This is a genomic window from Bradyrhizobium sp. 179 (assembly GCF_023073535.1).
GTDB lineage: Bacteria > Pseudomonadota > Alphaproteobacteria > Rhizobiales > Xanthobacteraceae > Bradyrhizobium.
The window spans coordinates 1-53321 of record NZ_JADPJR010000030.1 but is presented as its reverse complement, the minus strand read 5'-3'; the positions used below and the strand labels follow the sequence as shown (position 1 = coordinate 53321).

The following is a 53321-nucleotide window of genomic DNA, read 5'->3' as shown; positions in this document are numbered from 1 at the left end:
GATTAGATAGCGCGCGAGCCGGACCCGAAGGGCCGCGTGAGCGCACAGTGCGACGCGGTTTTCGGCAAGATCATCCGACAAAATATATCGCTCAAACAATAAAAAAGGGAGTGAACATGGCAGGGCAGGTTGAGGGCAAGGTGGCGCTGGTGACGGGCGGCGCCTCCGGCATTGGCGAGGCCATCGTCGAGCTGTTCGCGCGCGAGGGCGCCACCGTCATTGCGACAGACATCGACGAGCTGCGCGGCCCAGAGCTTGCCGACCGGATTACAAGAGCCGGCGGCAAGGCGATCTTCCTGGAGCAGGATGTCACCAGCGAGGAACGCTGGATCGAGGTCGTCGCCGAGGTCGCAAAGCGCTACGGCCGGCTGGACATCATGGTCGCCAATGCCGGCATCGGCATCTCCGTGCCCTCGATCGTCGACATGACGCTGGCCGACTGGCGCAAGCAGAACGCCGTCAACCTCGACGGCGTGTTCCTCTCGGTTAAGCATTGCCTGCCCTTGATGCGCAAGACCGGCGGCGGCTCGATCGTGATGATGTCGTCACTGGCGGGCCTGCGCGGTGCCCCCGGGCTGTCGGCCTATTCGGCCACCAAGGGCGGAGTGCGGCTGTTTGCGAAATCGATCGCGATGGAATGCGCGGCCGCTGGCGACGGCATCCGCGTCAACTCGGTGCATCCCGGCATCATCGACACGCCGATCTGGGGCAAAGATTCCGACCGGCGCGACCGGTGCCGGCCAGAACGCGCCGATCGATCCAGAGGAGCGCGCCAAGCTCGTCACGCCGCTCGGCCGTGCCGGCCAGGCTGCGGAGATCGCTTCTGGCGTGCTGTATCTGGCCTCCGATGCCTCGCGCTACGTCACCGGCAGCGAACTCGTCATCGACGGCGGCATGAATGCCGGCGGCGTGCCGCGGCGCGGATAAGCCGCGCAGGGCAGGGTGGCGCCCTCAGGGGCTGACGCGCAGGCGCAGCCCCTGTACAACGCGGCCAGCTCCGACCGACATAGGTGTCCTTCGCCATGGCGCATAGTCTTCACGCTTCCTCTCCCGCGCCCCATCGTTCGAACCGGCCGGACCTCGCCACCGAGGCGATCCGCACCGCGCGCGAGGATCTTGCCGCCTGCTTCCGCATGGCCGCGCGCAACGGTTTTGAGGAAGGCATCTGCAATCATTTCTCGGCCCTGGTGCCCGGGCATGACGATCTCTTCCTGGTCAACCCGTACGGCTACGCCTTCCGCGAGCTGACCGCGTCAAAGCTGCTGATCTGCGACTTCCACGGCAACGTGCTCGACGGCGAGGGCGTGCCCGAGGCGACGGCCTTCTACATCCATGCCGAGATGCACAAGCGTCTGCCGCGCGCCAAGGTCGCTTTCCACACCCACATGCCCTACGCGACGGCGCTCTCAATGACCGAGGGCGAGCCCCTGATCTGGGCCGGCCAGACCGCGCTGAAATTCTACGGCCGCACCGCAGTGGACCGCGACTATAACGGCCTTGCCCTCGACAACCGCGAAGGCGCGCGCATCGCGTCCGCCGTTGGCGATGCCGATATCGTCTTCATGAAGCACCACGGCGTGATGGTACTGGCCCCGACCATCGCCGAGGCCTGGGACGATCTCTATTACCTCGAACGCGCAGCCGAGGTGCAGGTGCTGGCGATGTCGACCGGACGAAAGGTGCTGCCGGTCGATCCCGCTGTTGCGGCCGAAACTTACAAGCAGATGCGCGAAGGCGATTCCGAATCCGCGCGGCTGCATCTCGCCGCGATCCGCCGCCAGCTCGACGCGGAGGAGCCGCAGTATAGGCACTGAGCCGCTTACAATCCCTGCCGCAGTCTCGCCAGCACCTTCAGCCCGCCATAGCCGTCCGCCGGCGTGATCCCTGCGCGCTGCTGAAAATCCTTGACCGCCTTCATCGTGTCGTTGCCGACGCGGCCGTCGGTGCCGCCGGTGTCGAAGCCGGCCTTGGTCAGGCGCGTCTGCATCTCCTGCACCTCGGCAAGCGTCAGCGCGCGCTCGGAGCCAGGGAAGGGCTGGATGAAGGGGGGCGCGCCCAGGCAGCGGTCGCCGAGATGGCAGATCGCCAGCGCGTAGTTCATGGAAGGGTTGTAGCTCTTCACCGAGTAGAAATTCGGTCCGAGCAGGAAGCTCGGCCCGCCCGTAACAGGCGTCCACAGCTGCGCCGACGCATTCGGTTGCGGGAATGGCTGGCCGTCGGCGCGGGTGACGCCGGCGGCTTGCCACGCCGCATAGGTGCGGCTGCCGCTGATGTTGCCGGGCGCGCGCACTTCGTATCCCCAATGCTCGCCGCGATGCCACTTGCCGCGATTGACGAGATATTTTGCGGTCGAGCCCAGCGCGTCATCGGGCTTGCCGAAGGGCGAGACCTTGCCGTCGCCGTCATAGTCGATGCCGACATTGAGCCAGACTTCCGGCATCCATTGCGAATGGCCCATCGCACCGGCCCAGGATCCCTGCATCTGCTCCGGCGTGCTCCAGCCCTTGTCGACGATGCGCAGCGCGTTGATCAGCTCGGTCTCCCAATAGGCCTTGCGCCGCGGTTCGTTCCAGGCGAGCGCGGCGAGCGAGGGAAACACCGGGGTCATATGGTTCTGCTGCACCAGGGGATCGCCATAGGCGGACTCGACGCCCCACAGCGCCAGCAGCGTGCCGCGCTCGACGCCGAAATCGCGCTCGATGCGCGCGAACAGCGCTTCGTTGTTCTTCAGCGCGATCTTGCCGTTGATGATGCGCCAGTCCGAGACGCGGCGGTTGATGTATTGCCAGACCTGCTCGTGGAATTCCGGCTGGTTGCGCATCTGCTTGAACACGCTCATGTCCGGCTCGACCCGCGCCATCGCGCGCTGCCAGGTCGCCGCCGAAATGCCCTTGGCCAATGCCCGCGCGCGAAAGGCTTCGCGCCATTCATCGAAGCCTGGAGGCGCGGCGAGGGCGCGTTTCGGGAGTGCAAGTAACGCCGCTGCACCGAACGTCGATTGCAGCAGGGCGCGGCGAGTTGGATAGGATGAGGAATCAGCGTGCGTCATGGGCACATTCTAGCCCGAAACATGGCGCGTGTGAGTCGGTTCCTGGAACGGATGCCGCGCCTGTTCTTGCGCGGCCGGATCAATCGTTCCGTCGGAACAAATCGTCGCAGTCTCGCATTCCCCTTGCGACAACGAGGAGGAGAAGATGAGGAAATATCTGTTTGCCGCCGCCATGGTCACCGCCATCGCGGCGCCCGCATTCGCCGACGAGGTCGGCGTTCACGTCGCGCCGGCCGGGGCCGGCGTGACGGTTGGTCAGTCGCATGAATATCGCGAGCGCGATCGAGATCGCGACCGCACCACGGTCATCAAAGAGCGTGAGCCCGCCGACCGCACCACCGTGATCAAGAAGGAAGATGAATTCGGCAATCGCGAGAAGACTGTGATTCATCGCGACAACGATTGACGGAGCATGGGCCTCGGCCTACGGCCGGGGCCCGCACTCGGCGAATAGAATCGGGGTGGAATGAAGATACACGCACACGCGGAAAGCCATGTCGTCGAGCTCGACGACGGATCGCAATGGCAGATCTTTCCCGGCGATCTTGCGACTACGCTGAGCTGGAAGCCCGAAACCGATCTGCACCTGGAGCCGAGCCGCGACCGGGTGAGTTCGCATGTGCTGGTCAATGCCGCGGACCGAACCCGGGTGCGGGTGATTGCCGCGGGCGAGACTTGGCCCGACGGCGAGGTCAAGAACGCGTTGAAGGGCGGCTAATCCTCCTGCAACTCGGTCGCGACCCCGGCGAGCCAGCGCCGGATCGTCGTTTCCGTCTTGCTGTCCAAACCCAGAGCGAGGCGCTTCTCCAATTCGAGCACACGTTGCCGGCACGCCTTTAGCAGCGTCGCGCCCCGCGGCGTCAGCGTCCATTGCTGAATGCGGCCATGGACCGGATGTGGCGTCATTGCGATGGCGCCGTCGCGTGCGAGGTTGCGGATGATGACGCCGACCGTCTGGGGGGTCAGGAAGGTGAGGCGGGCGACGTCGGCGCCGGACAGGCCGGGATAGGCGTTGAGCATGGTCAGCACCGCGAATTGCGGCGAGGTCACGCCGAGATCGGCGAGGGTGCGCTCCATTTTCAGACGGACCGCGGCGTGGGCCTGGCGCAGCAGATAGCCGAGATAGCCTTGCTCGCCGCGCTTGCCTTCGCCGGGAGCGGGTACACGCACGGCGACGTCGCCGGCGGGCGCCGTGCGCGCGGTTTTCGATCTTGTGACGACAGCGGTCTTGTGTGACATATAAGAGCTCTTATAAGATATAAGCACGCTTACAATAATACGAGGTGAACGGCAATGTCACACGCCCGCAGCGAATACGAGGATTTCAAGCGCCTCGCGCCCGATGTCTATGATCTGGTGCTGGCGCTGGGTCAGCTTGCAACCAAGGCCGGTCTCGACAAGCAGCTCATCGAACTCGTCAAGCTGCGCGCCTCGCAGATCAACGGCTGTGCCTTCTGCGTGCAGCATCACGTCCTTCTGTCGGAACGGATCGGGGTTCCCACCGACAAGCTCCATCTGGTCGCGGTCTGGCGCGAGGCGCCGATCTTTTCCGCGCGCGAGCGCGCGGCGCTGGCCTGGACGGAGGCCTTGACGATGCTTCCCGGTGGCGTCAGCGAGGAGGTCTATTCGGAGGCAAAGCGCGAGTTCTCCGAAACCGAGCTGACCTACCTGACTTCGGCGGTTGCTTCGATCAACGTCTGGAATCGGTTTGGTGCGGCGTATCACTGGACGCCGGCCAAACGGCCTGTGGCCACGATTGCCGCGGCATCCTGATCGCAGCGCGAGGAGGTCAGCATGACAGCAATGAGTTTGGCCGCTGCGCAGCGCCCGATAGCGTCTCGTTCAATGGCGATCGCCGCCCTCGGCGGGCTCGCCTGCGCACTCGCAATCGGCAAGGCGCTGCCGGTGACGATCGACACTGTGTCAGGCGCGCTGGCGCCGCTCTGCGCCACGGCTGCGGAGGGTTCGCCGCTCGACAAGGTCGAGCCGATCGGGTCCTACGCGCTGCCGAACGTCCCGGGCAAGCGCGTCACCATCGTGCGTGTGTCCTACGGTCCGGGCGGGTTTTCGCGGCCGCATCGTCATGCGGGCTCTGTGACGGCCTACATCACCAAGGGCGAGATCCGCTCGCAACTCGGCGGCGGCCCGATCGAGACGTTCGGCGTCGGCCAGTCCTTCTTCGAGCCGCCGGGCTCGACGCATCTCGTCTCCGCCAATGCCAGTGGAACCGAGCCGGCAGAATTGATCGCGGTGTTCGTGGCGGATGAGGGCGCGCAGTTGACGACGTTCCTGGAGTAGCTGGCACTCCTAGCCCGCGACCGCATTTGTTCAGGTTGGCTGCGATCGCCTCAACCGTTTCCACAGGGGTGAGAGACCGTATTCGACTGCCGGGATCGCAAGTGCGCCGACAAACAGTCCGAGTACGCCTGAGATGGCTGCTTCGACCGACCATTCGATGATGCCGGCAACGGATGGAAGGACATGTGCGGCAGCCTCGGTTGCGGCATGGACCGTGCGGCCGACCTCGGGTGGGCCGTATTTTTCAATGCCGTGCAGGATGATGCCGCCGCCGACCCAGATCATGGCGGCGGTGCCGATGGTGCTTAGCACCGCCAGGAAGGTGGGCATACCGCGGACGAGCGCGCGTCCAAGCAAGCGGATCGCGCCGCCAGTGACGGAGGCGCTGTCATAGCGGGCAAGGGCCATGCCGACATCGTCCGCCTTCACGATCAGGGCTACCACACCGTAGACCCCGGCAGTGATACAGACGCCAACCAGCGCAAGCACCAGCGCCTGCGTCCAGATGCTCCCCGCCGGGAGTGCTGCCAGCGTGATCGCCATGATCTCCGCCGACAGGATGAAATCTGTCTTGATGGCGCTCGCGATCTTCTCGTCCTCGACCGACCGGGCATTCAGCGCAATCGGCTGGAGCTGAGCTTCGTGGTGGCGTGCATGATGCGGCATCATGGCCTCGAGCACCTTCTCGGCACCCTCGTAGCAGAGAAAGGCTCCGCCCAGCATGAGCAGCGGCGTGACCGCGGCGGGAAGGAAATAGCCAAGCAGCAGGGCAACGGGAAGCAGAAGCAGCAACTTATTGCGTAGCGATCCGACGGCAATCTTGGCGACGATCGGCAGTTCGCGTTTCGAGGCAAAACCGATGACGTAGTTAGGCGTGACCGCCGCGTCATCGATGACCACGCCAGCCGCCTTTGTGCCCGCTTTGGCAGCCTGACTCGCCACATCGTCGAGCGAGGCTGCTGCCGCCTTTGCAATCGCTGCGATATCGTCGAGAAGACCGATCAGTCCGACACTCATAAACCCTTTCCCTTCTTCGTTCGAGCCGGCGGTGTGCGCGACGACACGCTCTTGCTCCGCCTGGGCTTGGAACGAGCAAGTCCTCAATTCTCCTCGCCGCTCGAGCCCTCGCGCAGGTCCTGCTTGATCACATCTTCCGGCAGCGCGTGTGCCACGGGCTGCGGAGTGCCTGCGACCTCCGGGCCGATCTCGCGGCCGCGGGCGCGGATCAGGCGCTCATAGGCCGAGACCAGCGTGACGTAGGGACTGACCCAGATCCAGCCGTCGCGGGTGAACACCTGCACGTCGAAATGCAAATGCATCGAGGTGCCGGCGGGATGGTCGAGATAGTTCGAGATCACCCCGATCTTCTCGCCTTCGGTGACGATGCGGCCATTGAGCACGCCATCGGCGTTCAGCGCCTGCGGGTTCATGTGCATGTAGCGGAAGCGGATGTGCTCGGTGCGGCTGTTGACTTGCAACGTCACGGCCTGGTCCTTGGCAGAGCGGATCACGATCGCGTCGCGGACGGCGACGACACCGCGCCGCTTGGGATCGCAGGGCTCGCGGCCTTCGCCGGGCGGCGGGCAATCGGCGGCGCGAATATCCTCGCCCTGGTGACCATATCCGCCGGCGCACTGCCAGACCTCGAAACTGCGGGACTCGCAGAAATTGTCGCGCCAGGGATAGGCCGTCGGGCTGTCGCTCCTGTCACGCCTGCCATGGGATTGCGAGCGCACGAAGGCCGGCGCCTTTTCAAGCGGAAAGCGGATCTGTGCATAGGCCATCACGTCGGGATGGCCGCCTTGCCTGCGATAGCCCGTATTCGGGATGATATCGCCGCTCGGTCGATAGCTGAAATCAGCCGAGCGTCCGGCCGGACGATCGAGGACGTTGGAGGCAACATCCATCAGAGGCCGCATCCGTTGCCCGCCCGCGATCCGTAGCGCCTTCAGGAAGCGTTCTGCGACCGGATAGGCTTCCTTGCAGGCGAGCCGCCGCGGCTTGGCGATGCTGTCAAGGCACTGGATCGACACCACATAGGCAACGCCGAAACGGGTGAAGGCATAGCGCACATAGCCTTCCCGGATGAACCTGCGCAGGTCTGGATAGGTCGCTGCGAGGGGTTTGACCGGCTCGCCCTTGCCGCCGGAGGGATCGGCGATGTCATAGACGAGCGCCGAGCCCGTGATCTGCACCTCGACCGGCCTTGCGTACACCCGGCTCGGCATGCCGTCGCCGGCGCCAGGCTCGAACGAGAACGTCGCGCTGTAGCCGGCGGGGCCGGCGTCGAACATGTCGACGGGATTGAATTCAGCCTGGTAGCGCGACAGCGCGAGCATAGCCGGCGCGCCGTTGCGCTGCGCCTCGAGATACGCGGCGGCGTCGAACGGCAGCAGCACCGGCACGGGGCTGCGGGCGATGCCGGTGAAGAATTGCGAGGAGACCGCGTTGAGCTGCACCAACGCGGGTATTGCGCGCGGATCATGGCGCGGCACCGAACGGCGGGGTGCGAAAATGAAATCGTCCGCGACCCGGGGACGACTATTGATCTCGGCGCGGAGCTGGTCGAGCGCTGCGCGCCAATCGACGCGCAGGGCCGTGAGCGAGGGGCTGCGAAATTCTTCCGCAGCAAGCGGGGTGGTAATGAAGAGCGAAAGCGACGCCAGGAGTTGCGAGACGAAGCGGAAACCCTTCCCAACCACTGTCTCGCCCCCCGGCGGCACCTGTTGCGATCGCTCTGTTCCCCGTTAGTCCTTGGCGCGTTCGGCGTAGGAGCCGTCTTCGGTCATCACCACGATGCGGGTGCCGACGGTGATGTGCGGCGGCACGGTGGTGCGCACGCCGTTGGAGAGCACCGCGGGCTTGTAGGAGGAGGAGGCAGTCTGGCCCTTGGTCACCGGCTCGGTGTCGACCACTTCCAGCGTCACACGCTGCGGCAGCGCGATCGAGACCGGGTTGGTGTCGTGCATGGACAGCTTGACCGTCATGCTCTCCTGAAGATAGGCAGCAGCGTCGCCGACGACATCCTTGGAGACCTGGACCTGGTCGTAAGTCTCCGGGTTCATGAAATGGTAGCCGTCACCGTCCTCATAGAGGTAGGTGTAGTTGCGCTCTTCGATCGTGGCCTTTTCGACCTGGTCGGTCGTTTTGTAGCGCTCGGAGATCTTTACCCCGTCCGAGATTCGGCGCATTTCGATCTGGCTGACCGGGGTACCCTTGCCGGGATGGATGTTCTCGGCGCTGACGACGACATATAGCTTGCCGTCTTGCTCGATCACGTTGCCCTTGCGAATAGAACTGGCGATGACTCTCAAAGCTGTATTTCCTGCTTGCTTGGCCCGGCACCGGCCAGGACGTGGTCGAATGGATGGGGGACTTGGGGCCTCAAATCGGACCTCGGCGCCCGTTTCGGGCCGCAACATACTGATTTTGCCGTTGGATGCCAGCATTTTGCTGTTCCGAGGGGCAATCGGCTAATGGCTGGGGACAAGCCGATTTCGCCGTTCTGGTCGCCCGGGCGGCACCGCGACCGGCAGCCTTTCCTCCAGGCGAGGGGGGCTATTACCGCGGCTCTCCGGGGATTTTTCGCCGAGCAGGGCTTCGTCGAGGTCGAAACCTCCATCCTCCAGATCTCGCCCGGCAATGAGACCCATCTGCACGCGCCCCGGACCGAGATCGTGCGGCCGGACGGCAGCCGCGCCAGCCGCTACCTGCGAACCTCGCCGGAATTCGCCTGCAAGAAGCTGCTGGCGGCGGGCGAGACGCGGATTTTCGAGTTTGCCCGTGTGTTCCGAGACCGCGAGCGCGGCGACCTGCACCTCCCCGAATTCACCATGCTGGAATGGTACCGCGCAGGCGCCACCTATGACGCTATCATGGCGGACACGGTCGTCGTCATTGCCCGTGCGGCGCGGGCGACCGGCATCGGAACCTTCTCGTTCCGAGGCCGGACCGCCGATCCCTTCGCCGAGCCGGAGCTTGTGACGGTCGCGGGGGCGTTCGAGCGGTTCGCCGGCATCGACCTGCTGTCGACAATGTCGGGCGGCGAGGGTAACCGTGCCGCGCTCGCCGAGGCGGCCGGTGCCAAGGTCCGTGTGGCCGAGGACGACACCTGGTCCGACATCTTCAGCAAGGTTCTGGTTGAGCATGTCGAGCCGCATCTGGGGCAGGGTCGTTTGACCATTCTGTTCGAATACCCATCTCCAGAGGCGGCGCTGGCGCGGGTGAAGCTTGATGATCCGCGGCTTGCGGAACGGTTCGAGGTCTATGCCTGCGGCGTCGAGCTTGCCAACGGCTTTGGCGAACTCACCGACGCCGAGGAGCAGCGCAAGCGCTTCGCGGAATCGATGACGGAGAAGCAGCGCCGCTACGGCGAGGCCTATCCACTGGACGAGGACTTTTTGGCCGCGGTCGCTGCGATGCCGGAGGCGAGCGGCGTCGCGCTCGGCTTCGACCGGCTGGTCATGCTGGCGAGCGGCGCATCGCGAATTGATCAGGTGGTGTGGACACCGCCTGCGGGTGAGGCATGACGAAGACCAATCTTGCACGCACTTTGCGCGAGCCGGCTGAGCTCGTCGCCGAAGGCCTGGCGCCCGCAGCGACGCTGCCGGCGCTGGAGCGCGTTGCCGCGCGCTATGCGGTGGCGATTACGCCCGCGCTGGTCGAGCTGATTGACACCGCCGATCGCGACGATCCCATCGCACGGCAGTTCGTTCCGACCGCGGCCGAGCTGGACGCACAGCCGGGCGAGAACGCCGATCCGATCGGCGATCATTCGCACTCGCCGGTTCCCGGAATCGTGCACCGCTATCCGGATCGCGTGCTGTTCAAGTTGGTTCACGTCTGTGCGGTCTATTGCCGCTTCTGCTTCCGCCGCGAGATGGTCGGGCCAGGTAAGGAAAACGTACTCTCGGACAGCGCCTATCGCGCAGCGATCGACTACATCCGCGCGCATGGCGAGATCTGGGAAGTCATCCTTACCGGCGGCGATCCGCTGATGCTGTCGCCGCGTCGCATGAGCGAGATCATGGCCGATCTGGCGGGAATCGATCACGTCAGGATCATCCGTCTTCACACTCGCGTGCCCGTGGCCGATCCCGCACGCATCAGCGAGGAGATGGTCGCCGCGCTCAAGATCGAGGGAGCGACCACCTGGGTCGCGTTGCACGCCAATCATGCGCGGGAACTGACCGGAACGGCGCGCGCCGCCTGCGCGCGGCTCGTCGATGCCGGCATTCCCATGGTGAGCCAGTCCGTGCTTTTGCGCGGCGTCAACGACGATGTCGCTGCTCTGTCGGATTTGATGCGAGCTTTCGTCGAATGCCGGATCAAACCCTATTACCTGCATCATGGCGATCTCGCGCCGGGCACCGCGCATCTGCGAACCACGCTGGCGCAGGGACAGGAATTGATGCGGCAGTTGCGTGGGCGGGTGTCAGGGCTGTGTCAGCCTGATTATGTCGTCGATATTCCCGGCGGCGCCGGCAAGTCGCCGGTCGGGCCGAATTATGTGGTGGTGGCACAAAATACCGCAGGCGATGCGGGTGAAGCGGGAGCCGAAACGCGCTATCGTATCATGGACTATTGCGGCGACGTTCATCTCTATCCGCCGGAAACCTGAGCGGTGCCGGAGCGTGCGTCGGTTTAAGAATGGAGAAGCGGACATGAAAAAGATCATGGTGGCAGCATCGCTCGTGGTCTTGCTCGGTGGCGCGGCGGTTGCACAGACCGGCGGCTCCAAGGGATCGACATCGGGCGGCGCCACCTCTGGAACGGTGTTGCCGGCACCCGTCGGTCACCGCCAGCCGCGCGCGGCCGACGTGCCGAGCGAAAAGAATCTGAGCGACGCCAACGATCCCTTGAGCAAGGAAAACCAGGCGCTCGACAAGAAGATCAAGAGCATCTGCCGGGGCTGCTAGGGACCGCACCTCTCCCCGCCGGGGAGAGGTGAAGAATTGAGCCCGCGACTGAGACTTCGCCTCGTCATGTCCTAAGCTGATCGCTCGTGCAGACCAGCGCGCTGGGTGTTGCGGCGGATCTCGACTGCATCGGCGAGCTGCTCAAGCACGGCGGCCGTGGTCGTCCAGTCAATGCAGCCGTCGGTGATGCTCTGTCCATAGGTAAGCGGCCTGCCGGGCACCACATCCTGACGGCCGGCGACCAGATTGCTCTCGATCATCACGCCCATGATGCGGTTCTCGCCGCTCGAGATCTGGCCGGCAATATCGGTCGTCACCAGCGGCTGGTTCTCCGGCTTCTTGCTCGAATTGGCGTGGCTTGCATCGATCATCACGAGCGGCGCAACGCCGGACTTGGTCAGCTCGTTGCAGGTGGCCGCGACGCTTGCCGCGTCATAGTTCGGCTTGCTGCCGCCGCGCAGGATGATGTGGCAGTCCTCGTTGCCCGCGGTCGAGGCGATCGCTGAGCGGCCGAGCTTGGTCACCGCCATGAAATGATGCGGATGCGAGGCCGACTTCACCGCGTCCGCGGCGATCCGCACGTTGCCATCGGTGCCGTTCTTGAAGCCGACTGGGCAGGACAGCCCCGACGCCAGTTCGCGATGGATCTGGCTCTCGGTCGTACGCGCGCCGATCGCAGCCCAGGACACGAGGTCGGCGATGTATTGCGGCGTCGTCATGTCGAGGAATTCGGTGCCGGCGGGCAGGCCGAGATTGTTCACCGCCGACAGCACGTTGCGCGCCAGACGCAGGCCCTTGTTGATGTCGAAGCTGCCGTCGAGATCGGGATCGTTGATCAGGCCCTTCCAGCCGACCGTGGTGCGCGGCTTCTCGAAATAGACCCGCATCACAATCTCGAGCTGGTCGGCGAGGTCTTCGCGTAAGCGTACGAGGCGCTCGGCGTAGTCGAGCGCGGCCCTGGGATCATGCACCGAGCACGGGCCAACCACGACCAGCAGGCGGTCGTCCTGACCGCCCAGGATCGCATGGATGGCGTTGCGCGCCGCCATCACCACGCGCGTCGCGGTGAGCGTGCGCGGGACCTCCCGCATCACCTCTTCCGGCGTGTTCAGCTCTTTCAGTTCGCGGATACGAAGATCGTCGGTCGTGCTCAGCACGGCGGGCTCCTGTCTGTTAAGAACCTGCCGGCCAATAAAAAAGCCGCCAGGTTTGGCGGCTTGTTCGGACGTTTGCTGCAATGTGTCAGATTGAGCGCGATCCTCCCGCCGCCAGCGAGCTGTCGTAGCTAAAGTACCAAAAATAGCTGGTGGCGACGGTGATCATGGCAGGCCATATAGCGCGGCGCTGGCGGGTTGTCACCCCCCAAACAGAACACGGCGCAACGAGCGTCTCAGGTGTTGCTCTTGCGTGCCGCCAGGGCCATGCCGATCAGGGTGGCGCCGCCGAACAGCAGGTTGATACCGACCAGGACGCCGATCGCCCATTCCGCCGAACTTGGCAGTCCGGCGATTACCATGAAGGAGATCGCGATGTCGACGAGGCCCGAGATCAGAAGCCATGACCAGCGGCTGCTCAGCTCGCGACGGTGCTCCAGTGCGTACATGATGGTGGTGACGCCTTCGGCGAGAAAATAGGCACCGAGCACGATGGTCAGCGTCAGCACCGCTTGGATCGGCCGTGCCAGCAGAATTCCGCCGGCGAGCACCGCCAGCGCGGCCGAGATCAGCGACCACCAGAACCCCGGCGTGCTGCGCGCCCAGTAGGTCGCGATCAATCCGCCGATGCCGCTGATCAGGAACATCCAGCCGAGGAAGATCGCGGTCGCAAGGCTCGCGAGCGGCGGCAGGATCAGCGCGGCAATGCCGAGAACGCCGAGCAGGATGCCTTCGAACAGAAAGGCCTTCCAATGCGCCTTGACCGCCTGGCTCATCGCCGATTGCATCCGTGAAAACTCCTCGGGCGATGTCATCGGCAGGCTCCGGGACGAGAGGGCTGGACTCAATCTACTAGGTGCGTGGCGCGCTGGCCATCCCGCGAGGGTCACCCCCCGCCGGGCGCCGAGGAAAAACCTTCGGCGCTGGTGCGGATGCGGTTGCGGCCGAGAATGTAGATCGCGGTCGTGACAATCAGAAGTGCAAGACCGAGCAGGATCGAGGTGAGGCCGATCGGGATCAGCGCCAGCGCCAGATTGCGCTCGGGATTGATCAGCCAGTGATGGAGCGAGGTCAGCACGAAGGCGAGGCCGAGGAAGCCGACGCCGCCGCCGGCAAGCAGCAGCGCCCACATCCGGCGCAGCTGGCTGAGCCGCTCGCGGGCGACCTCGGTCCGGGGCGCGTGATGGCGCGCGACCCGTCGGACCAGGCGGATGGCGAACGCGATCGAGCTGAAGCCGATCAACAGGCTCGCCGCGCCCAGCCACATCCGCAGCGTCGGGTCTAGGTCCGGCATGCGCTGGAGAGTGAGCAGCGGGAAATCGAACGCCGAATGCAGCGCGAGTGGGCCGGCGAAGATCAGTAGGCGGCTGGACAGGCGGGCCCAGTCGCGATGATGGCGGTTGGCTCCGAGCGCCGTGCCGGCACGGGCAATGGTGAGGTAGGCGCCTGCGATGATGCCAAGCGCGCCGTGGAACGGCACCGTCAGCACGCTGCGCAGGGCGGCCAGCGAGCGCCACATCTCGGCATGCTGCACCAGATAGGCAAGGTTCTCGTAAGCGGCAAAGCCGAGGCCGACCGCTGCACCGTAGACCACGGTGTCCATCGGATTGGCGAAGGTCCGCCGCTTGGTCGAGGAGACCAGCACGATGGCGATCACCTTGACGGCTTCCTCCGGCAGCGCGACGCCGATGACCGAATGCATCGCGAGCGCCGCCCAGGGATCGTCGGGCGCTGCGACCATCCTGGCGAAGGGGGCGCGGGCGAGGCCCAGCAGCGAGATGCTAGCCGCCCCGAGCAGGAAGGCGGTCCAGACCTGGGCGGGCGGGCCCGGGCGCTCCTCGGCGGCGATGACAAGCCACAGCATCAGCAGCGCAGGCGCGACGGCGGCAGTTCCGATGACAGTGGGTAGCGCTTCAATCAGGTACATCGGCGCCGAAAATAGGTTCCCTTGATGAGCTTATCTACATTCACCGGTGCGACCATGTGTCATGCGCTCGCTGTCGGCTCGCTTAACGAGCGCGACAGCCAGCGTTCATCAGGGCGCCAAACGCCAAATGTGAGCATCATCAATTGCATGGCAAAGCCACCTCGTCACCTGTGGCAGCGCGCCCCGTCACGGGATCTGATTGGTAAGTCAGATCAAGCGAATGGGTGGGTTTCTTCGCTCAATGGGTGGTGAACGGCGGTGGCCCGCTGGGAGCGATATCGAAGGCTCCGAGATGGAATTCCGCGCCAACGGAATCGTCCGGCTCGGCTGGTTGCGCCAGCAGCGTGAAGGCGGCCTGCGGATATCGCTTCCAGATTTCGAGATCGCCGGCGGTGATGGTGAGCCAGCCGAAGGTATAGATGTAGCGTCCGGGCTCGGTGACCCGGCCAACCCTGTCCCAGGTGATCTTATCAACTGTGATCTTATCAACCGTGATCTTGTCGACTGCCATTCGGTTCCCCCGATCGCAAGTCTGCAAATATGACATCCGGATCGGCAAAAACTGATCCTGCATTGGGGCCGCGATAGGGCAGCGATCTGCCCGGCTTCTCAGGCCGACTGGAGCATGGGCGTGCGGACAATCAGCCGGACGAGGTCGTCCCGGGACTGCTTCTCGGCGAACTTGACCGCAAAGCCGTGGTGGAATTTGCGGATCACGCGCCCGACGCAGGCGCCGACCGCAAGCGGGGTTCCAATCGGCGGGTCGTATTCGCAGGAGATCGCGACGCCTGCGGTGGAGACGTCGATGATGAAGCACGAATGGGTGCTGCCGTTGGCAAGCGTCAGGAACGTGTGCGGGACTTGCGGAACGAAGCGCGCGTCTTGCCGCAGTTCCTGGACGCTGGCGTCCTTCTGTTTTTTCTCGAGCCAGGTGAGCTTTTCGGACATCCAGGCGCGCCGCGCCCGCGTCATGTCGAGCTCCATCAGAAAGCCCGACTTCAGCGTCGCGCTGATCGTGCACTGGAATTCGCCGAAATCCTGGAAGTAGGAGGTCAAGCGCTCGCCGACCTTGCCGACCACAGGTACGTCGACGATCATGCGGAAGGGTGAGACGCGCTTAGTGCGGCAGGCGAAGCTGCGCAGCTTGCCCTCGCAATCATACCAGCGCGGCAGCGAGTAACTGCCGTTCAAGGTGACTTCCACTGCACGCTGCCTCAGGAACTCTGCAACAGACATGAACGCCAACCGGGGGTTTCGGGGTGATATCCGTAGTTCGACGGTAGTGGCCAAATTCTAAGCAAACGATACCATCGCGCAGGAGCAGGGGTAAATTTCCGGTAAATGCGCGGATCGGTCGGATATTGAGCTGATGACGTGTAGGCGGCCTGCATCAGGCGCGCCTTGCCCCGAAATGGCAGGCTGAAGAGGCGGGAGCTCGATAGAGCGTGGCGCTCCCTAGCGGAATCGAACCGCTCTCTCCACCGTGAAAGGGTGGCGTCCTAACCGATAGACGAAGGGAGCAAACGCAGGGCCCCGCCGCTTTCCGCGGCACGGCCGCTGGCCGGCCGAACAGTGCCCGGCAGCTTGCAGCGCGCGAACGTATAGTGGCCTTTGCGCTCCCGGGCAAGCCGTTCGGGAACGCTCTTTTGCTCCCGGTGGATAGCGCCGAGCCGGGATGATCAGGGGGCGAATTCAACGGTTTCTTAGGGTTCCCTGAGTAGCGCTGGAGTGGGAGATTTTTCCGATGCCACCGCCCAAGAAGCGCTCAGAGCGCAAGCTGCTGTCGCGGCACGCCTGGATCACGCTCGACGGCGGATTCGCGGCGCGGCATTGCCTGGTCCAGGACATCTCGGCTACGGGCGCGAAGATCACGATGGACGAGGATGCGAGCCAGCTTCCCGGGGTGATCCGGATGGCCTTCGCGCGCGATGCGCGGACCGGGCGAAGCTGCCAGGTGGTCTGGCGCCGCGGCAAGTCGGCCGGCATCAAATTCCTCTGACATCGCTGTGCGCCGATCCGATGGCGCGTACGGCCCGTCCGGGCTACAAGGCGGCCATGCGCGTGCCGCTCCTCATCCTGATCACGTTTGCTGCCGTGTCCGCGAGCGCGGCTGAGAGCCTGCGCCTGCCGCCTGCGGAGCGGCCGCAGACGGGCAAGGAGACCGGCAAGACCCTGCCGCTGAAGGGCACGGCCGGTGCGGGAAAGGCCGGCTCCTGCGCCTCCTATGGTCCGCGCTTCGTCATGGTCGAGGGCACCGGGACCTGCGTGAAGGTCGGCGGCTCGGTCAGCGTCGACACCAGCATCCGCCGCTAAAGGCCCATGTCGGCGGACCTGTTGCGGCTCGATATCCTCGTCCCCGTGCTGATGTATTGCGCGCTGCTGTGGTGGGTCGGCCATGGCCTCAGCTGGACCGCACGGCTCGCCACCGCGGCGGTGACGCTGGTGCTGATCATCTGCGTGCTGCTGGTCGAGCGCGGCTGGCTCTAGGGCCACAACAAAATATGCGAAAACAACCCCATGCACAGTAGCCATCAAGTGCTGCCGTGACGCCGGGCGCTTGCGCCACCACGACGATTCCTCGCGCGATCATCGCAACTTACGCCGCGTCAGCGGTCACGACATCGGCGGTGCGACGAATTGCGCAAATCCGGGCCGCTTGCCGAGTTCGGCGAGCCAGCGCGTGAGGTGCGGCTGCGCAGGACGACTGATGCCTTCGACGCCAAGCCAGCGCCGCGCATAGGACCCGATCGCGATGTCGGCGAGCGTGAACGCATCACCCTCGATGAAGCGGCGCGAGGCGAGCAGGCCATCGGCGATAGCCCAGACCTCGGCAGCGGCATCGGCATCGCGCTGCACCTGGAGCATGTCGCGCTCGGCGGGCGCGGTGCGAACGATGCCCCAGAACACCGGGCGATCGACCGGCTGCACCGTCGACAGCGTCCAGTCGAGCCAGCGGTCGACCGAGGCGCGCAGCTTCGGCGCCTCCGGGTAGATCGGCGTGCTGCGCCCATGCGCAAGGCAGAGATAGCGCATGATCGAATTGGACTCCCACAGCGCGAAATCGCCCTCGACCAGCGTCGGAATCCGCGCATTGGGATTCATCGCCAGATACTCGGCCTCGCGGGTCTTGCCGTATTGCATGCCGGCATCGATGCGCTCGTAGGGCAGGCCGAGCTCGGTGAGGCACCACAGCACCTTCTGCACGTTGACCGAGTTGGCGCGGCCCCAAATCGTCAGTTTGGTGTCAGGCATGAGGCGTCTCCCGCGGCGTTGTCGTTTGCGCGCCTGATAGCGGAATTCGCCTCAGCGAGCGATGCGCGATTGCGCGGAGCCCATCATGCAAAAGCTCCGCCCGGGGCGGAGCCTTCATTGCAAATTCAACGCGACGCTCAGCGGCCGAAGAACAGCCACAACAGAATGATCACCGGAATCGGCACGCCAAGCATCCACAGCAACAGCCCTCTCGCCATCGCATCCTCCTCCAATCGGCTTCGTTGGGAAGAGAACGACGGGCGAGAGGGCTTGTTCCTGCTAGGTCTTACCAATGGCCGGTATTCGGCATCGATGCCCAAGGCTCCTGCGGCGGCTTCGGCTCGCCCTTCTGCAACAGCTCGATCGAATGCAGGTCGGGCGAGCGGACAAAGGCCATGTTGCCGTCGCGCGGCGGCCGGTTGATGGTGACGCCGGCCTTCATCAGCTTCTCGCAGGTGGCGTAGATATCGTCGACCTCATAAGCGAGATGGCCGAAGAAGCGATCCTCGCCGTACTTCTCCTCGTCCCAATTCCAGGTGAGCTCGACCAGCGGCGCGCCGCGCGTTTGCGGCTGCTTCTTCAGCCCTTCAAGATCGTCCGCCGAGCACAGGAACACCAGTGTGAAGCGCCCCTTGTCGTTCTCGATCCGCCGCACCTCCTTCAAACCAAGCGCATCCTGGTAAAACTTGAGCGCGACATCGAGATTGCGCACGCGCAGCATGGTGTGGAGGTATCGCATGGTTGTTGCTCCCTGGAACGGATGGAGGGTCTTGCTTTTCGGCCGGGACGGCGAGGCTAGGAGATAGCAGGAAAAGGGAATGAGGGGCAGGGGGCGGGCGCAGGTGCGCGTGAGCGGAATACAGCGTCCTGTGGCCCGCTGGCCAAGACCTTCTGACAAGCCCGTCAGAGTCGAACCGAAGTTCTACGCTGACGTGGAGTATCGCGAAATCACATCCGAAGGGTTGTTGCGCGCCAGCTTATTCAAGGGGCTGAGTAAAGGAACGCGCCGTTCCTATCTGCGTTTTAGCTTCCACAGTGTAAGTAGAGTACCGGCCGTGAAACCGGATCGCGTGAGGGTAGCCGTCAAACAGGCCCAGGTTATTCTAGCAAGTTATGTCGAGCCGGGGTCGCGCGACGGCAATAAGACAATCAATGATCTGCTGGATGTTCTCGATGACGAAGAGCTGATCGAGGCCATGGAGAGGGAAGATGCGCAAGGCACTGGCAGAATTAAGTGAGGACGAACGTGACGTGTTGCTTTATCTCGCCGACCTCGGCACTGCAGCATGTCTCTCTGGCCTGATCGTCAGCATCATCAAGTTCATAGGCGATCTGTTTTGACGAAGCCCGACTGCCCCGCCTGCTTCGGCGTGGAGCCACGGGAAAGTCCATTAGCGAACTACGCCTGCCGCATCGTCCTCGTTCGGCAAGAGCCAGTCAATCGCAAGTAGGCCGGCCTCAACTACAACGAAGGCGGCAATGCCGCCGAGCAGTCCGAAGAACACAATCGAGAAGGTCGCGAGCAAAATCGCGCAGAACACGTCGGCCAGCACCTTGCACATGCGTTGCGCCTGGTCCTGCCTGGATGTGAAGTACGGCATCTTGGCTCCTCCAGATTTTGGATCAGCCTAGCCAAAACGAGCAGCGATCGTCCATTCCCCATGACGGCAGGGCCGCTGCGCATTCGCACGCTTGCATCCGTTCTGGCAGGGCCTCCCAAGTGCGGCGCAGACGGAGGAGCACCTCCGCGAGGGTGCGCAATGCGACACCAGTTGCTCAGGCGGCCTTCTCGGCCGCTTTCGCGATGATCTCGACTTCGAAGTAGCCGACGTCACGGAGCTCGGCGGCCTTCTTCTCGGCCGCTTCCCTGGTGTCCCTCTTCAAAATGATCTGCCCGGCACCGTCGCGGGCGCAAACGAAATAAGGCATTTTCGATTCCCAATTTCGTTTGCATACACATGGTCCCGGGTTCCCGCAATCATGGGGGTCACTCCTCCAGCCCGGCCTTTTGCCGCATCTTGTCGATCAGCTCGGAGGCCTCGGCCTTGGTCAGCTCTTTCTCAGGCAGGTTCTGATGGGCCTGCTCGGCGAGGGTCTTGAGGTAGGATTCCTGCGCTCCTGTCATCGGGTCATCCCCGGAAACCCAGTCTTTCGGGTCCTTCTGGGTGTTGTCGGCCATCACACGTCTCCTTTTTCTTTTTCGTCCAACGTCTGACTCGACTCTTCGTTCCGTTTTTGTTCTCATAAGCCATATTCAAATCGCGGGGTTGAACATGCCGGACCTGGACGCTGTCAGGCGGGAGATCGAATGGATGCGCATCCAGACGGGGAGGCAGAGGAAGGAAATCCTCCAGCTACAGCGGGCGGGTTTTGGGACGGCATCGGCCGAAGCCCTGCTGTCGCGGATGGAGGCGAAGGTTGAAAGTCTCTGTGCCCAGCGGGACGCGCTGAAGAGTGCGCAGCCGCGCCAGACCGAGGGCAGGGTGCTTGGCGGGAGAACGTGGTGAGCAGGCGTTGGTTCGACGACGAGCAAGGGCTCTCGCCCTTCCTGAGCGCGCTCGAGGATGTTCGCCGAAAGGCGACGCGGGAGGGATGGTGCTATCCCCACGTCCAGGCCATCATCGTGGCCATCGACCAATATGCGGAAGCAGCGACAGGTAACCGCGAGTATTTCCTGAACAAGCCGGTTTCAATTGGCGAGAGCCGGAAAGCCAAGGACAGTCCGTGAGCAAGTCAGGAAATGGGCGACGACTTACGAGGACAGTGCACTCAATTGGCGGCGCCGGGCCCTTGCGCCGATGGCCGCGCGCGAGCTCTCAAACGTCGATTTCCAGAACGGAATTGAAGAGAGACGATCTCACCGGAAAGGACATGGACGTCGTCGTGGGGGTCGTCGAATGCCTGCCGGTGAGTGGCCAAGCACATCCATCCTAGTGAGGAAATCGTCTACGTGCTGCAAGGCGCTACGCTCGATCTGCCGGATGGAAGTCATCGCGACTTGCCAGGGGCTGCGATCATAAACCGCGCGATGTGCCTCACGCCGGATTCAAGATCGGCGGTGACAGGCCGTTGAAGTTGTTGAACGTCGTTGTCGTCGACAAGGGCAAGCCGATGACGGAGCTCATCAAGTAGCAACGCGTTCATAGGTGCTGCTATGAACCGAAGGCGGGTCGTTGCAGCCTTGGAGGACCAAGGCCGCCCCACGTGGAGCTGAAGAGCGATGCGATCGAGCTATCGCGTCACTTGGCGTAACCCTGAGAGCGGAGCCAGGCGATCTTGCGGTCGCCGTTGATCCAGTCGTCGGCATCCGCCTTGCTGGTGAATCCGCTGATTTCGCGCTGTTCGCTATCGGGGTAGTCTGCCAGTATCTTCCAGTCGTTCTCTGAGATCCGGGCGGTTTTGAAAGTAACTTTGATTTTTGCCATGCAGCATTATGCAGGAAATGCTTCCAAAAGAGAACCCCATCCTGCAGCTCGCATGCTGGCTTCCTCCCAAGCTTGCTGCAACTGCTTCAACGGTGGACGTGCGAATGCTTCCGCCCGCTGCTGAAGAACCATGCGGCTCGTAGCGAAATCGGCTTCGCTCGCTCGTTCGAGGGTCACCTCTCGCCAGCGGGCAAGGCCTATCGCAGGTCAAGGAACGTAGCGATAGCTCGCCCGGAGCCCATCCGTCAGACGCCCGCTTCTGGCGGGCCTCAGGTCGCTTTGTGGCGAGATATCAGAGCGTCATGGTGAGGAGGCCGCCGACGCGGGCGTCTCTGGACAATGCTTTGCATCGCCGGGCAAACATGCCGGCCGAACACCTTCGGCAACTACGGGAGAGGTGAACCCTCGGCCCGCACCGATTCACCCACAACCCCCCGCTTCAGGCTGCGATCCGTTGCTCGACGGGGACCGTCAGGTATTTGAGTACTTCTGCGTGCTCGAGATCAGGAACAGCGATGGCCGTGTGGCTGTACATCGCGTGGCTCCGCGAGCTTGCGATCTTGTCCAGGATCTCTTTGCCTTTGACGACGTGGAGGCCCATGCCGTCTCCAGAGGGGAAGATGGCGAGCACGACGTCATAGGCTGCGATGACGGCTCGCAGCGCTTCGGCCTTGTCCTCGGCGACATCGACGAAAATGCGCACGTCAGCTGCGAGTTCGCGCAGCTCGTTAAAATCCAGCACTGTGGGGATACTCCAACGCAACGATACTGATGCGAGATTGGAGGCGTTAGGTTACCGAAGTCTCAACAAGGCGTGCCGAGTCACAAGTTTCACGATGAGGTGACCCGCAGTGCTCTCTAAGCGCGCGATGAGATCAGGATGAAGCGTCATCGCGCTTAAGGTTATTGTTTGAGCGTAATCTTTTCGGACAGCCGCTGCACACTTGTCCGGATCTAGCGCTTGGCTTCGTCTTTGCGAAGCCGGGCCTCCGCGCTCCCGTCCTCGAGCTTCAAGGCGAGGCCGTCATAGCTCAGCTTGAGCCCACGGCCGACGATCCATGTCCAGCCCTCGCGGTCCTTGGCTGGCTGGGCGTTGAACTGGTCGGAGATCGATTTGACGGCGACGTCCTGCGGCCCCGGATTGGTCAACTCCGCATGGACACGCCAGATCGGATGCCTGACGTCGGCCTCGTCGCTATGGACCGTGACCTTGGCGCCATTGATGTCGCATTCGAGGGTGTACGAACCGCGGATCTGGCGGCAGAGGTAGCGACGTTGACTGACGAGCTTGCTTGTCTCGTCGAATGTCATTCCGGGCGAGAAGCCGAAGATGTCGGATTTTTTCACGAGGGCCAAGGACGCAGGCTTCAAGAAGCTTGGCTGGATGGCGACGAGGGCGGCGATTGCAACAACGATCAAGCCTGCGATGACGATAGCAACCTTCATGAGCCCCCCACGAGAAACCTCTCGACCATATAGCAGCTGCGGCGTCCTAACAGGCATCCAACAGCGAAAACCCCGCCTGGGGGAAGCGGGGCTTTCTGGCGGGGTGAAGCTTAGGGACTTCAAGAGTAAGACGCGCCAGGGGGCAAATGGTTCAACAAGTACCGGCACATGCCGTGACACCGTTCACCGGATATCGGGAACCGCAGAGAGCCCCTGCTTGCGTTTTGAGCCTCGATAGGCTCTAAGCCCGTCACTTCATGACCTCTGGCATGAATCAGAAGCGCGCCTCCGCGGGTCCGGCCGCGTCCACAGCAGAGTTGTTCGCGCGCACCCATTCAAAGGAATTCAGAACATGGCGAAGATGACGAAGACCCAATTGATCGATGCAATTGCGGAAGGCACGCAGCTGTCGAAGAACGACGTGAAGTCGGTGATCGAATACATGGCGACGGTCGGCTACAAGGAGCTCAACGAGTCCGGCGAGTTCGTCATTCCCGGCTTCGTCAAGATGTCGGTAGTGAACAAGCCGGCGACCGAAGCCCGGATGGGCATCAATCCCTTCACCAAGGAGCCGATGCAGTTTGCGGCAAAGCCGGCGAGCAAGTCGGTCAAGGCCTCGCCGCTGAAGGTGGCCAAGGACGCCGTCTAAGGCCGGAGATGCTTCGCGAAGGATCACGACGGGTCAACCGCTGAAAAAAGTGGTGTTCGGCGACGGCAACGCCGAACATCACCACGACGATCAGGACAAGCCCCAGGGAGCGCCGACTGTTCGGTCCCGGCGGGCCCTGCGGTTCGCCGCAAGCGGGGCAAAGACCGATCGGGATTTAGCTCTCATCGACTGGCGGATCGTCGGCGCCTCGCGCAAGTCCCACACGTGGTGCGCGGACTTCGGGGCCTTGACGCCGCGTCGCACCAGGGCCGGCGCCATCGAATTCGGCCGGACAATGCGACAGAGGAAAACTCGTCCCCGCGGCTGTCGCCTGGCGCCCAGCCGCGGCTGAAAAGAAAAACCCCGCGCGTTCGCACGGGGCTCTCTTGACTGGCGACGTTGGGATTCAGCGCCTGGCGGCCTGCCACGCTCGTAACGTAAGGTTGAAAATCCAAATAGCAACCGCGCCGCGATGACGGGATATGTTCGTCAGGCGGCGCTGCCGTATGCGAGGCGCTGAAATCCCAGGCCTGCGCAGCGCGGAGCAGGTTCAAGCCGCCACGCCCTCTGGAATTTCGGGGAGGGACTCGACTTTTTGTTCTCATTTTGTTCTAGTTGGTCATCTTCTCTTGGAGGTGATTCATGACCGTCGAGAAACAGCGCGAAGTGATTAGGCTCTGGAACGAGCTCAGAAAGCTCGATGGCCCGGCCGCAGAAGAGCTCCGCATCCAAATCCTGGAATGCTTTTCGGAGAAGGGCAAAGCCAAGCGGGCGGCGTGATTGGATCAGCGAACGCCATCGCTGATTGCCCTTGAAAGCCAACGTGACGGAACGAACCTGTGACGTCAGCGTTCGCGCAGCATGACATGCCCGCAATGCGCCAAGCCGATGACGGCGAACTCACCCAACAGCTTTCGATGCGAGCCGTGCCGTGAGATCGTCATCGTGTTCGCCGTCGTCTCGAAATTCTTACCGCCGAAAATATTTCCGCCAAGGACTCATGCGCCGGAGACGTGACTGCGCACGCTTTCACGGATCGTTAGGATTCGTGCCCCGCTGATTTTTCCGACTCCGATTCGTTCTTTGCGAACGAAATGGAGTCGGATGCAGAACAAGCCACGCCTTCTGTGTCGATGCGGGACACGTCCGTCACGGCGGGCTGCGCATGCTGTCGTTCGGTGCGTCCGCCACTCGCAGCCACGCCAAGGCAGCTAACGGTGCCGCAGCGACCGACCTTACGTGATCGGACGTTCGCCGCGCGCCTCGTCACGGCTTATTAAGGATTGCTCCGCGCCGATTTCCTGGATTCCGATTCGTTCTCTGCGAACGAAAAGGAGTCGAAGCTGGAACAAAGGCGATTGGGAGCGGCGGGCCGTGACGGCGCGGTCCTTCCGCGATGCAGAAGCGGCGCACCGCGATCGCGCGCAACGCCTAACGAAAGCTTGGGCGAAAGCAAATAACCCTATTCGGTTAGGTTAAAAGTCCAATCGCGTTGCACTTGCCGCTACTTGGGATAGGTGTCTGGCAACGACAATCAAGAAATCACCTTGCAAGAAACGACCTTGCAAGAAACGCGTTTCCTCAGAAGCCATTTTATCATGACGCCATTTTCGGAGCCGTCCTTTCATCAAGGCGACCGCCACACCTACCGGCGCGTCGCCATCGTCGGCACGCTCTTCTGTCTCACTTTCGTGGCGATTAGCTTTTCGCTGCGGCCGCAGGCCGAGGACACGCGTGTCGCGGTCAAGGCGGATCGGCTGATGCGCACGGCGGGGCAGGCGCCGCACGTGAACTAGCGCTTCTCGCCACAAATCCGATCGTCCACGGACGTATCCCGGAACATGCCGCCGCGCGTTGCGAGCGCGACGAAACCGGCATAGCCGGACAGGTTGAGCAGGACTTCGAGCCACACCGGCATGTCGGGCCTCATTCTGCCTGAAGACGACTCAACGTGTGCGCGAAAATGTTGTTCCGTGCTCACAAGAAGTAACGCGTTCAGAGGCGGGAGGAGGGATCGAGCCTTCGGCCGAGGGCGGCAACGGACTCGCTCGACGGCCGTTCCTTGAGGAACTCGGCGATGGCCTGCGCCAGTTCGCGGTCGCTCATCGGCTTCGCCGGCGGGCGCAGCGTGCCGACGCCGAAGCTGCGGACGATCTCCTCGTAGTGCTGATCGTCGGATTTTGGCACGAGCCGGCGGATACGGGCCAGCAAAGCGGATATGGGCATCTCTCCTCCTCGATCGTCCGCCCCGCTGGCAGAAGCTCACCTCTGCTGCCATCTCTCCCGTGAAACTAAAAACCCCGCCAGCATCGCGGAGGATGCTGACGGGGTCTTCGTGCTGTCGCCTCAACCGGATGGTGAAGGCTTCCGCACTTGCAGAGTCAATCCGCGCAGGGAGCGTTCGTTCCCGCTGGCCCGCTATTTTTTTGGACGGCTTGCGGTTCCGCATTGCCGCAACTATCGCAAGCCCTCGCCGTTATCTCCGCGAGACGCGCGAAGGAGGAGATTATGAAGAAGACATTGGCAGTTCTGGCCACCGTCGCAGCCGTCGGCGTGACCGCGGTCGCGGCGCCTGCGCCTGCCGAGGCGCGTGGCCGCGGTATCGGGCCGGGCCTCGCATTCGGCCTTGCCGCCGGCGCAATCACGGCGGGCGCGGTCGCGGCATCGCATCCGTACGGCTATTACGGTCCGGGTTACGGCTATTATGACGGCCCGGGCTACTATTACGGACCGGGTCCTTACGCCTATTACGGCGGCGGACCATACTATCGGCATCACCACTGGCGCCACTGGTAGCGACTGACAAGCGAAAAGCCCGGAGCAAGGCTCCGGGCTTTTTTCGTTCGCGTGCGCCTGACCTCACGCTCTACGGCCAGAGCGAGGGACGCTCCGCTTTGCGGGCATTATCGAGCGTCGACACGAAATATTCCTCGCGCTCGCGCTTGAACCTCTCCTGGGTGGCGCGGAAGGCGGCAACACGGGCGGCGATCTCGTCGCGTTCGCGGGCTTTGCGTTCTTCATCTTCGGTCATGTCCATCCCCTCTGTTCGCACCTGAACCTGTGTTTTCCACTGACCTCGAGCACTGCCGCCGCATTGCGCCGTGAGTCGGATTCAACACATCCATTGGGGCTCTCGAATAGGGCATCAATGGGGAGGAGGCATTGCAGGATTGTGATATGCGAAGGGCGGCAGGAGTTGCCTACTCTGTTTCTCTTCGCTCTTTCCATCTTGTTGGACAAGAGCGTCAATAATCTTGCCGCTTGTGCGCCTTGCAGCTAGCGCAAACACATCGGGAGCAGCGATTGATTGCATCGGATCTTCGCAGCGGCGTCGAACGGCTCGGCGAGATGATCGCCGAAGCGAAGCGAATCGTACCGTTCACCGGCGCCGGCATCTCGACCGAATGCGGCATCCCCGACTTCCGCTCGCCGGGCGGACTGTGGACGCGCAACCGTCCGATCCCGTTCGACGAGTTCGTGGCGAGCCAAGAGGCGCGCGACGAATCTTGGCGTCGCCGCTTTGCGATGGAGCAGGTCTTCGCAGCTGCAAAGCCGGGCCGCGGCCACCGGGCGCTGGCCTCGCTCTATCGCGCCGGCAAGGTTCCCGCGATCATCACCCAAAATATCGACAATCTGCACCAGGCCTCGGGGCTGGCGGCCGAGCACGTGATTGAACTTCACGGAAATACTACTTATGCGCGCTGCATCGGGTGCGGCAAGGTCTATCAGCTCGACTGGGTGAAGTGCCGATTCGACGCGGAGGGCGCTGCGCCCAACTGCACCACGTGCGACGAGCCGGTGAAGACCGCCACGATCTCGTTCGGCCAGATGATGCCCGAGGACGAAATGCAGCGGGCAACCGCGCTGTCGCAGAGCTGCGACCTCTTCATCGCAATCGGTTCCTCGCTGGTGGTGTGGCCGGCGGCAGGCTTTCCGATGTTGGCCAAGGACGCCGGCGCACGTCTGGTGATCATCAATCGCGAGCCGACCGAGCAGGACGACATCGCCGACCTCGTGATCCATCACGACATCGGCGAAACGCTCGGGCCCTTTGCCGGGAATTGAGGCATCAGTTTGATTCGCGGCTGTGCAAGCTGTTCATAGGTCCCGGCGAATCTCTTTTTTGTCTATGCCTCGCAACCGGGAGTGTTATCTTTTGAGTCGAAAGATTCGCGTCGCGTGAATTGAGAACATTCTCTTAAGACGCGTGATTCGAGCGCCGCCAATGTGGCGGGTTGCATGGCAGTGTGGGGTCCGGGGTTATGGGGTCGTCGGACGGATTTGAGTCCAAGAAGGTTGGAGTTCCCGTGGGCGAGCACGGTGGCGGTCGCGACAGCGCGCTCAGCCCCTTCACCGGACTGGGTGAGGTCAGCGGCAATCTGGTCGAGGTTCACGGCGTCATCAAATGGTTCGACGCCTCAAAGGGCTATGGCTTCATCGTTCCCGACAATGGTTGGCCCGACGTCCTCCTGCACGTCACCGTGCTGAGGCGCGACGGCTTTCAGACCGCTTACGAGGGCGCCCGCATCGTCGTCGAGTGCATCCAGCGCGCCAAGGGCTATCAGGCATTCCGCGTGGTCTCGATGGACGAATCCACCGCGATCCATCCGGCGCAGATGCTGCCGCCGCGCACCCACGTCACGGTCACCCCGACCAGCGGCCTGGAGCGGGCTCAGGTCAAATGGTTCAACCGGCTGCGCGGCTTCGGCTTCCTCACCTGCGGCGAGGGCACGCCCGACATCTTCGTGCACATGGAGACGCTGCGTCGCTTCGGCATGACAGAACTGCGCCCCGGCCAGTATGTGCTGGTTCGGTTCGGGCCCGGCTCCAAGGGCATGATGGCGGCCGAAATCCATCCCGAGACCGGCTCGCCGGGCTTGCAGTCGCACTAAACGCACCAATTCCCGCAATCGTGAGCACAGGCGCACCGGCCGACCGGCGCGCCTCTGGCTTTTCCGGCGACCGTTGCGTAAGGACTGTTCCAGTCCCACGCCTCGAGTACTCCCATGAATTCTGATCGAAAGGCCGTCTGGTCCGTTGCGAAGGGCTGGCTTGCCGTCTTCCTCGTCGTTGCCGGCATGGTCGCCGCAATCGGATCCGTCCGCGCCGCGAGTTTCCAGCCGCTCGAGATCGTCACCAGAAGCGGCGTGCAGGTGTTCTCGGTCGAGATGGCGACGACCGAGCAGGAGAAGCAGACCGGCCTGATGTACCGCAAGGAACTGGCCGACGGCAAAGGCATGCTGTTCGACTTCAATCCCGAGCAGGAAGTGTCGATGTGGATGAAGAACACCTACGTCTCGCTTGACATGATCTTCATCCGCGCCGACGGCCGCATCCTGCGCATCGCCGAAAACACCGAGCCGATGTCGACCAAGATCATCTCGTCTCAGGGCCCCGCCCGGGCGGTGCTGGAGGTGGTGGCGGGAACGGCGCAGAAATACGGCATCCGTCCTGGCGACCGGGTCGCCCACCCGCTGTTCGGCAGCAAATAGGCGCGCCGGAACGGCGTCATTGGCGCCTTGCTGGCGCGCCTGGAAGCGTGTATCGACGGGGCGCGCCGGACATTCGGGGTATAGCGCAGCCTGGTAGCGCGGCAGTTTTGGGTACTGCAGGTCGTTGGTTCGAATCCAGCTGCCCCGACCAGTTAACTCGTTGAAACTGCGATAACATTTGTTCTCCCGTTCGCGCTGATAGCGCCCGCGCCGACCCCGGGGAAGCACCGGGGAAGCACGAGCGCGGATTTTAGGCCGTTCGGGCGGCATTGCTGCCGCGCGCCGCCATCGGCTTCAGTGCAGCGTTTTCTCCATTGCTGCCTTGGCTTCCATCATACGCAATGCCACCGGTAAGGTCACAGCGGCATCGATCTCGACCAGGTTGTCGGGCAGAGCGCGGAATTGGCCGGCTGCTTTGCCCTTCAGCGGCGCCAGCATCGCTGCGGCGATCGCGGAGCTCACATGACAACGGACAAGAGCGTTTCCGTCCTCAATGGCCAGGATTAGATCAGTCCCGCGGCGGGCGAGCAGGGCGCCAAGATCATTTGAGTGGGACGAAGTGCGGAGGGCGGTCGAGTTGCGCATGATGTTTTGCCTTTCGAGCAAATGGGCAGTCCAGGGGCGAAATGACCGACATCAGACGGCCCCGCGCACCTTTGGGCGTGCGCCTTGGACATACGCGCGCGGCCCCTGGACAAGATTGTGATCGCCGCTGACCGGATTGGCTATCGGCTGATGTTTGGGCTTTCGACCCGCCATCAGGATGCGCTCTGTTGGAAATTCAGCAACAAATATTCTGTCTGGAAAAGTCTAACACGTAAAACCCGACACCTTTGACGTTGATGTTTTTGCGTGTTTGTCGATTTGCACGCTTTTGTCGGGTTTTTGAATCTCGCATCTCCATACAAGAAAGCGCGGTGCCGCAGGCATTTTTGCGACTCCAACATTTGAGCAACGTCATCAACTTAGATAGACTCATTGCATCGTGGAGGAGCGCACATGAAGAAAAAGCGAGTTTTGCCTTCAAAAGATCCCGCAGTGATAGCGCTCAATCGCGTCATGACCGCGCGCACCGACGCGCAGTATGACGCCGCAATAGCAGAGCTCGAGACGTGCCCAGCGCTGACAGCTCAAGGAGTGCGAGCAAAGCGCAACCTCGAGCGATCACGCCAGGCAGCGCTCGAGCAAGGCGATCGCTTGACGGCGGAGGGCCGTGTCATGATGCGGCAATTGGCTGACACGATCGACGAAGGGCTAGCACTGCTTACGCGCGCAGGCCTGCGAACCCCTCGGCCTCGGCCGGTAACCGCCCCCGGCCCGACACCCACCCCTAGGGGGGAGCCCTCGGCCTCGCGTCCAAAGTTCGCAAAGCCGCTCTACTAATTTTCAGATTCTTGAGAACTCGAGGGTATCGAGCGGTAGGCCTAAGTTACGGGGGCCAATTGACACCGAGCTCCCACGTTGGATGCTGGCCGCCAAGATTCCAAACGTCTTTGTCGACTGTCAGAATCAATTCATTGAGGTCCTGCGCTTCTCCGACTTCGTATCGTGGGAACAGGACGGTACCTGCAGGTATGGTGGCGCTAGGAGCGTTCGTATACCCGTGAACGTGAAGGGGATCTGAGTTCATCAGCTCGATTTCGAGAGCAAATTGCTGCGTCGGACGAGCATTTGCTTTGCGGATTACCTGAGCAGCGTGGACTACGCACGCAACGTTCCAAAGCAACTCAGTGATATCAAGGAAATCTACACGCGGCTTAGGGCTCTCGATCCGCTTCTGCCAGATAAAGCGTTCAATAAGCCCTTCGCTCGTCACGCGGTCCTTCCCAAAACAATTGATGCCCTCCAGATCGCGTTCGACCGCCCTAAGCCGAGGATTGTTTTGAGATCTCGCCACGTGAGTTGCCTAATTTGACCGTTACCAACAAACGCGTTTGCGCCTATCTGGGTGAGCCAGGGCTGTTTCAAGAGGTCTGCGAGCAAGAACGGCGCGAGCGGACGAGCGGTGACGCGCAAGGCCCAAATGCTAATCCACGCGCGGCTATCTCCTCCCGCTTGATATACTCCCTGCAATCCGTTGTAAGGATGAACGCGCTGGTGCTCGTTAGGTAGCCACGAGAAGAATCGCTCAGAGCTATCTTTGAACGCTTGGCCTGCGTCTGCGGCAGAGCGCGCCTTCTGCCGCGTCATCTCCTGGATTTCAAGCATGCTCATTGGTTCGGCACGGTCGTTCCGCCGAACATAGCAGTGATTGTTCTGCGAGTGTCGGTGGGGAGCGAGGTATGATTCGAGCGTCCGCATAATGATGACGCCGCTCGTGCCGTCTGTTTCGGTCACGACCCCTTCGCACTCGAAGACGGGAAGCTTTGGCTCTATCCGATCGCTGATCGCTTGATGCAATCGGGCGGCGGCTTCTTTGCAGCGAGGAATGGGAAACAGCGGCGGCTTCGCACGCTTTGTCGCGGTGTCCTCGTCCACGCCAACGATAAGCGTGCCGCCGACGGTGTTCGCAAAGGCGATGATTTCCGCGGCCAGTTCGTCTTCGCCTCGTCACCAAGCTTCCCGCCAATCATCCAAGGATCGGCACCGCCTTTCTTGGTCGGGAGCGCGCGCTTGAGTTCAAAATCCAGCGTCTCAGCCGCTTCGTTCTGAATGACCGCGAGCACTTCAGACGCGGAGACTTCTGCCAAACGAGTGGGAAACATTTGCTCACCAATGATTTGCGGCGTCTGTAGTTCGTAGTGCTGCTCGACCCGCAATGCAACGCTCGCGCGGCGTGACAACCTTTCACTTTTCAAAAAGAGTTTCTGAGTTACACTTTATCCCACGGACGCAACGCCGCTTCGCCGACGGCACCCACCGCGCAATCCCGCGCTCTCCTCTCATTCCGTCGGCGACCAATGTCATCAACGCCCTACAACCGTCAGAACTCTTTCGCGCTGTTTAGCGCCGAAAACCCGACCTCGCAGCAATCCGGCACAGACCTCGACGCAGAGTTCAACGCCGTCAAGCTGGCGATGGACGACACCCAACAGAACCTGGCCAAGATTCAGGACGACGACGGCGCCCTGAAGCGCGGCTCGGTCGGTAAAGAACAGTTCGACTCGAGCGTGACTCTCGGTTTCGCCGCGCCGGCGCAGTGGGCAAGCGGCGTGTTGTACACCGCCGAGACCAGCACGGTCTTTCACAATTCAATCTTCTACATCGCGAACACCACCCACACTTCCGGCGTCAGTTTTGAGCCGGCCAAGTGGGACGAGATCGCCGATTTCACCGCGGCCGCCGCTATCCCTGATGGGTCGATCACGTCGGTCAAGCTGGCCGACGGCGCAGTGGCCGCCAACAAGCTGGCGGATGGCGTCGTCGCGAATTCCAAGCTGGCAACCGGCGCCGTGTCGACGAACAAGATTGCCGACGGCGGGGTGACAACAGCGAAACTGGCGGACGCTGCCGTCACGCTCGCGAAACTTGGGACAGACGCGAACCAGATCATCCCGGCCGGCTTCGGGCCGGTGCCGTGGTCTCGCACAACGGTTCCGGCCGGTTGGGATTGGGCCGACGGTGGCGTCCTGCTCGCCGACACCGCATTCCCGATGCTTCGCGCCGGCTACATCGCCGATGGTTACCCACACGGCCAGGATGGCTCCGGCAATCCAAAGAAGCCGGACGCGCGCGGACGTGTCATCGCGGGCGTTGACGGAGGCGCGGGTCGACTCTCGTCCAGCTATTTCGGCGCATCACCTATACTCGGGTCAACTGGTGGCCGCGAGAGCGTCACGCTTACTCCGGCGACCTCCGCGGCGCTTAACATATCTGGTGCGGCAGGCGGCACTCTTTCCGTGTCCGGTACGGCGTCCGCTGTCGTCAATGATAGCAGCTATGGCGGCGGCGTCGGCGGAGGCGGCAGTTTCGGGCATCAGCAGGCTATCGGAGTGACGGGCACGGCATCGGGCACCCTCAGCGTCTCTGGTTCAACCACCAACGCCGGCGGGCAAGCGCACAGCAACGTTCAGCCGACGTTGGTCTGTAACATGATCATCAAAGCGCATTGATTATGCCGCAGATCATCGATTTCGAAGGTCAGCAGCACGAATTCCCCGACGACTTTACGCCGGCGGACATTCAGCGCGCGCTCGCGAGCGTCCCGCCGCAAGCCGCCGCGCAGCCGGCGCCCGCACCGGCCACGCCCGGCCTTGGCGCGCAGAACGCCGCGCAGAGCGGCCGTCTCTACGTTACCCCCGAACCGCAGCCCGTCGAGCGCCCCGCATCGCTGCTCCCGAGCAGTGTCGGCGGTGCCGTGCGCGACTTCACCGTCGGCGCCCAGGGCGTTGGCAAGGGCCTCACGGACATCGTCACTGGCCCGTTCGACCTCGCGGCCGGCGCGCAGAACCTCATCACGGGCGGCATCAACAAGGTATTCGGCACGAACATTGCGCCGGCCATTCCGGCGTCGAAGCTGGTTGAAAAGGCCACTTCGGTGCTCCCCGGCATCGATCCGGCGACCATGTCGCGCAGCGAGAAGCTCGCCTACGACGTCAACCGGTTCGGCACCCAAGCCGTCGGCACCGGTGCCATGTTGGCCGCTCGAGCTCCAAGCGTTGCCGCTGCGAACACGCGAGCCGACACGGCCGGCGGGCGCGTACTTGATCATCTATCCCGGCCCTACGCAGAGGCGCCTGCGCGGACCCTTGTCGGCGATACGATCGGCGGAATGGGCTCCGGCGTGGCGGTAAACGCCGTTGACAACTACGTGCCCGAACACGCCGTCGTGGGCGACACGATACCGAAACAGATTGCGAACTTCATCGCACCTTTGGCCGGGGCAGTGGGTGCCAATACCGTCCAGGGCACCGTTGAAGGTCTTGCAGGGGCGATCCGGAACATTGCGGCTCGCTCTTTCGGCTCCGCCCCTGCGCCGATCCCGCTCAACCCAAATACCAAGGCGCCGTACAGCATCGCCGACGTCGACCGCGCCGCCGCCAAGATTCAGGGCGCCGCGTCGGGAGCGCCGCGGGCGCTGGCGCAAGACATCCGCGAGAACGCGGCGGCATTGGCGCGGCCGGCGGAGGAGGGCGCCTCGCCGTTGCAGAGTTCGGCCATGCCGACGTCAGGGCTGCTGTCGCGAGATCCAGGCCTGATTGCTGCCGAGCAGGGAGCGCGCCTCAAGTCAGCGCCGGACTTCATCAAGCGCGATCAGAACGTGAAGAGTGCTGCTGCCGAACGCGTCGAAGCTATGCGAGATCCAGAGGCCGACCTCGGCTCAGTCATGCGCCGCGCCGCGCAGGCGCGGGACGAGCGTGTCAGCGCAGCGGAGAACGAGATCCTCCAGAGGGAAGAGGCGCACCGTTCCGTAGACCGCATTCGGGCGGATCAAGGACAGCCGTTCGGGGCGCTCGGCAACAGTGAGGTCAAGGCGAACGCTTCTCGTCGCCTGGACGAGGCCCTCGTCGACAGGACGTACATCCCCGCGCGAGCCGAGAAGAATCGGCTATTCGACCACGCTCGCGGCCGTGCGGATGAACTTCCGGCCGACACCATCTTTTCAGCGATCGACAGGATCCGGGGCAATGCGAACGGCCTGGCGCCCGGTGTGCTGCCGGAGGACTTTATCCGGCGGCTAAACGCTCTGCGGCCACATATGGTCGAACAACCGCCGGAAAGCGGGCAGATGGTCAACGTCGGTGGACCCGGCACCGCGCTCGGCGCGGACCTGGCGGACCTCCGGAAGTTCATCGGCCCGGCCCAGGAGCGGGCCCAGGCTTCCGGCAATTTCGACCTGGCCGACAACCTCGGCCGGCTGCGCAGTGCGATCAACCGAACCATCGAGGAAGCGCCCGGCTATTCGGAAGCCAACGCCAACTATCAGCGCTTTGCAGAACGTTTCCGCCCCGAGCGAAGGGATGAAATGGCGCGCTTCACTCGTGAGCTTGATCGCGGCGGCCAGAATGTCGATGGCCAACTCAATCGTGGCGGCACCCCGCCGAGCGCGACTGGTGACCGGTTCTTGGCCTCGCCAGAGAAGGCAGCTAGCTTGACGCGGGCACTTGAGGGGGCGCCGGCGGCGCCGGATGCTCATGCGGCGCTTCGCGATTATCTGCGGTCCGACTTTGCGAGGTCGGCCCTCAACGCCGATGGTTCGGTGAACTCGATCCGCGCCAACGCTTGGGCGCGAACCTATTCGGATATCCTCGCGCAATTTCCGGCGGTCCGGACCGAGTTCGAGGACATTGTCGCGACTGCGCGGCGCGGCGAGCAGCTGTCGGCACAAACTAAGGCGGACCTGGAAGCCGCGCGCGTGAACCGCAAGGCAACCGAAGCCGAGATCGACCGGTCCGCCGTCGGCACTTTGCTGCGCGAGGATCCCCGCGATGTCGCGAAGAAGCTCCTCGGGAACAAATATGGCGCCGACGCAAAATTGAAGGAAATCCAAGACGTCATCGGGAAGGACGAGCAGGCGGCGCGCGGCTGGAAGGCTGCCGCGTCCGAAGTTCTCGCGGACAAGGTCCAAGGCACCCGCCAAGTAGGCGATACGCTCGAGGTGCATTTCGCGCGGCTTGCCAAGGAGTTCAAGGACAACGAGCAGATTCTCGCAAGGGTCTATTCGCCCGAAGAGATGAACAACCTTCGCCAGGCCCACAAGATCCTGTCGTACTTCAAGGAAGCCGAGAAGCGAGCGACTGTTGGCAGTGACACTGCGGAGAAGATGGGCATCCCGGGTTGGGCGCAACTGGCGGTGCGCCACTTCAAAGGCGATCTTGCCGGGGGCGGGCTTATCAAGCGGTTCAAGTTGATGCTTGAGCTGCTTCCGAACAGCCGAGAAAGCGCCGACCAGATCGTGCAGGCCGCGTGGTTCAATCCCGATATCGCGGCGTTTCTCCTGGAGCGGCCGCTCAAGAACCGGAACGCCACTTTCAACAGCGTCCCGCTGCGTCGGCTGATCGCCGCCGCGAATGCGTCCCGCGAGAGCGGTGACGAGTGAAAGTCTAAAGCCCTGGAGACCGCGAAATGACCGCCTTAGTAGCTTGCGATTTGAACGACCAGCAACGTGAGCTCGTTCGCCTGATTGTGGTCGACGGCAAGCCGCCGGAGGACGCGGCCAAGCTTGCCGGCTATCACCCCAAATCTGTCTACAGGACATTGCGGCTTCCCGCCGTGGCCGCCGCGATTTCGGAGTCGATCCAGCTCGACCTCGCCGCGGTCGGCGCGCCGCTGGCCTACCGGGTGGCCAAGTCACTGCTTCAGGACGAGAGCATCTCGGCCCGCGTCCGGGCGGACCTGTCGATGAAGGTCCTGGACCGCGCTGGGCACATCGCACCCACTAGGAAAGATCTGGCACCTCGGCAGAAGGCGCTGTCCGAGATGTCGCGCGACGAACTCGCGGCCTTCATCGAGGAGAACCAGGCGGCGATCAACAAGGTCGAGGGCGAGCTAGCGTCGCGCGCGAAGGATGTCTCCTACTTGGGATGATTTCAGGCGACCTGACACTGAAGTTGACTACTTCTGCCAGTTTACAATGTCAGTGCCAAAGTCCGTTCCTCCTTCGCGGCCGTCGGCTCAAAGAGACGTGAGATCATAAGCCAACCCGTGCGTCCCTGGAAATGCATACGTATATGGTTTGAGGTCAGGCTCGCTGACGCGTGGCTGGTCCTGCTCGCCGGCCGGTGCCGCGACATTGGCAGGCGAGACTTGCTCGAAAAAGCGCGGCAGCTAATTCTATATTCTCAAGATTCAAGTGGCGAAATCGGCAATTTATTACGAAGCCGAGACCGCAACCTCGCCGCGAGGGCTGCTATAATCTCATCCAGGGGCAGAACAGAGGAGCCCATGGACGATGCGGCCATTGTCGTTGCATTAATCGCAGGCGCAGCCAAAATCATTTCGGCTTTTATAAAGGCGAGCGCACATCAGCCTTATCAGCCAACCACCTCGACCGCATCAGGCACCAGAAGTGGAGCGTGTGTACGAAGGGCCCTCTTATACTTGCAGGCGGGTTGCCCTGTTTGCCCTCCTGCGCTGGTTTGGGCCAGGCGATGCGGAGGGTTTCTTTGTCTGCGCCGCAGCCGCCTTTATTTCACTGTACCTAGCGCAAAAACGCTAACGATCAGAACTCCCGTCGTATTGAGCGGCGGTTCGTTGTGAGCCGTGATCGCGCCGCGCTTGCTTGGCCGCTCTAGAACTCGCGTGTCCGACACGACGTCGACGCGAGCACCACGCCTCGCCATCGATCACAAAATGCCTTTGGCGGTTCTTAAAGGCCGCTTCGGCGAAAGGATAGCGCTGCCGGATCACCAGCATCCGGCCCGTGAATCCAGTCTGGGCCTGCTGGGCAGCGGTCGCAAGACAGAGCTCATAGGCCATACGCATCGTCAACGCGTTGCCAAAAGGGAATTCAACCTGCGTAGCGCGACGCTGTATGCCTCGGCCGTACTTATCACGGCATCAAAGTCCGAAGGTCGTTCCTTCAGTTTGGCTGGCTTGGCATCTTTTGCTTTTCGGTGCCGGTTCTGAATAGGTTCTTTGGCGCGCCGATAGTCGTTCAAAGACAATCTAACTAACGCGATGGCCTCGTTAATCTCTGGGCCCAAGGAAATGAGGTCTTTTGGGTCCGACCGCTCAATAGCGCTCGGCAACGGAAGCACGCGTAATTCAACAGGTTTGGCGAAATCTCCCTTATAGAGCATGACGGCATCGTCGACCCATTTTATGGTCTCTTCAATCGTGACGCGGAGGTTTGCGCTGAGCGTTTCCTTCTGCTCCTGCTCTTTTCCCAGTTGGACGAGGATGGTTCCGCGGGCGTTGTGAAAAGCAGCGTACGCCGTAATTGCGGCCGCGATAACAGCAGCACTTGCTCCGATAGCAGTAAGTATTCCGTTGGTCTGGGCAACATCGGCGGCTATTCGAGCTGCTTCAACAGCCGCTTTTGCGCTGATCTTAGCAGCTTCAATAGTTGCTTGATCGTGGGTCATGCTTCAACCCTCGGCTTGATTGGATGAGCTGAGAGTTCGATACTTGTAGCCCAAAATCGGGAAGCCGCGGATCCTATTTTCCAACCAACCGGGATTGAACTTCTTGGGCTGCACGTTGGTCGGCCTCAGCGCCGGCGAAGAGGTGGCTGTAAACATCGAAGGTCACCGAGCTGTGCTCCATGAGCCGTTGGATCTGCTTCGCATTGTGCCCATTCTCAAACGGGAGGCGCAGGCATGGCGGAGCGAATGCATCCAATACTTTCCGACCATCGGCACTTTGGGCCCGCCGGCCTTATCTAGAACGGCGTTGCCGGCCTCGTCCAGGACAGGGCGTTTCTGCCAGACCTGCCGCAATCAGGATGGGCTCCAGTCCGCGCTCGATCAGGTTTGAATGGCTCTCGGCCCTGCCGAGACCATTTGGAAAGGCGAGACGCGCTCGCTGTTCGCATCCTTCTTGCCGGCGTCGCGCTTGGAGCAAACCAGCTTCCACTCGCGGAGGGCATTGATGACGATCGGCGGGCGGGGGATCGAACGATATGCAGCCCTCGATCCGCTGAGAGGCGTCGGCCCGGTGGGTGAGGTTGAGTTGTTTTGCATCGAAATCGATGTCCGCCCACCGGAGGCCGCGCAGCCCACTCGCCCGCAGCCCGCAGAAGATTGCGAGCGCGATTCTGCAGGTGCCGATGTCTCCCTTGCGTTTCCTGACCGATGCTGAGGCCGATGCCATTCTCCAAGCCGTTAAAGGCGGCTGCACGAATGGTCCCAACAGTACGATCCTGGGCGCCGCCGGCGAGTATTTCGTAATGTCACAGCTTCTGCGCAGGACTTGATAGCGGCGCTTGCTCCTACCGGAGTGCCGGAAGCGAACATTGTCGTGACCGATAAGCGCGCTGTGCTCAGCCGATCAAAGTCCGCAAGCTCGAACTTGCTACCGGCGTCCGGCTCCGGAGGAGGGGGAGGGGGCGTTTAATTGACATTTAATTTTTAATTGACTCGGTCGAGCGCGTTAAATAACCTAAGGCTGTATTTCATGGCCTAGTCACCTTTCGCCGTTCATCAGCGAATGAAGGCGCCGCACCTTAAGCTACATTGCCGGATTGGGTGAACAGTCTGCGCTGTTGCAGCAGAGCTGTGTCCTGTCCGCACGCAAGCCGACGCTTGGAAATTGGCACGATGCCTTTCAAGACGAAAATCCATCAGAAGAGGAGGAAGAAATGGATCGTATGATCATAACCAAGTTTGTTCTCTCTAGCCTTGTTACCTTCGTGGGCTCGGTGGCGGCATACGCAGACTGCAATCCAAAAGATTTCATGGTTCAAGAGACCACAAGCATTCAGCAGAGCGGAAGCACTGAACTCGCCTTCGTACTCACCGCGACACAGCAGGAATACGAGAGTGCAAAGAAGAACATCGCGGGTAGCGGCTCTTATGGGCTGTTCTCCGGGGCGCTAAGCTATGGCCAGGCCCAGGAGAAGGCTCGCCAAATAGCAGAGTCTACAAAATTTGATTACAAGAATTCTTATGCGTCGAACTATTTGGCGCAATCACTCTCCGGTAAGGCACTCGACGCTTATGTCGAATGCATCGAAAAAGACAAAGAGAAGCCCGGTTTGGCGTTATGGCTACAGAGTAGAGAGGGGGACTATTTTACATTTCGAGCTTTTTGGGTCGGCGCCAATACGAACCTGCCTGCGGCGAAATACGACGCGCCGCCAATCGTTGATGGAGGGTCGATAATTGGAAAGCCGGACGCTTGGTTGAAGTCCAAGACGGAAGAGATTGTAGTGAAACGGAATGGCAACAATGACATGTATCTCAACTTGAAGGTCGGAGGCCAGTACAAGACGAGAGTCATTGTGAAAGATCCGCCTGCGGTAGTCTGGGCTAAGCAGCCGGTCTTATCGAAAAAGATGATGACCGCTTCCTCGCACGGCCCAAACCCCGGGTGTAGTGCAGGATCGGATAGTGACACTATCCATCCTCTCCACCCCGGAGGATATTTCGTTGCAAACACGAGAACTACAAATCATGCTACATCCGATCCAAGCCGTTATGGAGAGACATTCACCGTCGATCGGCCTGATCAGGTATCAGTAACGATAACTCAGAGCACTGGCGCATGCGAGGTCAATCAGACTGCGAAAGGACAGCTACAAGCAGTCGAGACGTTTCCTACAGCAGCCGATGCTAGCTAACGAATTTGTGCATGAACGCGGTTGACTGACCGGCGCTTGCTCTGGTCGGCAAGCGCCGTGCCGTGCGTACTGTCGCGTTGCACTTGCACCTTTGAGCCAAGAAGCCGTCTGCCGGATCGGCACGAAATCGCGCCGCCATCCTCTCGTAGCTCCCAACGTTCCATCAGGATTCGCTTTGCGGCGGTCAGGCGGGACCGCAGCTCCGCGAGTGCTGAGCCGCAGAGATCGACTTCGGCATTTTTGCTATAATCCCTCGTTTACAAGGAGTGGTGCCCGCGTGCTAAACTGACTCAATATTATTGAACCTTAGCCGATGTCTTGAGGAGCCATCCTTGGCAGCGAAAGCAGATCGGAAGCTGGCAGCAATATTGGCAGCTGATGTCGCTGGGTATAGCCGATTGATGGCTGGAGACGAGGCTGGGACAATTGAAGCGCTGACTCGCAGCCGCGCGATATTCAGTGCGATCATACAAGATCACAACGGTCGGATAGCAAACACAGCAGGAGACAGTATCGTTGCCGATTTCCAGGTCGCAGCGGATGCAGTTAGGTGCGCAGTCTCAGCCCAGGCAAGACTGAGGGCCGAGAACGAGAGTGTCCCCGAAGATCGCCAAATTCGCTTTCGAATGGGGGTCCATCTGGGAGATGTCGTTCGGCAAGGAGATGACATCCTCGGGGATGGGGTCAATATCGCTGCGCGCCTGGAATCGATCGCGCTGCCGGGCACGGTCGTTATATCAGGCTCCCTGTATGATGTTGTCGACGGAAAGGTGCCATTTCAATTTGTTGATCTTGGGCAAAAGCAACTCAAGAACATTGGGCGCCCAGTTCGAGCATACCAAGTCTTGACGGAGGAGAGCCTCAAGAGACCTATTCGATTTTGGTCCTTCAGCACTGATAGTGGACGTCCGTCTATCGCCGTTCTTCCCTTTGAGAACCTTACCGGCGAGGCCGAGCCGGGCTATTTCGCGGACGGCTTAGTTGAAGACATCATCACAGCGCTTTCACACAACCCAATGCTAGTGGTGATCGCTCGTCATTCGAGCTTTGCTTACAAAGGACGATCTCCCAATATACAGCAAGTAGGTCGGGAGCTCGGCGTCCGCTACGCGCTAGAAGGTAGTGTTCGCAAATGGGGCGAAAAGCTAAGGATCACGGGTCAACTCAATGATACTGAAACAGGCGCTCACGTCTGGGCTGATCGTTTCGATGGACTAGCTGCAGACGTGTTTGATCTTCAAGACGCAATAACCGAGCGTGTAGTTGGTGCGCTTGACGGTGAAGTCCGTGTTTCCGAGATAAAACGACAAAGGCGGAGACCGACAAATGATCTCACGGCGTACGATAGCCTAATTCGGGGTCTCGGCTGTTTCTATGAGCACACCCCAGAAAGCACGGCGCAAGCGCTTGACCACTTCATTCAGGCGGTCAAGCTAGATCCGTCCTGCGCTGTTGCTTGGGGATATGGTGGTGCGACACTGCTTCTTAGGCGTACACTGGGCTGCATTCAAAACATTGCAGAAAATGCGCGGGAATGTCTTGAATACTGCCACCAAGCCATACTGCGCGGCACCGATGATGCTGAAGCCTTAAGTCTGGCAGCACTTGTACAGGTGTGTCTCGGGCACGAGTTAGTGAGAAGCACTGGGTTGGCCGAAAGATCGATCGCCCTGAATTCAAATTCTCCTTTCGGTTGGTACGCGATTGGGCTCGCCAAGCTTGCGGCCGGTCATGCCAACGAAGCTGTTACTGCAATTGGTCGGGGCATCCGGCTGAACCCCCGCGACCCGGCCGGATATGCCTACCTCGGGTCGTATGCTTTGGCGCTCTTTGTGCTGAAGAACTATTCGGAGGCAGTAAAACATGCTGAGCGAGCATTAGCTGTTCGGCCAACTTGGGCGCCCGCCCTGCGGATTAAGGCCGCATCATTGGCGAAATTGGATATGACTGAAGAAGCGAGGCTGGCGTTGCTTCACGCTCGCAAGATCGATCCACACGGATCCAGCTCTCTTGCGGCGAGAATGATTCAACTTCCGTCAGGCGATCTGGACAACTACATCAGTGCGCTCAAGCTTGCGGGTTTAGATGAGTAGGCGGGTTTGTCGTGTTGGATCTGCCTGGCCAGTCATATTCCTTAATGAAAGCAGGTTGGACCGGTTATGCGCTTGAGATGGGAGTACTGTTGAGCACTGTTGGTGCGAATTTTGGGGGGAGGGGAACTTAGGTAGGTCCAAGAAATTCCGCGAAAGCGGTCCCTCAAAGGCGCAAGGCTCGTCGTCCTGCAGGCGGATCTCGGTGTGTGGGTCGCGTGAACCCTGGCTGATTAAACTCCAAGCGAGCCGCGAACTAATTGGCGCCGGTGGTTGATATCAGCCGCGTGGCATCGTCTGGTGGAGATCAGGCACGTTACCGTCATTCCTACGTTCAACGAATAACATGGTCCTTCGCGTGTTCCTGTCACTGGAGACATTGAGCAGCTCAAATGACCTGCGCTCCCGAAGTATGCCGCCTTGTACGAAATCTGGTGCTTGCCCAATCACCAATCTTTTTGGTTCGACCGCTTCACCTCGCTGGGCTGTTTTCCGAGTCCATCAGCGCCATTGGGGGCGGCCGACTTTTGTTCTTCGCTCATCGCCTTCACGCCACTCGCGGCTTTTATTGTTTTATCGCTGATGCCAACAACGACCCAAGCCTCCTCAGTCTTGTCGTCGTATCCTTTCTCAAGGACGATTACCCCCCGCAGCTTGCCTGCCGCGAAGGACGTCGTGACTTCAGTAAGCGACTCGATCATAATGCGCTGATCGACCTTTTTGACGTTTGCTTTTGCTCCGGTTTGTCGCTCCTGTGTCGCTTGATTCAGATCATTCTGCATCTCAGTGGTAACCCGCGTCGTAGACACCGATTGCTCCAGGAAGCGCACGATGGATGCCTTCGCCTTTTCTTCTGCGATGATTTGCGCCTTCGAAATTCCTCGCCTGTCTCCGAATTCAACCGGCGTGCTGAATCGCGATGAAATACGCTTTACAGATCCATCGCCATTCCATTCCACCTCGACGCCATCAACGCCCGCCTGCCAGACAGCGCCTCCGTTGCCTGTTTCAGCTACCGAGCCTGCTGTTGCTATCGTTGGGCTAGAAGCAAGCAAGAGGATTACAGCAAAGGCGAACTTTAGATTGGACCGAAACATCTTCGTATCTCCGAACACTAGGTTATCTATTCTTGAGGGAGGCCCGGATGCGGGCGATCTTGCCAACATTCTCGTTCGCGACCTTTAGATTCAACAAAGCATTGATCCGGCTTCCTTCCGGAGGGAAGACGATCGTGTCAGTTCCGCCACTGTGTATTGTGCGGTAGAAGAGGCTGTTTTCGTTGGTCCCCGCCGCGCAGTAGTCCAGGAACGCGGTCTGGCGGTTTTGCGGACGATGAATGGAATCCGAGATCGGAAGCTCCGGAAAACTTCCCATCTCGGTGTTGACCGTTTGAACGACCTTTTCATCCTTGTCGATAAACTCGATGACCAACAGGATAGTCGAGGCGCGTTTGCTCAAACTGACCACCGCAGCGTCTTCTCGGACAAAGGTACGCCCAAAGCATTCGGCCGCAGCGTAGGTCCCGTAATTGCTGGGACGCGGTGGATAAACACGCCCGGGACCGCCGTAGTCGCTTGGTCTCGAGCTAGTCAGCGACGAAATGAAGCACACACCGGGTATCGACACTGCCAATTTAGCATCTTTTCTGAACGGTTGCGTATTCGAGGAAACCGTCTGCAAGCTGCAACGTGGCTCGCTGGGTATCTTTGTGACCTCGAAAGAGACGCTTTCTCTCTTGTCCGCTATCAGGCTGAACTTTTCAGCCCACTCTTTGCTCGCCGCCGGGTTGGCAAAGAACGTGATCGGCACCGTTAGCCAAACGGAATCCGATGCCGACGGCAGGTTCGAATTGACCTCGGCCTTTCCAACGCCGACTGTCACCAGCGTATCAATTCGGGCGATCAAGTCCTTATAGGTATCAAACGCCGCGGCACGTTCGGCGCCCAATGTGGTCGCCGCCGCTTCAGCGGAGTTGCTATCAAAATCAACGGTAGGGACGGCGCTGGCGCGCAGTGTCTGGACCAAGGGGCCGACATTCACTGTGACCCTTGCCATAACCTTGCAAGTTCCGTTGCTGCATTCCTGCGACACAGGGTCGAATTTCGACACGTACGCATTGGTGTACGAGAGAAGCTTTTCTTCTACGATGGTTGAAACTTGATCAGCCGACATCTTGGTCTCAACGCGGCGCCGATTATCGATGTACACGCCAGCGACCTGCTGGACCGCCAATCGAGAGGCGTCCTTCCGAGCAGCCTCGGGTGTCTCTCCTAGACCAGCAACTTCCACAATCTTTGTAGTCGGGTTATTCCCGGCCGGTCCCGTCAATGACACATCAGCTTCGTTAGTAACTTGGTTTGGGAAGCGGGGGCCGGTCTGCGGCACGGGCCGCTCGGGGATCTGAGGAGTTAATCGGTCTGGCGGCAAGGGGCCTGACGTCTGCGGCGGCCGGTCTAGCTGTCGGACGCCGAGAAGCGCGTCGCGATCCCCCCTAGTTAGAAATCCTGTGCTGGGAGCGCTTCTTGACTCCTGAAAGGCCTTGATCGCAATTCTTGTATTCGGACCGAATTCGCCATCTGGCTGGTCGCGGAGAAGCCCTAATGAGAAGAGGTGAGCCTGTAGTGTCGCCCGTTCATTGGGCGTTTGCCTGGCCTCCGCAAGGGCATCACCGCGGAGCTTTCCTAGGAGTTCGGTTGTTCGAGTGCGATACGACTCGAGTACGCAGCGGCGCTGGTCTTGGTTGAGTGAAGTATCGAGTTTGCAGGTCCTGCTTACAGATTGGATCCAATTAGTTTGATTTTGTTGGAAAGTGCTAAGCTCCCCGTCGCTCAGCGTCCCAGAATAAGCCCATGTTGCAGCGTTGACGTCCCAGTCAGCTTTGGCTGCATTACCATCACTGCAAAGCAGGAATCCTAACGGCGATCGCACGTTTGTGCAGCTAATGGTCGGCTTGGACGTGGAGATGTTGGGTTGCGGGATGGGCGCACCGGGCGAGGCGGGCCCCGTGGGCCCGTTATTCCGCTGCAAAGTTTGCAGCGTCCCGATCATATCTTGGATAATTTGGTTCGGAACCTGTGCTTCCGCAGCGACGTCTGTGCTTAGCAATAGCACGAACAGCCTGACCGTATTTATTACTTGCCCCGCCACGCAAATGCCCACCGAATCTTTGCCGAGTACAAATTAGCGCGGTTGTAGCTCGCCGCAACTACACATTGGCTAAAAGGTATACCGTCCATCAGTAAGCCGGCATTTTGTGCGTACGACAGTCGTAGGGGCCGTCTTTTCCCGAGCCTTTAATGTTGGCGTTGAAGTACCGTCCCATCGATGAGGCGGCCATCAACGCATCGAGTGTAGCCGTCGGCAGTTCGCAATAGTGGTAGTATGTGTCCCTCAGCTGGATGACCAAATACTGGCTCCCAGGTCATAACAGTCGCGGTTGATAAAGCTACTTCGCGAGATGTTTTGGCAGTCGAACGGCTTTAGATCAACTGGTCCGCGATATTTTACGTTTACGGTCTCAGCGCTCGCCGTCAATGCAGCTAGGACATAGATCGCGATTCCCAGCAGTAGTGGAGAGGATCTCAACCTCGGGCCCTCCGATTAAAGCCCTCGACCGCATTGTTGTACTCGTCGATGACACTGTCGGACTTGCGCTTTAGCTCCTCAGTCTCACGTCGAATGCAAGCTAGGAAATCTTGTGCTTCAATCTGATAGTTCGTCATTTCTCGACGGCACCGATCGAACTCATCTTGATCATCGAACGCTCCATATCTCGCCGCGCAATACGGGGCGGGAGGGGTATAGCACGAGGCATGCACGAGATTCGTGCCGCCGAGAAGGATCACGGCAACCAGTAGAGAGCGACGCATCTAAACTCCAGCCGGGCCTTGAGCGACATCAATCACGTGGCGATCGGGCCCGACAGTGATGACAATGGTGTAGCTCTTTTGAGCTCCGCCCTGGTCGGTCGGTGGCGCGAGGTGCAGTTGGCCTCCGTACCATTCGCCGGGCAGGAGCGTATTGTCTTTGATCACGGCCTGCTCGAGCACGGCCATATTGCGCTGGCCTGTTTCGATAGTGGCAGAAATCATCGCATCGTTTTGAGCCGTCGCATTGCCTTGAGCGATTGCCGCTGCCGTCGGACTGTAAAACGTGCCCGTGCGTCCGCTCGGTGTCGTGTAGCTGCCGTAGCCGGCCCGCGAGGCGCTGTACGCGTTGGCCCCGGCGGCGACGCCCGTCAGGAGGGCTGCCGCGACCTGCCGGTTCTTTTCCTCCTGAACCAGCATCTCATAAGTGACGATTTTCATTTCGAAGTCCGAGCCGGCGGCGTGCTGCACCGCCTCAAGTTGTCCGACCCGGAATTCAACAGGCTGGCGGCTCATGTTGTTGATGCCCACCACGAAGACGGGGCGGCCGTTCGCTTGGAGTTGACGGGCAGCCGGTCGAACGAGGACGACGGAGCTTTTCTGCCGAGAGACAAGGGCAGGTTGTCCGTCCCTCATAAGAGCTTGTTGCTGCGGATTAGATGCCTTGAACGAGACGGTCTCGCCGGCTGTCATGCAGCCACCCACGGTGGCGCAGGCCGCCACGATCACCAAAATACGCATGATTCGATTCCCCCCGTCGAAAGGGGCTATGCAATCGCAACCCCCGCGCGAGGGCAAGCGCCGTTTACGCGTGTTAGGGGCGATCCTCAGTCAAAAAGTCTAAGGTGGTCGCATGTTACCGCGATGCACTCCGCGCCGCTTGCGGGGCCAGCCTCAGGCATCCTGCAGCAAGACGGTTTCTCAAGGACTGTCAATGGCTTCACAACCTGAGGATGCGCCGTCGGCGCCTGGAGGTGGACCTGAAGGCCAGGACAGGACTTTTACTGCCGGGCATCGCACGCACATCGCGGCCATCGAGCCCCGTAGGCCGGCGTTGCCGGCGAAAGCCCCCCGCGAGCACGTTCTCCCGCTCAAACGCCGCGCGGCGATCCTGGACAGCATTCCGGAGCGGGAGGGGCGGAGCCTGGTGTTCGGCTACGGGAAGGGTGGTTATGCCGGCTGGTCGAAATCCAAGGCCGAGCTCGATGAGCTCGTTCAGCTCAAGCAGCCGGGACCTGCACGACCTTCGCTGCAACGGCCGCACTGGTGCTGGGCCCGCTTAGCGTGGCACCGTACGCCGCCGGGGCGGTGCTGAACCACCTGCCGCCAAGCTGATGCGGGTATATGACAAGAACATCGAGAAGGAAAAGCGCGAGGCGCTGGACCTCTGGGCAGCGCATCTGATGCGGCTGCTAGCCGGCGAGGCGAGCGTGGTGACGATGCGGGCGGAATGGAAAAAGCCCGACGCAACGCGGCGGGCTCGAAAGTAATTCTGAAATCAGACTTGGAGATTGCGCAGCGACGAGACCACCTGGTGGCCAGCGGCCTTTCTCGGCTCTTGGTAATCGGTCGAATAGGTGCGGCTGTCGATTGGCTGGTACGAGAATTTCGGCATGGCTATTGTCCTTGGCTCTTCCGGCGGGCTCTTTGATTCGCGCGGTGTGTCAGGCATGGTCGTGCTCCAATGGGTTGAGGCTGGATGGATAGTAGTGCTTTCGCTTAATCCATTTGAACTTCTCGTGACGCGTTACTGAAGCGATGTCAGTGTCGCCGCCGACCACGTCCGCTCCCGGCATAAAGCGGAAGTAGTTTTTCGTGAGCTCCACAAGAAAATTGGCCAAATCTATCGCGTCCTGGATTGGCATCGCTGGGTGGCACAAAGGCGCTTCCGTCTGGCTTGATATCACCTGCAGAAGCTGTGGCAATTGCTGCGGATCCAATCCGGCCCCGATCAAAGCGGTTCCAATATCTTGGCTGAAACTTTTATCAACCTATGAACGGGGTCAGGTTGCCCGCCCCAGTTGATGCCACAGTGCCCCGGAGGCCTGATCTGCTCAGGTGGAGTACATTGGCCGTTCAGGATTGTAACCTTCCACAGTTCTGGCTGTTCAGATCCGCTCGAAAAACCCCCGATCCAAAAATCCAGTAGGTGCGGCGCCGGTGGAGGAGGCTGCATACCGAGGAATTTCTCCTCATAGAGGAACGCCCTCGCGCCGATGGCAATCTGCTCGATGGTATAGTTCTCGGCATTAATAGCGAACCGACCTCCTTCTTTGAGAAGCAGCCGCAAATCCTTCGCCAGAGATTGGATTGGGGCGCGTCCGATAGACGCCATTCCCGATGTCATGGCCACCACCGGAAGCCCGCGGCACAGGTTATAGACCTTGTTCCCATGCTGGTACACGTTTGAGACAAAGCTCTGCCCATTGGCATCAGTAGCCAGCAAACTCGCAGCGCTATCGGCCGCGAACACAAGCCCGTCGTCGACGGTAACGGCAACACACACGGTCATTCGAAGAACGCCCCCACTTCCAACTAACACAACCTACTTGCGATTCGCGCCGCGATTGTATGGAGGCGCATCAAAATCAATTCTTGCAAAAATCGCTCGAAAGACGGCCCCGACCCTGATTCTTGCTATCAGAGGCCGGGCTATCCTTATTGTTCAGCAACCGCAGGGCGAGCGCAAGGGGGAGACCTCCTTCAACGAACCGATGATTCGCTCCAAGGTCTTGCGGGTGGCGAGCAGGAGACGCCGTACGATTAGAAGCGCGATCCCAGCGCAAATACCGACGGCAAATCCTTCCAAGCATGATCACGCATCGGCCACCTTCTTGTTGGTTTTTCGCTTCGAAGACATTGACCTGAGCGTGAGCACGATAGTTATGAGGTTTAGCTTGAACTCAGTTCTTGATCCGATTTTCGCGCACGTCCTTCAGAATAGCCTCATAAGTCGCGATCACCTGCTTATTTCGATCGATTGCCTCCTGGGTCACGTCTCTCCAAACGCCGCTCCCCTCGCGCTCGCCCAGTTTCATTCTTCCAGCCTCGAGTGGTTCGAGATCCTTCTTCAGCTGTTCGAGTTGCCTCTCGACACCTGTTGCGTATTCCCACCAATCTACCGACATCATCGGTTCTCCGCTCTCGCAATCATTTCCACACTGCTTCCACCATCGCGCGATACCTTTTGGTGAAGCTGCGAAACCATCCTTTCCGGAAGGCCTCGCGGCTCTTTTCGTCAGGATCCAACGGCATGACGACCATGCCGGAATTGGCAAGTATCTCTTTAAACTGGGCGCTGATCAGGATCGCACCGAGGTCTGAGCCGTTCGGAGGACGTTGAATGATTACATCTCTGCAGCATCCCGCTAGCGCGTGCATCGCTGCAGGGGTGACGAGGTCGCGCCTCTGCTCGTCATGGTGACGGGCGACGGCGGCATCAATGATTTCGCCGAGTCGACGACCACTCTCCGCGTATTGTTCCCGCGTCAACTTATCAGGCATGGCGCTTCACTTTCCGTTGCCTGCGGCCTTTTCCAAATCGGAAACCACCACATGAACCGGCAAGGGAATGTTGATCATAAGCTGCGCGTCGAGCTGGACCATGCAGAGTCGATCGTTCAATTCGATCACACTCTTTACTGCGGTAGGATTGATATACACCGGCCTGCCGTTCTCGCCGCCAAATTTCGCAAAGGTCATGTATTGGGCCTCCCTGATGAGGCAGGATCTCGCAACCCAGGGGCGAGCGCAAGGGGGCGTTAACGGACCGATGACTCACTCCACGGCCTTTCCGGTGACGAGCAAGAGACGCCGTACCCCCAGCTGATCACCATTAGAAGCGCCATCCCAGCGCAAACGCCGACGGCGAAACCTTGTCCCCACGCATGATCACGCATCCGCCACCTGATTTTTTCGCTCTGACTGCATTGACCCGAGTGCCAGCACTGCAGTTTACGTTTCGTCTCGCGTTATCACCACCATGTCGTAGATCGGACCCTTCCAATTCGGGAGGTCTACCCGGTGCTGAGGATGTGGCTTGACCTGATATTCGGAATCCTCATTAGCGATGGCTTCATCGGCAATGTCCTGAAAATTGCGGAGGGCATCTCGCGTATCGTCGATCGGTTCAATCCTAAAAGCCCGCTCACTGATCACGCGCACCCTGTGCGATTTCGAGCCCTTCCGCAGGTCCTCAAAGTAGCCCATGGTGACGATCTCCAAGCCAATGTTGCTCAGGTAATTTCTCGCACCCGCGTAGCGAGCGCAAGGGGTTCACCGCATCGGCAGCCGGTCTACCATATTCGCCAGGACTTTAGGTGGAAGGCCGATGCCCGAGAGCTTCCAGGTCGTGCCGTCGAGATGCATGCTTACGCTACCTGCGTCCGGACTCTCCCCAAGCCGCAACGCAAACTCGACAGGCTTCACCAGTGTGATTTGTCCGGCGAAAACGAAGATGTTTGAGATGTCGAGCTCGGCCAGCGGCGACATCGTTCCGAAAGTGATGTTCTCCGCGCCGTCGCGAACAGTGCCGCTCTTTAAAAGGGCGGACAGATTTTCCGGCGTCATGAGCTTGATCGCGAGGTCATCGGCGATCGTTGCACCGAACGCGTTTATCGCCATTCGCTCTAACGGGCGCACCGGCCGCTTTTGGCCGAGTCGATAGAGGTATGACGATACAACCTGGTCGACGAGGGAATGGCGGACACGCGGCAAATCCGTTCGGGCCATGACTTGAGTGGCATCTCCGCTCCGAACGGCCGAAACCATATCCAACGCGGAAACGAAAGCCGACCCGGCATACACTACGAGGCAGAGCAGGAGGACCGCAACGATGCCGACGAGCCACTTCATGGAGCGGCAATCGAGGCGAACGCACTTAGTTCCAGTGTCGAGCCGGGTGGCGTCTTCCATCCATAAGGATGACTTAGGCCTGTGATGTGGACGTCCTTCCGTAAGAGACACGCACAGGAGGCACTCCCAAGCAGACCGTCAGAACGAGGGCGACCGCGTGCTCGACGGCGCATGTCCCCGCTTGGTACCACTTGGCCGGTGTCAGTTTCCTTGCGGCAGGGATGGCCTATTGGTTCGGCATCGGCCTCGGCACCAACGGCGGAACGGTGAGCCTCACGAATGTGAGCTGCACCGTGCCGGAGTCTTAGGCTCCGCTTCGTGGCTTCAGTGATCGGACACTTTTAAGGATGGAAGGCACGCATCCAGCGCGCTCCATTGCGCGCAAAGCTAAACTGGCCAGGAATATCCCTATCAAGCCGCCAATGATCTTTTCGGAGGCGTCCAGTAATTTGCCGTGACGATCTGGCGTCAGCGTTTGCAAAAACTCGAGCACGACTGCGCTACCAAGCACGATGCCGCATACGAATGTCATTCTACGACGGTACGAGAGGCAGAATGCGAAGCCTAAAAGCGCAAAAGCGGCTAGATGCTCCAAATCAGCAACGTTGCTCAGTTGCGGCCTATCGCGGATTGGAGAAAGACTAGCGTAGGTGATGAATGCAAGAGCGGCCCAGGCCACTGCGGCAGACAGTCTTTGCAACATGATGGCTCCTAAATGCGGCGTACAGCTGATTGAGCTTATCTCGCTCAGCGATCAACGATTTGGGGCCGATTGATCTAGTAGCCCGCGATTGATCTAGTAGCCCGTCGCAGAGCCAACTTCTGGCGATCGTGGCGAACGACTGAGAAGCGTTGATGGCGCGCCCGACGGTATATGCAGCAGGTCGCCGGCTGGGGCGCAGCTTGAGTGTGGAATGATCCATTCCCTTACCTCTTTGCGTTTTTTTTGCGCGCTTTATGTTTTCCTCTTCGACGTTCGTTTTGTTCAGGAACTAGCGCTTAGTCCGGTCGGTGCCATCGCGGAAGATCAGGCGCACACGTTCGTTCTCCCGGACGACCGGCGTCCGGTAGCCGTCGTGCTTCATCTCGTGGATCCATTCCGGCCGATGGGACTTGCTTACCCGGCGTCGCCAGGCATAGCTCGAAACGCCATCCGCATGGGACAGGTAACTCGCCGCCAAGAAGCCAATCCCTGGGTCGCTATTGGACTCGGCGGCTTGCACCTGCAATGTCGCCGATTAAATATTAAACATAAAATTAAATAAATTAAATACTGGACGAGATTTAAATTTGGATTATGCTATGAATGCTTGGCGCCGGACGCACGCGTCAAGGACCTCCGGGAAGCGGCCCCCATCATCCTGCCCCTGCTTACGCAGTCCTAGGGGCCGCTTCTTTGGCAAATTGGGACGCGAATCATGCAGTTCCTGTCATTAGGTGACTTGTTTTTCATCTCCGCAGCAACGGGTACGCTCCTACTAGTCGAGGTCGGAGTTTTGATCATTGTGGGCGTGATCTGAGCCGGAATTCGGACGTTCTCCGGTCAATTTCAATTTCAGCGCTCCCAGCGCGCGGACTGCACTTTATGCCCTCCATAGGGTCGACGCACTTCAGCACAGAGCCTTCCGAGCAAAGCTCCCATGGTCGCGGGCGTGCGCCTGTTGCGTGCCTCGCTTTCACTCCTACTGAGAGGGATTCGAGTGGGCGGAGAACCATCAACGTGATGCCCGAGGTCGCGAATGACAACGCGGGCACCTGGCCTCTGCTACCATTCCGGATGGCTGGTACGCCACCGGTTGATCTGTGATGCGGCTCGGTCCTGCGGTGCTCAGCAGGTAGCAGGCAGGCGCATTTTGACTGTCCCTCACCCGCCAGTTGACGCTGGCTGACCAACCTGGCTCCGCCTTGCGGCGGAGTGGTTGAAGATAGCGGAAGAAGCCGAGAAGCGCTTGCTCCGAGGTTACCCCCACCTCTGTTGAGGCTCGTGGACAACTGGCAAGGAACGACTCTCCAGCCGAGAGATTTAAGATTTCGGTCTGTGGCGCGGCCTGGACCACTTCAGGTTCGCGACATCCACCCGGGACGGCCCATCGTTCGAACGCGCGTTTGGCGATGGGTCGGTTCTCGCAAGCCGCGGCGTTCTCTTCACCAGGAACAACCGGCAATCTGGGAAATTGCTTTTATGCTCCGGCGTCCCAACAGCCCCCTGAAGCCGGACGCTGTGAGCTGGGGCTTTAGTCGCTTTCTTTCCAAGCGCCGGGAGGATCTAACCGGGACAAACCGGCACGTTTATCTGCTGCTACCGCCTTCCCTCGGCTAAGTTTCCGCACCCAACCGTCCGCTGTGTATCATTTGAGACGGTGCGCCGCCGGTCCTGCTGATTGTTGAGACACAAGGGGGCGGGCATGGACCGGCTGAAGGAAAGAACTGGGGGCGCCTCGAAGCCCGCGCCTGCCCGAATTGCCACGTTAATATGGGGTGGTTTCAGTCGGAGCTTCCGCCTCCGGCGTTCGTTGGGCACTTTCGTGCCGTCTAAGCATTTTGTGCTCATGAATGACGACGCCGCCAGATACCGCCGGTACGCGAAGGCTTGTCTTGATGAAGCCGAGGGGGCACGCGCGCCGAGGACAAGGAGGCTTGGTGTCAAGCGACGTCCGGATTTGACCCCGCAGCGACATGAGGAAGTGACCCCCTTGTTGTTTGCAGGACTGTAGCAAGCCGCTCGCGAAGCGCGCCCGTC

Annotated in this window: 67 protein-coding genes, 2 tRNA genes and 1 pseudogene (1 of these 70 running past the window's edge); 33 read left to right on the top strand and 37 right to left on the bottom strand. The window is 60.9% G+C overall.

Annotation, left to right across the window (positions count from 1 at the left end; all coding sequences use genetic code 11):
• The 3 genes and pseudogenes from recJ to IVB12_RS06735 form a co-directional block, all read left to right on the top strand.
• A protein-coding gene (recJ, locus tag IVB12_RS06745; RefSeq protein WP_247296852.1) for a single-stranded-DNA-specific exonuclease RecJ crosses the window boundary here: on the top strand, positions 1–10 show its 3' portion. Its footprint begins 1832 nt before the window's first position; the window shows 10 of its 1842 coding nt (coding positions 1833–1842); its start codon lies off the left edge, out of view; the stop codon is at positions 8–10.
• Between the two features lie 106 nt (positions 11–116).
• Positions 117–927, top strand: a pseudogene (locus IVB12_RS06740) (glucose 1-dehydrogenase).
• Positions 928–1022: 95 nt separating this feature from the next.
• On the top strand, positions 1023–1814 hold the full coding sequence (locus IVB12_RS06735) for an aldolase (RefSeq protein ID WP_247296850.1): 792 nt from the start codon (positions 1023–1025) through the stop codon (positions 1812–1814).
• Between the two features lie 5 nt (positions 1815–1819).
• On the opposite strand, the gene IVB12_RS06730 is transcribed toward IVB12_RS06735, so the two are convergent.
• Entirely contained in the window at positions 1820–3049 is a 1230-nt protein-coding gene (locus IVB12_RS06730; protein ID WP_247296847.1) for a lytic murein transglycosylase, read from the bottom strand.
• A 145-nt stretch (positions 3050–3194) separates the two neighbouring features.
• On the opposite strand from IVB12_RS06730, the gene IVB12_RS06725 reads away from it, so the two are divergent.
• Together IVB12_RS06725 and IVB12_RS06720 are read left to right on the top strand one after the other, a co-directional pair.
• On the top strand, positions 3195–3455 hold the full coding sequence (locus IVB12_RS06725; protein WP_247296845.1) for a hypothetical protein: 261 nt from the start codon (positions 3195–3197) through the stop codon (positions 3453–3455).
• A 60-nt stretch (positions 3456–3515) separates the two neighbouring features.
• A complete protein-coding gene (locus IVB12_RS06720) occupies positions 3516–3767 on the top strand; it encodes a hypothetical protein (RefSeq protein WP_247280988.1) in 252 nt (83 codons plus the stop codon).
• On the opposite strand, the gene IVB12_RS06715 is transcribed toward IVB12_RS06720, so the two are convergent.
• Positions 3764–4288, bottom strand: a complete 525-nt coding sequence (locus IVB12_RS06715) for a MarR family transcriptional regulator (RefSeq protein ID WP_247296844.1) — start codon at positions 4286–4288, stop codon at positions 3764–3766. The two genes, IVB12_RS06720 and IVB12_RS06715, sit on opposite strands and share 4 nt — an antisense overlap.
• 54 nt (positions 4289–4342) lie before the next feature.
• Between IVB12_RS06715 and IVB12_RS06710 the strand changes: the two genes are divergently transcribed.
• Positions 4343–4822, top strand: coding sequence for a carboxymuconolactone decarboxylase family protein (locus tag IVB12_RS06710; protein ID WP_247296843.1), 480 nt, complete (start codon positions 4343–4345; stop codon positions 4820–4822).
• A 21-nt stretch (positions 4823–4843) separates the two neighbouring features.
• Complete coding sequence (locus tag IVB12_RS06705) at positions 4844–5347, top strand: cupin domain-containing protein (protein WP_247296842.1); 504 nt, start codon at positions 4844–4846, stop codon at positions 5345–5347.
• Positions 5348–5377: 30 nt separating this feature from the next.
• Here IVB12_RS06705 and IVB12_RS06700 read toward each other — a convergent pair whose 3' ends face one another.
• The 3 genes from IVB12_RS06700 to efp all read right to left on the bottom strand — a co-directional run bounded on the left by IVB12_RS06700 (position 5378) and on the right by efp (position 8661).
• Positions 5378–6364 carry a DUF808 domain-containing protein gene (locus tag IVB12_RS06700; RefSeq protein WP_247296840.1) on the bottom strand — a complete coding sequence of 329 codons (987 nt, stop codon included), beginning with the start codon at positions 6362–6364 and terminating at the stop codon, positions 5378–5380.
• A gap of 83 nt (positions 6365–6447) precedes the next feature.
• On the bottom strand, positions 6448–8070 hold the full coding sequence (locus IVB12_RS06695) for a M23 family peptidase (RefSeq protein ID WP_247296837.1): 1623 nt from the start codon (positions 8068–8070) through the stop codon (positions 6448–6450).
• Positions 8071–8094: 24 nt separating this feature from the next.
• Entirely contained in the window at positions 8095–8661 is a 567-nt protein-coding gene (efp, locus tag IVB12_RS06690; RefSeq protein ID WP_035703646.1) for an elongation factor P, read from the bottom strand.
• 162 nt (positions 8662–8823) lie between these two features.
• Here efp and epmA point away from each other — a divergent pair, with 162 nt between their 5' ends.
• Genes epmA through IVB12_RS06675 form a run of 3 tightly spaced genes read left to right on the top strand, consistent with a single transcriptional unit; the run spans position 8824 to position 11265 of the window.
• Positions 8824–9876: an EF-P lysine aminoacylase EpmA gene (gene epmA / locus IVB12_RS06685; protein WP_247296835.1), complete on the top strand. Its 1053-nt coding sequence runs from the start codon at positions 8824–8826 to the stop codon at positions 9874–9876.
• Positions 9873–10967, top strand: coding sequence for a lysine-2,3-aminomutase-like protein (locus IVB12_RS06680; RefSeq protein WP_247296833.1), 1095 nt, complete (start codon positions 9873–9875; stop codon positions 10965–10967). The genes epmA and IVB12_RS06680 overlap by 4 nt, the downstream gene beginning before the upstream one ends.
• A 43-nt stretch (positions 10968–11010) precedes the next feature.
• The gene (locus IVB12_RS06675) at positions 11011–11265 is read left to right on the top strand and encodes a hypothetical protein (protein WP_247280996.1); all 255 of its coding nucleotides are present in this window, start codon (positions 11011–11013) and stop codon (positions 11263–11265) included.
• Positions 11266–11336: 71 nt separating this feature from the next.
• Here the strand turns inward: IVB12_RS06675 and IVB12_RS06670 are convergent, their stop codons facing one another.
• From IVB12_RS06670 to IVB12_RS06645, 6 genes are all read right to left on the bottom strand, one after another.
• Complete coding sequence (locus IVB12_RS06670; protein WP_346658486.1) at positions 11337–12422, bottom strand: 3-deoxy-7-phosphoheptulonate synthase; 1086 nt, start codon at positions 12420–12422, stop codon at positions 11337–11339.
• Between the two features lie 233 nt (positions 12423–12655).
• Entirely contained in the window at positions 12656–13234 is a 579-nt protein-coding gene (locus IVB12_RS06665) for an HdeD family acid-resistance protein (RefSeq protein WP_247296831.1), read from the bottom strand.
• Positions 13235–13305: 71 nt separating this feature from the next.
• On the bottom strand, positions 13306–14346 hold the full coding sequence (locus IVB12_RS06660; protein WP_247296829.1) for a PrsW family glutamic-type intramembrane protease: 1041 nt from the start codon (positions 14344–14346) through the stop codon (positions 13306–13308).
• Between the two features lie 238 nt (positions 14347–14584).
• Positions 14585–14857 carry a carbohydrate porin gene (locus IVB12_RS06655; RefSeq protein WP_247296825.1) on the bottom strand — a complete coding sequence of 91 codons (273 nt, stop codon included), beginning with the start codon at positions 14855–14857 and terminating at the stop codon, positions 14585–14587.
• A 98-nt stretch (positions 14858–14955) separates the two neighbouring features.
• Positions 14956–15582 carry a PilZ domain-containing protein gene (locus IVB12_RS06650; protein WP_247296822.1) on the bottom strand — a complete coding sequence of 209 codons (627 nt, stop codon included), beginning with the start codon at positions 15580–15582 and terminating at the stop codon, positions 14956–14958.
• Positions 15583–15792: 210 nt separating this feature from the next.
• Positions 15793–15867, bottom strand: a tRNA-Glu gene (locus IVB12_RS06645).
• Positions 15868–16090: 223 nt separating this feature from the next.
• On the opposite strand from IVB12_RS06645, the gene IVB12_RS06640 reads away from it, so the two are divergent.
• Genes IVB12_RS06640 through IVB12_RS06630 form a run of 3 tightly spaced genes read left to right on the top strand, consistent with a single transcriptional unit; the run spans position 16091 to position 16833 of the window.
• A complete protein-coding gene (locus IVB12_RS06640; protein ID WP_247296819.1) occupies positions 16091–16345 on the top strand; it encodes a PilZ domain-containing protein in 255 nt (84 codons plus the stop codon).
• A gap of 56 nt (positions 16346–16401) precedes the next feature.
• Positions 16402–16659, top strand: coding sequence for a hypothetical protein (locus IVB12_RS06635; RefSeq protein ID WP_247297291.1), 258 nt, complete (start codon positions 16402–16404; stop codon positions 16657–16659).
• A 6-nt stretch (positions 16660–16665) separates the two neighbouring features.
• The gene (locus IVB12_RS06630) at positions 16666–16833 is read left to right on the top strand and encodes a hypothetical protein (protein ID WP_247296818.1); all 168 of its coding nucleotides are present in this window, start codon (positions 16666–16668) and stop codon (positions 16831–16833) included.
• Positions 16834–16959: 126 nt separating this feature from the next.
• Here the strand turns inward: IVB12_RS06630 and IVB12_RS06625 are convergent, their stop codons facing one another.
• Both IVB12_RS06625 and IVB12_RS06620 read right to left on the bottom strand, forming a co-directional pair.
• The gene (locus IVB12_RS06625; RefSeq protein ID WP_247296815.1) at positions 16960–17598 is read right to left on the bottom strand and encodes a glutathione S-transferase; all 639 of its coding nucleotides are present in this window, start codon (positions 17596–17598) and stop codon (positions 16960–16962) included.
• 286 nt (positions 17599–17884) lie between these two features.
• Positions 17885–18337 carry a VOC family protein gene (locus IVB12_RS06620; RefSeq protein ID WP_247296813.1) on the bottom strand — a complete coding sequence of 151 codons (453 nt, stop codon included), beginning with the start codon at positions 18335–18337 and terminating at the stop codon, positions 17885–17887.
• A 79-nt stretch (positions 18338–18416) separates the two neighbouring features.
• Between IVB12_RS06620 and IVB12_RS06615 the strand changes: the two genes are divergently transcribed.
• Both IVB12_RS06615 and IVB12_RS38095 read left to right on the top strand, forming a co-directional pair.
• Positions 18417–18836, top strand: a complete 420-nt coding sequence (locus IVB12_RS06615; protein ID WP_247296811.1) for a hypothetical protein — start codon at positions 18417–18419, stop codon at positions 18834–18836.
• On the top strand, positions 18808–18939 hold the full coding sequence (locus tag IVB12_RS38095) for a hypothetical protein (RefSeq protein ID WP_256466494.1): 132 nt from the start codon (positions 18808–18810) through the stop codon (positions 18937–18939). The genes IVB12_RS06615 and IVB12_RS38095 overlap by 29 nt, the downstream gene beginning before the upstream one ends.
• A gap of 50 nt (positions 18940–18989) precedes the next feature.
• Here IVB12_RS38095 and IVB12_RS06610 read toward each other — a convergent pair whose 3' ends face one another.
• The 3 genes from IVB12_RS06610 to IVB12_RS06600 all read right to left on the bottom strand — a co-directional run bounded on the left by IVB12_RS06610 (position 18990) and on the right by IVB12_RS06600 (position 19777).
• Entirely contained in the window at positions 18990–19199 is a 210-nt protein-coding gene (locus IVB12_RS06610; RefSeq protein WP_247296809.1) for a hypothetical protein, read from the bottom strand.
• 175 nt (positions 19200–19374) lie between these two features.
• Positions 19375–19527 (bottom strand): hypothetical protein, encoded by a 153-nt coding sequence (locus tag IVB12_RS06605; protein WP_247281008.1) that lies wholly within the window; start codon positions 19525–19527, stop codon positions 19375–19377.
• 58 nt (positions 19528–19585) lie between these two features.
• Positions 19586–19777, bottom strand: coding sequence for a DUF3072 domain-containing protein (locus IVB12_RS06600; RefSeq protein ID WP_247296807.1), 192 nt, complete (start codon positions 19775–19777; stop codon positions 19586–19588).
• Between the two features lie 94 nt (positions 19778–19871).
• Between IVB12_RS06600 and IVB12_RS06595 the strand changes: the two genes are divergently transcribed.
• Positions 19872–20105 (top strand): hypothetical protein, encoded by a 234-nt coding sequence (locus tag IVB12_RS06595; protein WP_247296805.1) that lies wholly within the window; start codon positions 19872–19874, stop codon positions 20103–20105.
• Positions 20102–20326 (top strand): hypothetical protein, encoded by a 225-nt coding sequence (locus IVB12_RS06590; protein WP_247296803.1) that lies wholly within the window; start codon positions 20102–20104, stop codon positions 20324–20326. Before IVB12_RS06595 ends, IVB12_RS06590 begins: the two co-directional genes overlap by 4 nt.
• Before the next feature lie 511 nt (positions 20327–20837).
• Here the strand turns inward: IVB12_RS06590 and IVB12_RS06585 are convergent.
• From IVB12_RS06585 to IVB12_RS06575, 3 genes are all read right to left on the bottom strand, one after another.
• The gene (locus tag IVB12_RS06585) at positions 20838–21023 is read right to left on the bottom strand and encodes a hypothetical protein (RefSeq protein WP_247296801.1); all 186 of its coding nucleotides are present in this window, start codon (positions 21021–21023) and stop codon (positions 20838–20840) included.
• A 439-nt stretch (positions 21024–21462) separates the two neighbouring features.
• Entirely contained in the window at positions 21463–21765 is a 303-nt protein-coding gene (locus tag IVB12_RS06580) for a hypothetical protein (RefSeq protein WP_247296799.1), read from the bottom strand.
• Positions 21766–21977: 212 nt separating this feature from the next.
• Positions 21978–22469, bottom strand: coding sequence for a hypothetical protein (locus IVB12_RS06575; RefSeq protein WP_247296798.1), 492 nt, complete (start codon positions 22467–22469; stop codon positions 21978–21980).
• Between the two features lie 352 nt (positions 22470–22821).
• Between IVB12_RS06575 and IVB12_RS06570 the strand changes: the two genes are divergently transcribed.
• The 3 genes from IVB12_RS06570 (at position 22822) to IVB12_RS06560 (ending at position 24914) form a co-directional block, all read left to right on the top strand.
• On the top strand, positions 22822–23118 hold the full coding sequence (locus IVB12_RS06570; protein WP_008558895.1) for an HU family DNA-binding protein: 297 nt from the start codon (positions 22822–22824) through the stop codon (positions 23116–23118).
• Positions 23119–23760: 642 nt separating this feature from the next.
• Positions 23761–23898: a hypothetical protein gene (locus tag IVB12_RS06565; protein WP_247281017.1), complete on the top strand. Its 138-nt coding sequence runs from the start codon at positions 23761–23763 to the stop codon at positions 23896–23898.
• An 818-nt stretch (positions 23899–24716) separates the two neighbouring features.
• Positions 24717–24914 (top strand): hypothetical protein, encoded by a 198-nt coding sequence (locus IVB12_RS06560; RefSeq protein WP_249817266.1) that lies wholly within the window; start codon positions 24717–24719, stop codon positions 24912–24914.
• On the opposite strand, the gene IVB12_RS38090 is transcribed toward IVB12_RS06560, so the two are convergent.
• Together IVB12_RS38090 and IVB12_RS06555 are read right to left on the bottom strand one after the other, a co-directional pair.
• On the bottom strand, positions 24911–25036 hold the full coding sequence (locus tag IVB12_RS38090) for a hypothetical protein (RefSeq protein WP_256467094.1): 126 nt from the start codon (positions 25034–25036) through the stop codon (positions 24911–24913). The genes IVB12_RS06560 and IVB12_RS38090 overlap by 4 nt on opposite strands.
• Positions 25037–25113: 77 nt before the next feature.
• Complete coding sequence (locus IVB12_RS06555; RefSeq protein WP_247296793.1) at positions 25114–25344, bottom strand: hypothetical protein; 231 nt, start codon at positions 25342–25344, stop codon at positions 25114–25116.
• A 282-nt stretch (positions 25345–25626) separates the two neighbouring features.
• Between IVB12_RS06555 and IVB12_RS06550 the strand changes: the two genes are divergently transcribed.
• Positions 25627–25914: a hypothetical protein gene (locus IVB12_RS06550; protein ID WP_091887817.1), complete on the top strand. Its 288-nt coding sequence runs from the start codon at positions 25627–25629 to the stop codon at positions 25912–25914.
• Between the two features lie 70 nt (positions 25915–25984).
• Here IVB12_RS06550 and IVB12_RS06545 read toward each other — a convergent pair whose 3' ends face one another.
• Entirely contained in the window at positions 25985–26149 is a 165-nt protein-coding gene (locus IVB12_RS06545; RefSeq protein ID WP_247296792.1) for a hypothetical protein, read from the bottom strand.
• A 272-nt stretch (positions 26150–26421) separates the two neighbouring features.
• Between IVB12_RS06545 and IVB12_RS06540 the strand changes: the two genes are divergently transcribed.
• The 4 genes from IVB12_RS06540 to IVB12_RS06525 all read left to right on the top strand — a co-directional run bounded on the left by IVB12_RS06540 (position 26422) and on the right by IVB12_RS06525 (position 28761).
• A complete protein-coding gene (locus IVB12_RS06540) occupies positions 26422–27183 on the top strand; it encodes an NAD-dependent protein deacetylase (RefSeq protein ID WP_247296789.1) in 762 nt (253 codons plus the stop codon).
• A 197-nt stretch (positions 27184–27380) separates the two neighbouring features.
• On the top strand, positions 27381–28010 hold the full coding sequence (locus tag IVB12_RS06535) for a cold-shock protein (RefSeq protein ID WP_247296787.1): 630 nt from the start codon (positions 27381–27383) through the stop codon (positions 28008–28010).
• Positions 28011–28124: 114 nt separating this feature from the next.
• Complete coding sequence (locus IVB12_RS06530) at positions 28125–28610, top strand: DUF192 domain-containing protein (protein ID WP_247296785.1); 486 nt, start codon at positions 28125–28127, stop codon at positions 28608–28610.
• Between the two features lie 74 nt (positions 28611–28684).
• A tRNA-Pro gene (locus tag IVB12_RS06525) sits at positions 28685–28761 on the top strand.
• A 143-nt stretch (positions 28762–28904) separates the two neighbouring features.
• Here IVB12_RS06525 and IVB12_RS06520 read toward each other — a convergent pair.
• The 3 genes from IVB12_RS06520 to IVB12_RS06510 form a co-directional block, all read right to left on the bottom strand.
• Entirely contained in the window at positions 28905–29195 is a 291-nt protein-coding gene (locus IVB12_RS06520; protein WP_247296783.1) for a hypothetical protein, read from the bottom strand.
• A gap of 844 nt (positions 29196–30039) precedes the next feature.
• The gene (locus IVB12_RS06515) at positions 30040–30426 is read right to left on the bottom strand and encodes a hypothetical protein (protein ID WP_247296781.1); all 387 of its coding nucleotides are present in this window, start codon (positions 30424–30426) and stop codon (positions 30040–30042) included.
• A 556-nt stretch (positions 30427–30982) separates the two neighbouring features.
• Positions 30983–31369, bottom strand: coding sequence for a hypothetical protein (locus IVB12_RS06510; RefSeq protein WP_247296779.1), 387 nt, complete (start codon positions 31367–31369; stop codon positions 30983–30985).
• A 141-nt stretch (positions 31370–31510) separates the two neighbouring features.
• On the opposite strand from IVB12_RS06510, the gene IVB12_RS06505 reads away from it, so the two are divergent.
• From IVB12_RS06505 to IVB12_RS06495, 3 genes are read left to right on the top strand one after another with little or no spacing between them, the layout of a single operon-like run.
• Complete coding sequence (locus tag IVB12_RS06505) at positions 31511–32662, top strand: tail fiber protein (RefSeq protein WP_247296777.1); 1152 nt, start codon at positions 31511–31513, stop codon at positions 32660–32662.
• A gap of 2 nt (positions 32663–32664) precedes the next feature.
• Entirely contained in the window at positions 32665–35589 is a 2925-nt protein-coding gene (locus tag IVB12_RS06500; RefSeq protein ID WP_247296775.1) for a hypothetical protein, read from the top strand.
• A gap of 26 nt (positions 35590–35615) precedes the next feature.
• Positions 35616–36077, top strand: a complete 462-nt coding sequence (locus IVB12_RS06495) for a hypothetical protein (RefSeq protein WP_247296773.1) — start codon at positions 35616–35618, stop codon at positions 36075–36077.
• Positions 36078–36976: 899 nt separating this feature from the next.
• On the opposite strand, the gene IVB12_RS06490 is transcribed toward IVB12_RS06495, so the two are convergent.
• The gene (locus tag IVB12_RS06490; RefSeq protein ID WP_247296771.1) at positions 36977–37576 is read right to left on the bottom strand and encodes a hypothetical protein; all 600 of its coding nucleotides are present in this window, start codon (positions 37574–37576) and stop codon (positions 36977–36979) included.
• 1214 nt (positions 37577–38790) lie between these two features.
• On the opposite strand from IVB12_RS06490, the gene IVB12_RS06485 reads away from it, so the two are divergent.
• Positions 38791–39771: a hypothetical protein gene (locus IVB12_RS06485; RefSeq protein WP_247296770.1), complete on the top strand. Its 981-nt coding sequence runs from the start codon at positions 38791–38793 to the stop codon at positions 39769–39771.
• A gap of 332 nt (positions 39772–40103) precedes the next feature.
• A complete protein-coding gene (locus IVB12_RS06480) occupies positions 40104–41864 on the top strand; it encodes an adenylate/guanylate cyclase domain-containing protein (protein WP_247296768.1) in 1761 nt (586 codons plus the stop codon).
• A gap of 443 nt (positions 41865–42307) precedes the next feature.
• On the opposite strand, the gene IVB12_RS06475 is transcribed toward IVB12_RS06480, so the two are convergent.
• The 3 genes from IVB12_RS06475 to IVB12_RS06465 form a co-directional block, all read right to left on the bottom strand.
• Positions 42308–42958, bottom strand: coding sequence for a hypothetical protein (locus IVB12_RS06475; RefSeq protein WP_247296766.1), 651 nt, complete (start codon positions 42956–42958; stop codon positions 42308–42310).
• 22 nt (positions 42959–42980) lie between these two features.
• Positions 42981–44093: a hypothetical protein gene (locus IVB12_RS06470; RefSeq protein WP_247296765.1), complete on the bottom strand. Its 1113-nt coding sequence runs from the start codon at positions 44091–44093 to the stop codon at positions 42981–42983.
• Positions 44094–45730: 1637 nt separating this feature from the next.
• On the bottom strand, positions 45731–46468 hold the full coding sequence (locus tag IVB12_RS06465; RefSeq protein ID WP_247296763.1) for a hypothetical protein: 738 nt from the start codon (positions 46466–46468) through the stop codon (positions 45731–45733).
• A gap of 193 nt (positions 46469–46661) precedes the next feature.
• On the opposite strand from IVB12_RS06465, the gene IVB12_RS06460 reads away from it, so the two are divergent.
• The gene (locus IVB12_RS06460) at positions 46662–47042 is read left to right on the top strand and encodes a hypothetical protein (protein ID WP_247296761.1); all 381 of its coding nucleotides are present in this window, start codon (positions 46662–46664) and stop codon (positions 47040–47042) included.
• A 19-nt stretch (positions 47043–47061) separates the two neighbouring features.
• Positions 47062–47217 carry a hypothetical protein gene (locus IVB12_RS06455; protein WP_247296757.1) on the top strand — a complete coding sequence of 52 codons (156 nt, stop codon included), beginning with the start codon at positions 47062–47064 and terminating at the stop codon, positions 47215–47217.
• Between the two features lie 174 nt (positions 47218–47391).
• Here IVB12_RS06455 and IVB12_RS06450 read toward each other — a convergent pair whose 3' ends face one another.
• The 8 genes from IVB12_RS06450 to IVB12_RS06415 form a co-directional block, all read right to left on the bottom strand.
• Positions 47392–47682: a hypothetical protein gene (locus IVB12_RS06450; protein ID WP_247296754.1), complete on the bottom strand. Its 291-nt coding sequence runs from the start codon at positions 47680–47682 to the stop codon at positions 47392–47394.
• Positions 47679–48239, bottom strand: coding sequence for a hypothetical protein (locus tag IVB12_RS06445; RefSeq protein WP_247296752.1), 561 nt, complete (start codon positions 48237–48239; stop codon positions 47679–47681). Before IVB12_RS06445 ends, IVB12_RS06450 begins: the two co-directional genes overlap by 4 nt.
• Positions 48240–48630: 391 nt before the next feature.
• Positions 48631–48858, bottom strand: coding sequence for a hypothetical protein (locus IVB12_RS06440; RefSeq protein WP_247296750.1), 228 nt, complete (start codon positions 48856–48858; stop codon positions 48631–48633).
• A gap of 19 nt (positions 48859–48877) precedes the next feature.
• Complete coding sequence (locus tag IVB12_RS06435; protein ID WP_247296748.1) at positions 48878–49231, bottom strand: hypothetical protein; 354 nt, start codon at positions 49229–49231, stop codon at positions 48878–48880.
• 6 nt (positions 49232–49237) lie between these two features.
• On the bottom strand, positions 49238–49429 hold the full coding sequence (locus IVB12_RS06430; protein WP_247296746.1) for a hypothetical protein: 192 nt from the start codon (positions 49427–49429) through the stop codon (positions 49238–49240).
• Positions 49430–49681: 252 nt separating this feature from the next.
• Positions 49682–49951 carry a hypothetical protein gene (locus tag IVB12_RS06425; protein ID WP_247296745.1) on the bottom strand — a complete coding sequence of 90 codons (270 nt, stop codon included), beginning with the start codon at positions 49949–49951 and terminating at the stop codon, positions 49682–49684.
• Positions 49952–50002: 51 nt separating this feature from the next.
• On the bottom strand, positions 50003–50581 hold the full coding sequence (locus IVB12_RS06420) for a DUF2939 domain-containing protein (protein ID WP_247296741.1): 579 nt from the start codon (positions 50579–50581) through the stop codon (positions 50003–50005).
• A 304-nt stretch (positions 50582–50885) separates the two neighbouring features.
• Entirely contained in the window at positions 50886–51284 is a 399-nt protein-coding gene (locus tag IVB12_RS06415) for a VanZ family protein (protein ID WP_247296739.1), read from the bottom strand.
• A gap of 211 nt (positions 51285–51495) precedes the next feature.
• Between IVB12_RS06415 and IVB12_RS06410 the strand changes: the two genes are divergently transcribed.
• Positions 51496–51846 (top strand): hypothetical protein, encoded by a 351-nt coding sequence (locus IVB12_RS06410; RefSeq protein WP_247296738.1) that lies wholly within the window; start codon positions 51496–51498, stop codon positions 51844–51846.
• Positions 51847–53321 lie beyond the last annotated feature (1475 nt).

Excerpts from the sequence above, each read along its gene's own strand:
- IVB12_RS06735 (WP_247296850.1), top strand. The coding sequence starts at position 1,023 with ATGGCGCATAGTCTTCACGCTTCCTCTCCCGCGCCCCATCGTTCGAAC.
- IVB12_RS06730 (WP_247296847.1), bottom strand. The coding sequence starts at position 3,049 with ATGACGCACGCTGATTCCTCATCCTATCCAACTCGCCGCGCCCTGCTG.
- IVB12_RS06725 (WP_247296845.1), top strand. The coding sequence starts at position 3,195 with ATGAGGAAATATCTGTTTGCCGCCGCCATGGTCACCGCCATCGCGGCG.
- IVB12_RS06720 (WP_247280988.1), top strand. The coding sequence starts at position 3,516 with ATGAAGATACACGCACACGCGGAAAGCCATGTCGTCGAGCTCGACGAC.
- IVB12_RS06715 (WP_247296844.1), bottom strand. The coding sequence starts at position 4,288 with ATGTCACACAAGACCGCTGTCGTCACAAGATCGAAAACCGCGCGCACG.
- IVB12_RS06710 (WP_247296843.1), top strand. The coding sequence starts at position 4,343 with ATGTCACACGCCCGCAGCGAATACGAGGATTTCAAGCGCCTCGCGCCC.
- IVB12_RS06705 (WP_247296842.1), top strand. The coding sequence starts at position 4,844 with ATGACAGCAATGAGTTTGGCCGCTGCGCAGCGCCCGATAGCGTCTCGT.
- IVB12_RS06700 (WP_247296840.1), bottom strand. The coding sequence starts at position 6,364 with ATGAGTGTCGGACTGATCGGTCTTCTCGACGATATCGCAGCGATTGCA.
- epmA (WP_247296835.1), top strand. The coding sequence starts at position 8,824 with ATGGCTGGGGACAAGCCGATTTCGCCGTTCTGGTCGCCCGGGCGGCAC.
- IVB12_RS06680 (WP_247296833.1), top strand. The coding sequence starts at position 9,873 with ATGACGAAGACCAATCTTGCACGCACTTTGCGCGAGCCGGCTGAGCTC.
- IVB12_RS06675 (WP_247280996.1), top strand. The coding sequence starts at position 11,011 with ATGAAAAAGATCATGGTGGCAGCATCGCTCGTGGTCTTGCTCGGTGGC.
- IVB12_RS06665 (WP_247296831.1), bottom strand. The coding sequence starts at position 13,234 with ATGACATCGCCCGAGGAGTTTTCACGGATGCAATCGGCGATGAGCCAG.
- IVB12_RS06660 (WP_247296829.1), bottom strand. The coding sequence starts at position 14,346 with ATGTACCTGATTGAAGCGCTACCCACTGTCATCGGAACTGCCGCCGTC.
- IVB12_RS06655 (WP_247296825.1), bottom strand. The coding sequence starts at position 14,857 with ATGGCAGTCGACAAGATCACGGTTGATAAGATCACAGTTGATAAGATC.
- IVB12_RS06650 (WP_247296822.1), bottom strand. The coding sequence starts at position 15,582 with ATGTCTGTTGCAGAGTTCCTGAGGCAGCGTGCAGTGGAAGTCACCTTG.
- IVB12_RS06640 (WP_247296819.1), top strand. The coding sequence starts at position 16,091 with ATGCCACCGCCCAAGAAGCGCTCAGAGCGCAAGCTGCTGTCGCGGCAC.
- IVB12_RS06635 (WP_247297291.1), top strand. The coding sequence starts at position 16,402 with ATGCGCGTGCCGCTCCTCATCCTGATCACGTTTGCTGCCGTGTCCGCG.
- IVB12_RS06630 (WP_247296818.1), top strand. The coding sequence starts at position 16,666 with ATGTCGGCGGACCTGTTGCGGCTCGATATCCTCGTCCCCGTGCTGATG.
- IVB12_RS06625 (WP_247296815.1), bottom strand. The coding sequence starts at position 17,598 with ATGCCTGACACCAAACTGACGATTTGGGGCCGCGCCAACTCGGTCAAC.
- IVB12_RS06620 (WP_247296813.1), bottom strand. The coding sequence starts at position 18,337 with ATGCGATACCTCCACACCATGCTGCGCGTGCGCAATCTCGATGTCGCG.
- IVB12_RS06615 (WP_247296811.1), top strand. The coding sequence starts at position 18,417 with ATGAGGGGCAGGGGGCGGGCGCAGGTGCGCGTGAGCGGAATACAGCGT.
- IVB12_RS38095 (WP_256466494.1), top strand. The coding sequence starts at position 18,808 with ATGCGCAAGGCACTGGCAGAATTAAGTGAGGACGAACGTGACGTGTTG.
- IVB12_RS06610 (WP_247296809.1), bottom strand. The coding sequence starts at position 19,199 with ATGCCGTACTTCACATCCAGGCAGGACCAGGCGCAACGCATGTGCAAG.
- IVB12_RS06605 (WP_247281008.1), bottom strand. The coding sequence starts at position 19,527 with ATGCCTTATTTCGTTTGCGCCCGCGACGGTGCCGGGCAGATCATTTTG.
- IVB12_RS06600 (WP_247296807.1), bottom strand. The coding sequence starts at position 19,777 with ATGGCCGACAACACCCAGAAGGACCCGAAAGACTGGGTTTCCGGGGAT.
- IVB12_RS06595 (WP_247296805.1), top strand. The coding sequence starts at position 19,872 with ATGCCGGACCTGGACGCTGTCAGGCGGGAGATCGAATGGATGCGCATC.
- IVB12_RS06585 (WP_247296801.1), bottom strand. The coding sequence starts at position 21,023 with ATGGCAAAAATCAAAGTTACTTTCAAAACCGCCCGGATCTCAGAGAAC.
- IVB12_RS06575 (WP_247296798.1), bottom strand. The coding sequence starts at position 22,469 with ATGAAGGTTGCTATCGTCATCGCAGGCTTGATCGTTGTTGCAATCGCC.
- IVB12_RS06570 (WP_008558895.1), top strand. The coding sequence starts at position 22,822 with ATGGCGAAGATGACGAAGACCCAATTGATCGATGCAATTGCGGAAGGC.
- IVB12_RS06565 (WP_247281017.1), top strand. The coding sequence starts at position 23,761 with ATGACCGTCGAGAAACAGCGCGAAGTGATTAGGCTCTGGAACGAGCTC.
- IVB12_RS06560 (WP_249817266.1), top strand. The coding sequence starts at position 24,717 with ATGACGCCATTTTCGGAGCCGTCCTTTCATCAAGGCGACCGCCACACC.
- IVB12_RS38090 (WP_256467094.1), bottom strand. The coding sequence starts at position 25,036 with ATGCCGGTGTGGCTCGAAGTCCTGCTCAACCTGTCCGGCTATGCCGGT.
- IVB12_RS06555 (WP_247296793.1), bottom strand. The coding sequence starts at position 25,344 with ATGCCCATATCCGCTTTGCTGGCCCGTATCCGCCGGCTCGTGCCAAAA.
- IVB12_RS06550 (WP_091887817.1), top strand. The coding sequence starts at position 25,627 with ATGAAGAAGACATTGGCAGTTCTGGCCACCGTCGCAGCCGTCGGCGTG.
- IVB12_RS06545 (WP_247296792.1), bottom strand. The coding sequence starts at position 26,149 with ATGACCGAAGATGAAGAACGCAAAGCCCGCGAACGCGACGAGATCGCC.
- IVB12_RS06535 (WP_247296787.1), top strand. The coding sequence starts at position 27,381 with ATGGGGTCGTCGGACGGATTTGAGTCCAAGAAGGTTGGAGTTCCCGTG.
- IVB12_RS06530 (WP_247296785.1), top strand. The coding sequence starts at position 28,125 with ATGAATTCTGATCGAAAGGCCGTCTGGTCCGTTGCGAAGGGCTGGCTT.
- IVB12_RS06520 (WP_247296783.1), bottom strand. The coding sequence starts at position 29,195 with ATGCGCAACTCGACCGCCCTCCGCACTTCGTCCCACTCAAATGATCTT.
- IVB12_RS06505 (WP_247296777.1), top strand. The coding sequence starts at position 31,511 with ATGTCATCAACGCCCTACAACCGTCAGAACTCTTTCGCGCTGTTTAGC.
- IVB12_RS06500 (WP_247296775.1), top strand. The coding sequence starts at position 32,665 with ATGCCGCAGATCATCGATTTCGAAGGTCAGCAGCACGAATTCCCCGAC.
- IVB12_RS06495 (WP_247296773.1), top strand. The coding sequence starts at position 35,616 with ATGACCGCCTTAGTAGCTTGCGATTTGAACGACCAGCAACGTGAGCTC.
- IVB12_RS06490 (WP_247296771.1), bottom strand. The coding sequence starts at position 37,576 with ATGACCCACGATCAAGCAACTATTGAAGCTGCTAAGATCAGCGCAAAA.
- IVB12_RS06485 (WP_247296770.1), top strand. The coding sequence starts at position 38,791 with ATGGATCGTATGATCATAACCAAGTTTGTTCTCTCTAGCCTTGTTACC.
- IVB12_RS06475 (WP_247296766.1), bottom strand. The coding sequence starts at position 42,958 with ATGTTTCGGTCCAATCTAAAGTTCGCCTTTGCTGTAATCCTCTTGCTT.
- IVB12_RS06465 (WP_247296763.1), bottom strand. The coding sequence starts at position 46,468 with ATGCGTATTTTGGTGATCGTGGCGGCCTGCGCCACCGTGGGTGGCTGC.
- IVB12_RS06460 (WP_247296761.1), top strand. The coding sequence starts at position 46,662 with ATGGCTTCACAACCTGAGGATGCGCCGTCGGCGCCTGGAGGTGGACCT.
- IVB12_RS06455 (WP_247296757.1), top strand. The coding sequence starts at position 47,062 with ATGCGGGTATATGACAAGAACATCGAGAAGGAAAAGCGCGAGGCGCTG.
- IVB12_RS06445 (WP_247296752.1), bottom strand. The coding sequence starts at position 48,239 with ATGACCGTGTGTGTTGCCGTTACCGTCGACGACGGGCTTGTGTTCGCG.
- IVB12_RS06440 (WP_247296750.1), bottom strand. The coding sequence starts at position 48,858 with ATGATGTCGGTAGATTGGTGGGAATACGCAACAGGTGTCGAGAGGCAA.
- IVB12_RS06435 (WP_247296748.1), bottom strand. The coding sequence starts at position 49,231 with ATGCCTGATAAGTTGACGCGGGAACAATACGCGGAGAGTGGTCGTCGA.
- IVB12_RS06430 (WP_247296746.1), bottom strand. The coding sequence starts at position 49,429 with ATGACCTTTGCGAAATTTGGCGGCGAGAACGGCAGGCCGGTGTATATC.
- IVB12_RS06420 (WP_247296741.1), bottom strand. The coding sequence starts at position 50,581 with ATGAAGTGGCTCGTCGGCATCGTTGCGGTCCTCCTGCTCTGCCTCGTA.
- IVB12_RS06415 (WP_247296739.1), bottom strand. The coding sequence starts at position 51,284 with ATGTTGCAAAGACTGTCTGCCGCAGTGGCCTGGGCCGCTCTTGCATTC.
- IVB12_RS06410 (WP_247296738.1), top strand. The coding sequence starts at position 51,496 with ATGATCCATTCCCTTACCTCTTTGCGTTTTTTTTGCGCGCTTTATGTT.